The 57671-nt window shown below is 40.3% G+C and carries 51 protein-coding genes, 3 tRNA genes, 3 rRNA genes, 1 other RNA gene and 1 pseudogene (1 of these 59 running past the window's edge); 56 read left to right on the plus strand and 3 right to left on the minus strand.

The window, feature by feature from the left end; genetic code table 11:
* Window positions 1-100: 100 nt before the first annotated feature.
* From dnaA to STYK_RS00180, 36 genes and pseudogenes are all read left to right on the plus strand, one after another.
* On the plus strand, window positions 101-1462 hold the full coding sequence (gene dnaA / locus STYK_RS00005; RefSeq protein WP_004255267.1) for a chromosomal replication initiator protein DnaA: 1362 nt from the start codon (window positions 101-103) through the stop codon (window positions 1460-1462).
* A 158-nt stretch (window positions 1463-1620) separates the two neighbouring features.
* A complete protein-coding gene (gene dnaN, locus STYK_RS00010) occupies window positions 1621-2757 on the plus strand; it encodes a DNA polymerase III subunit beta (RefSeq protein ID WP_000581174.1) in 1137 nt (378 codons plus the stop codon).
* 64 nt (window positions 2758-2821) lie between these two features.
* Entirely contained in the window at window positions 2822-3016 is a 195-nt protein-coding gene (locus STYK_RS00015) for a DUF951 domain-containing protein (RefSeq protein ID WP_000285186.1), read from the plus strand.
* An 84-nt stretch (window positions 3017-3100) separates the two neighbouring features.
* Window positions 3101-4216, plus strand: coding sequence for a redox-regulated ATPase YchF (ychF, locus tag STYK_RS00020; RefSeq protein ID WP_001218713.1), 1116 nt, complete (start codon window positions 3101-3103; stop codon window positions 4214-4216).
* Between the two features lie 73 nt (window positions 4217-4289).
* The gene (pth, locus tag STYK_RS00025; protein ID WP_004255263.1) at window positions 4290-4859 is read left to right on the plus strand and encodes an aminoacyl-tRNA hydrolase; all 570 of its coding nucleotides are present in this window, start codon (window positions 4290-4292) and stop codon (window positions 4857-4859) included.
* Window positions 4860-8348: a transcription-repair coupling factor gene (gene mfd, locus STYK_RS00030; protein ID WP_261805004.1), complete on the plus strand. Its 3489-nt coding sequence runs from the start codon at window positions 4860-4862 to the stop codon at window positions 8346-8348.
* Between the two features lie 81 nt (window positions 8349-8429).
* The gene (locus STYK_RS00035; protein ID WP_001234978.1) at window positions 8430-8696 is read left to right on the plus strand and encodes an RNA-binding S4 domain-containing protein; all 267 of its coding nucleotides are present in this window, start codon (window positions 8430-8432) and stop codon (window positions 8694-8696) included.
* Window positions 8689-9057, plus strand: coding sequence for a septum formation initiator family protein (locus tag STYK_RS00040; protein ID WP_000041905.1), 369 nt, complete (start codon window positions 8689-8691; stop codon window positions 9055-9057). Before STYK_RS00035 ends, STYK_RS00040 begins: the two co-directional genes overlap by 8 nt.
* A 4-nt stretch (window positions 9058-9061) precedes the next feature.
* Window positions 9062-9184, plus strand: coding sequence for an SP_0009 family protein (locus tag STYK_RS00045; protein ID WP_261805005.1), 123 nt, complete (start codon window positions 9062-9064; stop codon window positions 9182-9184).
* Window positions 9177-10445, plus strand: coding sequence for a serine hydrolase (locus STYK_RS00050; RefSeq protein WP_084923907.1), 1269 nt, complete (start codon window positions 9177-9179; stop codon window positions 10443-10445). The genes STYK_RS00045 and STYK_RS00050 overlap by 8 nt, the downstream gene beginning before the upstream one ends.
* On the plus strand, window positions 10442-11719 hold the full coding sequence (gene tilS / locus STYK_RS00055) for a tRNA lysidine(34) synthetase TilS (protein WP_084923908.1): 1278 nt from the start codon (window positions 10442-10444) through the stop codon (window positions 11717-11719). The genes STYK_RS00050 and tilS overlap by 4 nt, the downstream gene beginning before the upstream one ends.
* Window positions 11720-11723: 4 nt before the next feature.
* Complete coding sequence (gene hpt, locus STYK_RS00060; protein ID WP_020902319.1) at window positions 11724-12266, plus strand: hypoxanthine phosphoribosyltransferase; 543 nt, start codon at window positions 11724-11726, stop codon at window positions 12264-12266.
* Between the two features lie 15 nt (window positions 12267-12281).
* The gene (gene ftsH, locus STYK_RS00065) at window positions 12282-14240 is read left to right on the plus strand and encodes an ATP-dependent zinc metalloprotease FtsH (RefSeq protein ID WP_084923909.1); all 1959 of its coding nucleotides are present in this window, start codon (window positions 12282-12284) and stop codon (window positions 14238-14240) included.
* 120 nt (window positions 14241-14360) lie between these two features.
* Window positions 14361-14840 (plus strand): sigma-70 RNA polymerase sigma factor region 4 domain-containing protein, encoded by a 480-nt coding sequence (locus STYK_RS00070; protein ID WP_261805006.1) that lies wholly within the window; start codon window positions 14361-14363, stop codon window positions 14838-14840.
* A gap of 91 nt (window positions 14841-14931) precedes the next feature.
* Window positions 14932-15003, plus strand: a tRNA-Glu gene (locus STYK_RS00075).
* A 242-nt stretch (window positions 15004-15245) separates the two neighbouring features.
* A 16S ribosomal RNA gene (locus STYK_RS00080) occupies window positions 15246-16791 on the plus strand.
* A 51-nt stretch (window positions 16792-16842) separates the two neighbouring features.
* A tRNA-Ala gene (locus STYK_RS00085) sits at window positions 16843-16915 on the plus strand.
* Window positions 16916-17040: 125 nt separating this feature from the next.
* A 23S ribosomal RNA gene (locus STYK_RS00090) occupies window positions 17041-19941 on the plus strand.
* Window positions 19942-20017: 76 nt separating this feature from the next.
* A 5S ribosomal RNA gene (gene rrf / locus STYK_RS00095) occupies window positions 20018-20133 on the plus strand.
* Together the 16S, 23S and 5S rRNA genes with 3 tRNA genes alongside form the textbook arrangement of a ribosomal RNA operon.
* A gap of 5 nt (window positions 20134-20138) precedes the next feature.
* Window positions 20139-20212: transfer RNA gene (locus STYK_RS00100), tRNA-Asn, on the plus strand.
* Between the two features lie 380 nt (window positions 20213-20592).
* Complete coding sequence (gene comW, locus STYK_RS00105; protein WP_261805007.1) at window positions 20593-20829, plus strand: sigma(X)-activator ComW; 237 nt, start codon at window positions 20593-20595, stop codon at window positions 20827-20829.
* Window positions 20830-21059: 230 nt separating this feature from the next.
* On the plus strand, window positions 21060-22346 hold the full coding sequence (locus STYK_RS00110; RefSeq protein WP_001832534.1) for an adenylosuccinate synthase: 1287 nt from the start codon (window positions 21060-21062) through the stop codon (window positions 22344-22346).
* A gap of 199 nt (window positions 22347-22545) precedes the next feature.
* Window positions 22546-23013 carry a tRNA adenosine(34) deaminase TadA gene (gene tadA / locus STYK_RS00115; protein WP_001110112.1) on the plus strand — a complete coding sequence of 156 codons (468 nt, stop codon included), beginning with the start codon at window positions 22546-22548 and terminating at the stop codon, window positions 23011-23013.
* A 32-nt stretch (window positions 23014-23045) separates the two neighbouring features.
* Window positions 23046-23143, plus strand: an RNA gene (gene ffs, locus STYK_RS00120) — signal recognition particle sRNA small type.
* Window positions 23144-23199: 56 nt separating this feature from the next.
* Complete coding sequence (locus tag STYK_RS00125) at window positions 23200-23643, plus strand: dUTP diphosphatase (protein WP_004257643.1); 444 nt, start codon at window positions 23200-23202, stop codon at window positions 23641-23643.
* On the plus strand, window positions 23603-24160 hold the full coding sequence (locus STYK_RS00130; RefSeq protein ID WP_000863561.1) for a histidine phosphatase family protein: 558 nt from the start codon (window positions 23603-23605) through the stop codon (window positions 24158-24160). The genes STYK_RS00125 and STYK_RS00130 overlap by 41 nt, the downstream gene beginning before the upstream one ends.
* Before the next feature lie 13 nt (window positions 24161-24173).
* Window positions 24174-25535 carry a DNA repair protein RadA gene (gene radA / locus STYK_RS00135; RefSeq protein WP_078228442.1) on the plus strand — a complete coding sequence of 454 codons (1362 nt, stop codon included), beginning with the start codon at window positions 24174-24176 and terminating at the stop codon, window positions 25533-25535.
* Window positions 25536-25607: 72 nt separating this feature from the next.
* The gene (locus tag STYK_RS00140; protein WP_004237611.1) at window positions 25608-26105 is read left to right on the plus strand and encodes a beta-class carbonic anhydrase; all 498 of its coding nucleotides are present in this window, start codon (window positions 25608-25610) and stop codon (window positions 26103-26105) included.
* A gap of 24 nt (window positions 26106-26129) precedes the next feature.
* Complete coding sequence (locus STYK_RS00145; RefSeq protein WP_261805008.1) at window positions 26130-26945, plus strand: PrsW family intramembrane metalloprotease; 816 nt, start codon at window positions 26130-26132, stop codon at window positions 26943-26945.
* 145 nt (window positions 26946-27090) lie between these two features.
* Window positions 27091-28059 carry a ribose-phosphate diphosphokinase gene (locus STYK_RS00150; RefSeq protein ID WP_000010168.1) on the plus strand — a complete coding sequence of 323 codons (969 nt, stop codon included), beginning with the start codon at window positions 27091-27093 and terminating at the stop codon, window positions 28057-28059.
* Window positions 28060-28176: 117 nt separating this feature from the next.
* Entirely contained in the window at window positions 28177-29142 is a 966-nt protein-coding gene (locus STYK_RS00155; protein WP_031237278.1) for an Rpn family recombination-promoting nuclease/putative transposase, read from the plus strand.
* A pseudogene (locus STYK_RS00160) lies at window positions 29135-29631 on the plus strand (Rpn family recombination-promoting nuclease/putative transposase); the annotation flags it as partial. The gene STYK_RS00155 and the pseudogene STYK_RS00160, both read left to right, overlap by 8 nt.
* A gap of 365 nt (window positions 29632-29996) precedes the next feature.
* The gene (locus STYK_RS10235) at window positions 29997-31064 is read left to right on the plus strand and encodes an N-acetylmuramoyl-L-alanine amidase family protein (RefSeq protein WP_315972276.1); all 1068 of its coding nucleotides are present in this window, start codon (window positions 29997-29999) and stop codon (window positions 31062-31064) included.
* 145 nt (window positions 31065-31209) lie between these two features.
* Window positions 31210-32541 carry a nucleoside triphosphate hydrolase gene (locus STYK_RS00170; protein ID WP_261805009.1) on the plus strand — a complete coding sequence of 444 codons (1332 nt, stop codon included), beginning with the start codon at window positions 31210-31212 and terminating at the stop codon, window positions 32539-32541.
* A gap of 210 nt (window positions 32542-32751) precedes the next feature.
* Window positions 32752-33210, plus strand: coding sequence for a hypothetical protein (locus STYK_RS00175; protein WP_261805010.1), 459 nt, complete (start codon window positions 32752-32754; stop codon window positions 33208-33210).
* 1144 nt (window positions 33211-34354) lie between these two features.
* Window positions 34355-34873, plus strand: coding sequence for an LPXTG cell wall anchor domain-containing protein (locus STYK_RS00180; protein ID WP_261805011.1), 519 nt, complete (start codon window positions 34355-34357; stop codon window positions 34871-34873).
* A 140-nt stretch (window positions 34874-35013) separates the two neighbouring features.
* On the opposite strand, the gene STYK_RS00185 is transcribed toward STYK_RS00180, so the two are convergent.
* The gene (locus STYK_RS00185; protein WP_261082616.1) at window positions 35014-35901 is read right to left on the minus strand and encodes an Rpn family recombination-promoting nuclease/putative transposase; all 888 of its coding nucleotides are present in this window, start codon (window positions 35899-35901) and stop codon (window positions 35014-35016) included.
* A 147-nt stretch (window positions 35902-36048) separates the two neighbouring features.
* Between STYK_RS00185 and polA the strand changes: the two genes are divergently transcribed.
* On the plus strand, window positions 36049-38682 hold the full coding sequence (polA, locus tag STYK_RS00190; protein WP_261805012.1) for a DNA polymerase I: 2634 nt from the start codon (window positions 36049-36051) through the stop codon (window positions 38680-38682).
* Between the two features lie 84 nt (window positions 38683-38766).
* Window positions 38767-39204, plus strand: coding sequence for a CoA-binding protein (locus tag STYK_RS00195; protein WP_000076488.1), 438 nt, complete (start codon window positions 38767-38769; stop codon window positions 39202-39204).
* Between the two features lie 174 nt (window positions 39205-39378).
* Here the strand turns inward: STYK_RS00195 and STYK_RS00200 are convergent, their stop codons facing one another.
* Window positions 39379-40389, minus strand: coding sequence for a YeiH family protein (locus tag STYK_RS00200; RefSeq protein ID WP_261805013.1), 1011 nt, complete (start codon window positions 40387-40389; stop codon window positions 39379-39381).
* A 148-nt stretch (window positions 40390-40537) separates the two neighbouring features.
* On the opposite strand from STYK_RS00200, the gene STYK_RS00205 reads away from it, so the two are divergent.
* From STYK_RS00205 to STYK_RS00220, 4 genes are read left to right on the plus strand one after another with little or no spacing between them, the layout of a single operon-like run.
* Window positions 40538-41707 carry a pyridoxal phosphate-dependent aminotransferase gene (locus tag STYK_RS00205; RefSeq protein ID WP_261074049.1) on the plus strand — a complete coding sequence of 390 codons (1170 nt, stop codon included), beginning with the start codon at window positions 40538-40540 and terminating at the stop codon, window positions 41705-41707.
* Window positions 41704-42474, plus strand: a complete 771-nt coding sequence (gene recO, locus STYK_RS00210) for a DNA repair protein RecO (RefSeq protein ID WP_261805014.1) — start codon at window positions 41704-41706, stop codon at window positions 42472-42474. Before STYK_RS00205 ends, recO begins: the two co-directional genes overlap by 4 nt.
* Complete coding sequence (plsX, locus tag STYK_RS00215) at window positions 42471-43463, plus strand: phosphate acyltransferase PlsX (RefSeq protein ID WP_261805015.1); 993 nt, start codon at window positions 42471-42473, stop codon at window positions 43461-43463. The genes recO and plsX overlap by 4 nt, the downstream gene beginning before the upstream one ends.
* Window positions 43464-43468: 5 nt before the next feature.
* Window positions 43469-43702, plus strand: coding sequence for an acyl carrier protein (locus tag STYK_RS00220; RefSeq protein ID WP_000136449.1), 234 nt, complete (start codon window positions 43469-43471; stop codon window positions 43700-43702).
* A gap of 44 nt (window positions 43703-43746) precedes the next feature.
* Here the strand turns inward: STYK_RS00220 and STYK_RS00225 are convergent, their stop codons facing one another.
* On the minus strand, window positions 43747-43893 hold the full coding sequence (locus STYK_RS00225) for a hypothetical protein (protein WP_080983384.1): 147 nt from the start codon (window positions 43891-43893) through the stop codon (window positions 43747-43749).
* Between the two features lie 131 nt (window positions 43894-44024).
* On the opposite strand from STYK_RS00225, the gene STYK_RS00230 reads away from it, so the two are divergent.
* The 14 genes from STYK_RS00230 to STYK_RS00295 all read left to right on the plus strand — a co-directional run.
* Window positions 44025-44876, plus strand: coding sequence for a C40 family peptidase (locus STYK_RS00230; protein WP_247947546.1), 852 nt, complete (start codon window positions 44025-44027; stop codon window positions 44874-44876).
* 112 nt (window positions 44877-44988) lie between these two features.
* Window positions 44989-46182, plus strand: coding sequence for an N-acetylmuramoyl-L-alanine amidase family protein (locus STYK_RS00235; RefSeq protein ID WP_261805016.1), 1194 nt, complete (start codon window positions 44989-44991; stop codon window positions 46180-46182).
* A gap of 152 nt (window positions 46183-46334) precedes the next feature.
* Entirely contained in the window at window positions 46335-46469 is a 135-nt protein-coding gene (locus STYK_RS00240; protein ID WP_049515851.1) for a ComC/BlpC family leader-containing pheromone/bacteriocin, read from the plus strand.
* Between the two features lie 496 nt (window positions 46470-46965).
* Window positions 46966-47838 carry a GHKL domain-containing protein gene (locus STYK_RS00245; protein WP_239822230.1) on the plus strand — a complete coding sequence of 291 codons (873 nt, stop codon included), beginning with the start codon at window positions 46966-46968 and terminating at the stop codon, window positions 47836-47838.
* Entirely contained in the window at window positions 47835-48566 is a 732-nt protein-coding gene (locus STYK_RS00250; protein ID WP_049515847.1) for a response regulator transcription factor, read from the plus strand. The genes STYK_RS00245 and STYK_RS00250 overlap by 4 nt, the downstream gene beginning before the upstream one ends.
* A 683-nt stretch (window positions 48567-49249) precedes the next feature.
* Entirely contained in the window at window positions 49250-49447 is a 198-nt protein-coding gene (locus STYK_RS00255) for a class IIb bacteriocin, lactobin A/cerein 7B family (RefSeq protein WP_084923534.1), read from the plus strand.
* Between the two features lie 213 nt (window positions 49448-49660).
* A complete protein-coding gene (locus tag STYK_RS00265; RefSeq protein ID WP_000357248.1) occupies window positions 49661-49816 on the plus strand; it encodes a smi_0061 family bacteriocin-like peptide in 156 nt (51 codons plus the stop codon).
* A gap of 3 nt (window positions 49817-49819) precedes the next feature.
* Window positions 49820-50035 carry a bacteriocin immunity protein gene (locus tag STYK_RS00270; RefSeq protein WP_080550793.1) on the plus strand — a complete coding sequence of 72 codons (216 nt, stop codon included), beginning with the start codon at window positions 49820-49822 and terminating at the stop codon, window positions 50033-50035.
* Between the two features lie 80 nt (window positions 50036-50115).
* Window positions 50116-50295 carry a hypothetical protein gene (locus STYK_RS00275; protein ID WP_000846993.1) on the plus strand — a complete coding sequence of 60 codons (180 nt, stop codon included), beginning with the start codon at window positions 50116-50118 and terminating at the stop codon, window positions 50293-50295.
* 587 nt (window positions 50296-50882) lie between these two features.
* Entirely contained in the window at window positions 50883-53036 is a 2154-nt protein-coding gene (comA, locus tag STYK_RS00280) for a peptide cleavage/export ABC transporter ComA (protein ID WP_261805017.1), read from the plus strand.
* Between the two features lie 12 nt (window positions 53037-53048).
* The gene (gene comB / locus STYK_RS00285) at window positions 53049-54398 is read left to right on the plus strand and encodes a competence pheromone export protein ComB (protein ID WP_049551500.1); all 1350 of its coding nucleotides are present in this window, start codon (window positions 53049-53051) and stop codon (window positions 54396-54398) included.
* A gap of 170 nt (window positions 54399-54568) precedes the next feature.
* Complete coding sequence (purC, locus tag STYK_RS00290) at window positions 54569-55276, plus strand: phosphoribosylaminoimidazolesuccinocarboxamide synthase (RefSeq protein ID WP_142358187.1); 708 nt, start codon at window positions 54569-54571, stop codon at window positions 55274-55276.
* A 1-nt stretch (window position 55277) separates the two neighbouring features.
* Window positions 55278-55421 (plus strand): phosphoribosylaminoimidazolesuccinocarboxamide synthase, encoded by a 144-nt coding sequence (locus STYK_RS10240; protein ID WP_315972287.1) that lies wholly within the window; start codon window positions 55278-55280, stop codon window positions 55419-55421.
* A gap of 56 nt (window positions 55422-55477) precedes the next feature.
* Window positions 55478-57671, plus strand: partial view of a phosphoribosylformylglycinamidine synthase gene (locus STYK_RS00295; protein ID WP_261805018.1) — the 5' portion only. 1532 nt of this gene lie beyond the right edge of the window; only the first 2194 of its 3726 coding nucleotides appear in the window; the start codon lies at window positions 55478-55480; the stop codon falls past the right edge of the window.

Genomic DNA, 57671 nt, shown 5'->3' on the forward strand with positions numbered 1-57671 from the left:
TTGTGGATTATTTTTCACAACTTGTGGAAAAATCTTACTATCTATGGTAAAATAAGTCTAGTATTAAACTTTTAAACAAGTAGTAAAGGAGGAGGACGGATTGAAAGAAAAACAATTTTGGAATCGTATCTTAGAATTTGCTCAAGAAAGACTGACTCGATCCATGTATGATTTCTATGCTATTCAAGCTGAACTCATCAAGGTAGAGGAAAATGTTGCCACTATATTTTTACCACGATCTGAAATGGAAATGGTCTGGGAAAAACAACTAAAAGATATCATTGTAGTAGCTGGTTTTGAGATTTATGATGCTGAGATAACTCCCCACTATATTTTCATCAAACCTCAAGATACTACTGTCTCACAAGTTGAAGAAGCTCCAAATTCAACTCTTTATGACTATAGTCCAAAGTTAGCATCTATTCCTTATTCGGATACTGGATTAAAAGAAAAATATACCTTTGATAATTTTATTCAAGGGGATGGGAATGTTTGGGCAGTATCAGCCGCTTTGGCTGTTTCTGAAGATTTAGCCTTGACCTATAATCCTCTTTTTATCTATGGAGGACCTGGCCTTGGTAAGACTCACTTACTCAATGCAATTGGGAATGAGATTTTGAAAAATATTCCTGATGCGCGTGTTAAGTACATTCCTGCTGAAAGCTTTATAAACGACTTTCTTGAACATCTGAGACTGGGTGAAATGGATAAGTTCAAAAAAACCTACCGTAGCCTCGATCTCTTGTTAATTGATGATATTCAATCGCTGAGTGGAAAAAAAGTTGCAACTCAGGAAGAATTTTTCAATACTTTCAATGTTCTCCATAACAATCAAAAACAAATTGTTCTGACTAGTGATCGTAGCCCTAAACACTTAGAGGGCCTTGAAGAAAGACTTGTCACGCGCTTTAGCTGGGGCTTGACGCAAAACATCACACCACCTGACTTTGAGACACGTATTGCCATTTTACAAAGCAAAACAGAGAATTTAGACTACCATTTCCAAAGTGATACCCTAGAATACCTAGCTGGTCAATTTGATTCAAACGTCCGAGAACTTGAAGGAGCAATAAACGACATCACTTTAATTGCCAGAGTGAAGAAGATTAAGGATATCACTATCGATATCGCTGCAGAAGCTATTAGAGCTCGAAAACAAGATGTTAGCCAAATCCTCGTCATTCCAATTGATAAAATCCAAACTGAAGTAGGGAACTTCTATGGTGTTAGTGTCAAAGAAATGAAGGGAAGCAGACGCCTTCAAAATATTGTTTTGGCCCGTCAAGTAGCCATGTATTTATCTAGAGAATTAACAGATAATAGTCTTCCAAAAATTGGGAAGGAATTTGGTGGAAAAGATCACACAACAGTCATACATGCTCATGCCAAAATTAAATCTTTGATTGATGAAGACGATAATTTACGTTTAGAAATTGAATCCATCAAAAAGAAAATTAAATAACTTGTGGATAACTTTTACTTTATTATCTTTTTTATCCACATTTTTTAAACAAGCCAAAAAACTTGATATGACTTGTTTAAAGTCTGTTTTCCACAGATTTCACAGACCCTATTATTACTATTATCCTTCTAATACTAAAAATAAATAAAGGAGAATCCATGATTCATTTTTCAATTAATAAAAATTTATTTCTACAAGCCTTAAATACTACTAAGAGAGCTATTAGCTCTAAAAATGCCATTCCTATTTTATCAACCGTAAAAATTGACGTAACCAATGAAGGTGTTACTTTAATTGGTTCAAATGGTCAAATTTCAATTGAAAATTTTATTTCTCAAAAAAATGAAGATGCTGGTTTGTTAATTACTTCTTTAGGTTCGATCCTTCTTGAAGCTTCTTTCTTCATCAATGTTGTATCTAGTCTACCTGATGTGACTCTTGATTTTAAAGAAATTGAACAAAATCAAATTGTTTTAACCAGCGGTAAATCAGAAATTACCCTAAAAGGAAAAGATAGTGAACAATATCCACGAATCCAAGAAATTTCAGCAAGCACTCCTTTGGTTCTTGAAACAAAATTACTCAAGAAAATTATCAATGAAACAGCTTTTGCTGCAAGTACACAAGAAAGTCGTCCAATTTTAACAGGTGTTCATTTTGTATTGAGCCAACACAAAGAGTTAAAAACAGTTGCAACAGACTCTCATCGTCTAAGCCAGAAAAAATTGACTCTTGAAAAAAATAGTGATGATTTTGATGTCGTGATTCCTAGCCGTTCTCTACGCGAATTTTCAGCAGTATTTACAGACGATATTGAAACTGTAGAGATTTTCTTTGCCAACAATCAAATCCTCTTTAGAAGCGAAAATATTAGCTTCTATACTCGTTTGTTAGAAGGTAACTATCCTGATACAGATCGCTTGATTCCGACAGACTTTAACACTACTATTACTTTTGATGTGGTAAACTTACGTCAGTCAATGGAGCGTGCTCGCCTTTTATCAAGTGCGACTCAAAATGGTACTGTGAAGCTTGAAATTAAAGGTGGTATTGTTAGCGCCCATGTTCATTCTCCAGAAGTTGGTAAAGTAAACGAAGAAATCGATACTGATCAGGTGACTGGTGAAGATTTGACTATTAGTTTCAACCCAACTTACTTGATTGATTCTCTTAAGGCTTTAAATAGCGAAAAGGTGACCATTAGCTTTATCTCAGCTGTTCGTCCATTTACTCTTGTGCCAGCAGACACTGATGAAGACTTCATGCAGCTCATTACACCAGTTCGTACAAATTAAGTGAAAGAGGTTGAGCCTGGCTCGCCTCTTTTATGATATAATCGAAAAAGAAAAGGAGAGTAGTATGTATCAAGTTGGAAATTTTGTTGAAATGAAAAAACCACATGCTTGCACCATCAAGTCAACAGGTAAAAAGGCCAATCGTTGGGAAATTACACGTGTAGGAGCAGATATCAAAATTAAATGTAGCAATTGTGACCATGTTGTCATGATGGGGCGCTATGATTTTGATCGAAAAATGAATAAAATTATTGACTGAAACCCCTCAGTTAGAGGGTTAGCAAGTTTTCCCTTTTTGTGTTATAATATTAGGGATTGAAATAAAAACGGAGAATGAGAAAATATGGCTTTAACAGCAGGTATCGTTGGTTTGCCAAACGTTGGTAAATCAACACTATTTAATGCAATTACAAAAGCAGGAGCAGAGGCTGCAAACTATCCATTTGCGACGATTGATCCAAACGTTGGAATGGTTGAGGTTCCAGATGAACGCCTACAAAAATTGACTGAAATGATCACTCCTAAAAAGACAGTTCCAACAACATTTGAATTTACAGATATCGCAGGAATTGTAAAAGGAGCTTCAAAAGGAGAAGGGCTAGGGAATAAATTCTTGGCTAATATCCGTGAAGTAGACGCGATTGTTCACGTAGTTCGTGCTTTTGATGATGAAAATGTGATGCGCGAGCAAGGACGTGAAGACGCCTTTGTAGATCCACTTGCAGATATTGATACTATTAACCTGGAGTTGATTCTTGCTGACTTAGAATCAGTTAATAAGCGTTATGCGCGTGTAGAAAAGATGGCACGTACGCAAAAAGATAAAGAATCAGTAGCTGAGTTTAATGTTCTTCAAAAGATTAAACCAGTCCTAGAAGATGGAAAATCAGCTCGAACTATTGAATTTACAGATGAAGAACAAAAAGTTGTCAAAGGTCTCTTCCTTTTGACGACTAAACCAGTGCTCTATGTTGCCAATGTGGATGAGGATGTTGTTTCAGAACCTGACTCTATCGACTATGTTAAACAAATTCGTGAATTCGCAGCGACAGAAAATGCTGAAGTAGTCGTTATTTCTGCGCGTGCTGAGGAAGAAATTTCTGAGTTAGACGAAGAAGATAAGCAAGAGTTTCTTGAAGCACTTGGTTTGACAGAGTCAGGCGTTGACAAGTTGACTCGTGCAGCTTACCACTTACTTGGATTGGGAACTTACTTCACAGCTGGTGAAAAAGAAGTTCGCGCTTGGACCTTTAAACGTGGTATGAAGGCTCCTCAAGCAGCTGGTATTATCCACTCAGACTTTGAAAAAGGATTTATTCGTGCAGTAACTATGTCATATGAGGATCTAGTGAAATACGGATCTGAAAAGGCTGTAAAAGAAGCTGGACGCTTGCGTGAAGAAGGAAAAGAATATATTGTTCAAGATGGCGATATTATGGAATTCCGCTTTAATGTCTAAAAAAAATTAATGAATAGTGTCAATTAGGTTGGAAAAAAATTCCAACCCTTTTGGCTTTTGAAAGGAAAAATAAATGACCAAATTACTTGTAGGATTAGGAAATCCAGGGGATAAATATTTTGAAACAAAACACAATGTTGGTTTTATGTTGATTGACCAACTAGCGAAGAAACAGAATGTCACTTTTACACATGATAAAATATTTCAAGCTGACCTAGCATCCTTTTTCCTAAATGGAGAAAAAATTTATCTTGTCAAACCAACGACATTTATGAATGAAAGTGGAAAAGCGGTTCATGCTTTATTAACTTATTATGGTTTGGATATTGAAGATTTACTCATCATTTACGATGACCTTGACATGGAAGTTGGAAAGATTCGCTTAAGAGCAAAGGGATCCGCAGGTGGTCATAATGGTATCAAGTCTATTATTCAACATATTGGAACCCAGACATTTAATCGTGTTAAGATTGGAATCGGAAGACCTAAAAATGGAATGTCAGTTGTTAACCATGTTTTGAGTAAGTTTGACAAGGATGATTATATTGGTATTTTACAGTCTATTGACAAAGTTGACGATTCTGTAAACTACTATTTACAAGAGAAAAACTTTGAAAAAACGATGCAGAGGTATAACGGATAAATGGTGGCCTTATTAGATTTATTCTCAGAAAATGATCAGATAAAAAAATGGCATCGAAATCTGACAGATAAGAAAAGACAATTAATGTTAGGATTGTCAACTTCTACAAAAGCTTTAGCAATTGCTAGTAGTTTGAGACAGGAAGATAAGATTGTGTTATTGACGTCAACTTATGGAGGAGCAGAAGGACTTGTTAGTGATCTTATATCTGTCTTGGGTGAGGAACTTATCTATCCATTTTTGGTAGATGACTCCCCTATGGTCGAGTTTTTGATGTCTTCACAAGAAAAAATCATTTCACGGGTTGAAGCCTTGCGTTTTTTGACTGATTCATCTAAGAAAGGGATTTTAGTTTGTAATATCGCAGCAAGTCGATTGATTTTACCGTCTCCCAATATATTTAAAGATAGTATTGTAAAAATAACAGTTGGTGAAGAATATGACCAACACGCACTTATCCATCAGTTAAAAGAGATAGGCTATCGAAAAGTTACACAAGTACAAACTCAGGGAGAGTTTAGTATACGAGGAGATATTTTAGATATTTTTGAAATATCCCAGTTAGAACCTTGCCGAATTGAGTTTTTTGGTGATGAAATTGATGGTATTAGGTTATTTGAAGTCGAAACACAATTATCGAAAGAAAATCAGACAGAACTCACTATCTTTCCAGCTAGTGATATGCTTTTGAGAGAAAAGGATTATCAACGAGGACAGTCAGCTTTAGAAAAACAAATTTCAAAAACGTTATCACCGATTTTGAAATCCTATCTAGAAGAAATTCTTTCAAGTTTTCACCAAAAACAAATACATTCAGATTCACGGAAGTTTTTATCTTTGTGCTATGAAAAGACATGGACTGTCTTTGACTATATTGAAAAAGATACCCCAGTATTCTTTGATGATTATCAGAAATTGATGAATCAGTATGAAGTCTTTGAAAGGGAGTTAGCACAATACTTTACAGAAGAATTACAGAACAGTAAAGCATTTTCTGAGATGCAGTATTTTGCAGATACAGAGCAAATCTATAAAAAGCAGAGTCCGGTTACCTTTTTCTCTAATCTGCAAAAGGGGTTAGGCAATCTCAAGTTTGACCAAATTTATCAATTTAATCAATATCCTATGCAGGAGTTTTTCAATCAATTTTCTTTTCTAAAAGAAGAAATTGAGCGATACAAAAAAATGGATTATACTATTATCCTGCAGTCTAGCAATTCAATGGGAAGTAAAACATTGGAGGATGTTTTAGAGGAATACCAGATTAAATTGGATTCTAGAGATAAGTCAAGTGTTTGTAAAGAATCTGTAAACTTAATTGAGGGTAATCTCAGACATGGTTTTCATTTTGTAGATGAAAAGGTTTTATTGATAACTGAACATGAGATTTTTCAAAAGAAATTGAAACGTCGTTTTCGAAGACAACATGTTTCAAACGCAGAGAGATTAAAAGATTACAATGAACTTGAAAAAGGAGATTACGTTGTTCACCATATCCATGGAATTGGTCAATATCTAGGGATTGAAACAATTGAAATCAAAGGGATTCACCGTGATTATGTCAGTGTTCAATACCAAAACGGGGATCAAATCTCTATCCCAGTGGAACAGATTCATCTACTTTCCAAATACGTTTCAAGTGACGGTAAAGCTCCTAAACTCAATAAATTAAATGACGGTCATTTCAAAAAAGCCAAGCAAAAAGTTAAGAACCAGGTAGAGGATATAGCTGACGATTTAATCAAACTTTATTCTGAGCGCAGCCAGTTGAAGGGTTTTGCTTTCTCAGCTGATGATGAGGATCAACATGCTTTTGATGATGCCTTCCCTTATGTTGAAACGGATGATCAACTTCGTAGTGTTGAGGAAATCAAGAGAGATATGCAGGCTTCTCAACCAATGGATCGACTTTTAGTTGGGGATGTTGGTTTTGGAAAGACTGAAGTTGCTATGCGTGCAGCCTTTAAGGCAGTCAATGATCACAAACAGGTTGTCGTTCTAGTTCCGACGACGGTTTTAGCGCAACAGCACTATACGAATTTTAAGGAACGATTCCAAAATTTTGCTGTTAATATTGATGTGTTGAGTCGCTTTAGAAGTAAAAAAGAGCAGGCAGAAACACTTGAAAAACTAAAGAATGGTCAAGTCGATATTTTGATTGGAACGCATCGTGTTTTGTCAAAAGATGTTGTGTTTTCAGATTTGGGATTGATGATTATTGATGAGGAACAACGATTCGGTGTTAAGCATAAGGAAACTTTGAAAGAACTGAAAAAACAAGTAGATGTTCTAACCTTGACAGCAACGCCAATCCCTCGTACTCTCCACATGTCTATGCTGGGAATTCGAGATTTGTCTGTTATTGAAACTCCTCCAACCAATCGCTATCCTGTTCAAACCTATGTATTAGAGAAGAATGATAGTGTCATTCGTGATGCTGTCTTGCGTGAAATGGAGCGTGGAGGTCAAGTTTACTATCTTTACAATAAAGTTGACACGATTGACCAGAAGGTTTCAGAATTACAGGAGTTGATTCCAGAGGCTTCGATTGGGTATGTTCATGGACAAATGAGTGAAATTCAGTTAGAAAATACTCTACTTGACTTTATTGAAGGTCAGTATGATATTTTGGTGACGACTACTATTATTGAGACAGGGGTAGATATTCCAAATGCCAATACCTTATTTATTGAAAATGCAGACCACATGGGCTTGTCAACCTTGTATCAATTAAGAGGAAGAGTCGGTCGTAGCAATCGTATTGCTTATGCCTATCTCATGTATCGTCCAGAAAAATCAATCAGTGAAGTCTCTGAGAAGAGATTAGAAGCGATTAAGGGATTTACAGAATTAGGCTCAGGATTTAAGATTGCGATGCGAGATCTTTCGATTCGGGGAGCAGGAAATCTCCTAGGAAAGTCCCAGTCTGGTTTCATTGATTCTGTTGGTTTTGAATTGTATTCGCAGTTACTAGAGGAAGCTATTGCTAAACGGAACGGCAATGGGAATAAAAGAAGCAAAGGAAATGCTGAGTTGATTTTACAAATTGACGCCTATCTTCCTGACCAACGACATAAGATTGAAATTTACAAGAAAATTCGTCAAATTGACAATCGTGTCAACTATGAAGAACTACAAGAAGAATTGATGGATCGCTTTGGAGAATACCCAGACGTAGTGGCCTATCTTTTAGAGATTGGTTTGGTCAAGTCATATTTTGACAAGGTATTTGTAGAACGTGTGGAAAGAAAAGAAAATAAGATTACAGTTCAATTTGAAAAAGTCACTCAACGACTATTCTTGGCTCAAGATTATTTTAAAGCCTTATCCGCAACGAACTTAAAAGCAGCCATAACTGAGAATAAGGGATTAATGGAAGTTATATTTGATGTCCGAAACAAGAAGGATTATGAAATTTTAGAAGGTTTGCTGATTTTTGGAGAAAGTTTATTAGAGATAAAAGTATCGAAAGAAGGCAATTCCCTTTAACATTTTTCTTCTATAAAATAGATAAAAATGATACAATAAAAATAGATAAAAATGATACAATAATAATTTGAGGTAATAAAAATGAGATTAGACAAATATTTAAAAGTATCACGAATTATCAAGCGTCGTACAGTCGCAAAAGAAGTAGCAGATAAAGGAAGAATCAAGGTAAATGGAATCTTGGCCAAAAGTTCAACGGATTTGAAAGTTAATGACCAAGTTGAAATTCGCTTTGGCAATAAGTTGCTACTTGTAAAAGTACTAGAGATGAAGGATAGTACAAAAAAAGAAGATGCAGCAGGAATGTATGAAATTATCAGTGAAACACGGGTAGAAGAAAATGTCTAAAAATATCGTACAATTGAATAATTCTTTTATTCAAAATGAACACCAACGTCGTCGCTATCTGATGAAAGAACGACAAAAACGTAATCGTTTCATGGGTTGGGTTCTTATTTTGATGATTTTATTGTTCATTTTACCAACTTATAATCTTGCTCAAAGCTATCATCAATTACTCCAAAGACGTCAACAGTTATCAGACTTGCAAACTCAGTATCAAACCTTGAGTGAGGAAAAGGAGAAAGAGACAGCTTTTGCCACAAAGTTGAAAGATGAAGATTATGCTGCTAAATACATGCGTGCAAAATATTATTATTCTAAGAATCGGGAAGCTGTTTATACGATTCCTGACTTGCTCCCAAGGTGATAAAATGGGAAATTTATTAGATGTAATAGAGCAATTTTTGAGTCTATCGGAAGAAAAGCTGGAAGAGTTGGCTGATAAAAATCAATTATTGCGTTTACAAGAAGAAAAGGAAAGGAAGAATGCGTAAATTCTTAATTATTTTGTTGTTACCGAGTTTTTTGACCATTTCAAAAGTCGTTAGCACAGAAAAAGAAGTAGTCTATACTTCGAAAGAAATTTATTACCTTTCACAATCTAACTTTGGTATTTATTTTAGAGAAAAATTAAGTTCTCCCATGGTTTATGGAGAGGTTCCTGTTTATGCGAATGAAGATTTAGTAGTGGAATCTGGAAAATTGACTCCCCAAACAAGTTTTCAAATAACCGAGTGGCGCTTAAATAAACAAGGAATTCCGGTATTTAAGCTATCAAATCATCAATTTATAGCTGCGGACAAACGATTTTTATATGATCAATCAGAGATAACTCCAACAATAAAAAAAGTATGGTTAGAATTTGATTTTAAACTGTACAATAGTCCTTATGACTTAAAAGAAGTGAAATCATCCTTATCAGCTTATTCTCAGGTATCAATCGATAAGACCATGTTTGTAGAAGGAAGAGAATTTCTACATATTGATCAGACTGGATGGGTAGCTAAAGAATCAACTTCTGAAGAAGATAATCGGATGAGTAAAGTCCAAGAAATGTTATCGGAAAAATATCAGAAGGATTCATTTTCTATTTATGTTAAGCAACTGACTACTGGAAAAGAAGCTGGTATCAATCAAGATGAAAAGATGTATGCAGCTAGTGTTTTGAAACTCCCTTATCTTTATTATACGCAAGAAAAAATAAATGAGGGGATTTATCAGTTAGACACGACTGTAAAATACGTATCTGCAGTCAATGATTTTCCAGGTTCTTATAAACCAGAGGGAAGTGGTAGCCTCCCTAAAAAAGAGGATAATAAAGAGTATTCTCTCAAGGACTTAATAACGAAAGTATCAAAAGAATCGGATAACGTAGCTCATAATCTGTTGGGATATTACATTTCAAACCAATCTGATGCCACATTTAAATCCAAGATGTCTGCTATTATGGGAGATAATTGGGATCCAAAAGAAAAATTGATTTCTTCTAAAATGGCTGGGAATGTTATGGAAGCTATTTATAATCAAAACGGATTTGTATTGGAGTCCTTGACCAAAACAGATTTTGATAATGAGCGCATTGCCAAAGGTGTTTCTGTGAAGGTAGCTCATAAAATTGGGGATGCGGATGAATTTAAGCATGATACGGGTGTTGTCTATGCAGATTCTCCATTTGTGCTTTCTATTTTTACTAAGAATTCTGATTATGATACGATTTCTAAGATAGCCAAGGATGTTTATGAGGTTCTAAAATGAGGGAACAGGATTTTTTAAATCATTTTCTCAAAAGAGGATATTTCAAAAAGCATGCTAAAGTGGTGCTAGCTCTTTCTGGTGGATTAGATTCTATGTTTCTATTTAAGGTATTGTCTACTTATCAAGAAGAGTTAGAAATTGAATTGATTCTGGCTCATGTGAATCATAAGCAGAGAGTAGAGTCAGACTGGGAAGAAAAGGAATTAAGGAAGTTGGCTGCTGAAGCAGAGCTTCCTATTTATATCAGCAATTTTTCAGGAGAATTTTCAGAAGAAAGGGCTCGAAATTTTCGCTATGATTTTTTTCAAGAGGTCATGAAAAAGACTGGTGCGACAGCCTTGATCACTGCTCACCATGCTGATGACCAGGTGGAAACGATTTTGATGCGTTTGATTAGAGGAACTCGATTGCGCTATCTATCAGGAATTAAGGAGAAGAAAGTAGTCGGAGAGATAGAAATCATTCGTCCCTTCTTGCATTTTCAGAAAAAAGACTTTCCACTAATTTCTCACTTTGAAGATACATCAAATCAGGAAAATCATTATTTTCGCAATCGTATTCGAAATTCTTATTTACCAGAATTAGAAAAAGAAAATCCTAGATTTAGAGATGCAATCTTAAGTATCGGAAATGAAATTTTAGATTATGACCTAGCTATAGCTGAATTATCAAAGAATATTGATGTGGAAAATTTACAACAGTTATTTTCTTATTCTGAGTCTACACAAAGAGTTTTACTTCAAACTTATCTGAATCGTTTTCCAGATTTGAATCTTACAAAAGCTCAGTTTGATGAAGTTCGACAGATTTTAAAATCTAAAAGCCAGTATCGTCATCCGCTTAAAAATGGCTATGAATTGATAAAAGAGTACCAACAGTTTCAGATTTGTAAAATCAGTCCGCAGGCTGATGAAAAGGAAGATGAACTTGTGTTACACTATCAAAATCAGGTATCTTATCAAGGATATTTATTTTCCTTTGGGATTCCATTAGAAGGTGAATCAATTCAACAAATACCTGTTTCACGCGAAACATCCATACACATTCGTTATCGAAAACCAGGAGATGTTTTGGTTCAAAATGGGCATAGAAAAAAACTCAGACGTCTATTTATTGATTTGAAAATCCCTATGGAAAAGCGAAAATCTGCTCTTATTATTGAGCAATTTGGTGAAATTGTCTCAATTTTGGGAATTGCGACCAGTAATTTGAGTAAAAACACGAAAAATGATATAATGAACACTATACTTTATATAGAAAAAATAGATAGGTAAAAAAATGTTAGAAAACGATATTAAAAAAATCCTCGTTTCACACGATGAAATTACAGAAGCTGCTAAAAAATTAGGTGCCCAACTAACTAAAGACTATGCAGGAAAAAATCCAATTTTAGTTGGGATTTTAAAAGGATCTATTCCTTTTATGGCCGAATTGGTCAAACATATCGACACACATATTGAAATGGACTTCATGATGGTTTCGAGCTACCATGGTGGAACAGCAAGTAGCGGTGTGATCAATATTAAACAAGATGTAACTCAAGATATCAAAGGAAGAGATGTTCTATTTGTAGAGGATATCATCGATACAGGTCAAACTTTGAAGAATTTACGAGATATGTTTATTGCAAGAGAAGCAGCCTCTGTTAAAATTGCAACCTTGTTGGATAAACCAGAGGGACGTGTTGTAGAAATTGAGGCTGACTATACCTGCTTTACTATTCCAAATGAGTTTGTAGTAGGTTATGGTTTAGACTACAAAGAAAATTATCGTAACCTTCCTTATGTTGGAGTATTGAAAGAAGAAGTATATTCAAATTAGAAAGAACAATTTTTAATGAAAAAACAAAATAATGGTTTAATTAAAAATCCTTTTCTATGGTTATTACTTATTTTTTTCCTAGTTACAGCTTATCAGTATTTTAGTACAGGTAGTGTTGCAGGGAAAAGTGAGCAAATTAATTATACAGAATTGGTAAAAGAAATTACCGATGACAATGTAAAAGAATTGACTTACCAACCAAATGGCAGTGTTATCGAAGTTTCAGGTGTCTATAAAAATCCTAAAACAAGTAAAGAAGAAACAGGTATCCAGTTCTTTTCTCCTTCTGCTACAACAGTAGAGAAATTTTCAAGTATTATTCTTCCTTCAGATACTACAGTATCAGAATTGCAAAAACTTGCTTCTGACCATAAGGCGGAAGTAACTGTTAAGCATGAAAGTTCAAGTGGTATGTGGATTAATATTCTTGTATCCATTGTGCCATTCGGTATTCTATTCTTCTTCCTATTCTCTATGATGGGAAATATGGGAGGAAATAATAGCCGTAACCCAATGAGTTTTGGACGTAGTAAGGCTAAAGCCGCAAATAAAGAAGATATTAAAGTAAGATTTTCAGATGTTGCTGGAGCTGAGGAAGAAAAACAAGAACTAGTTGAAGTTGTTGAATTCTTAAAAGATCCAAAACGATTTACAAAACTTGGGGCCCGTATTCCAGCAGGTGTTCTTTTAGAGGGACCTCCGGGGACAGGTAAGACCTTGCTTGCTAAGGCAGTTGCTGGAGAAGCAGGTGTTCCATTCTTTAGTATCTCAGGATCGGACTTTGTAGAAATGTTTGTCGGAGTTGGAGCTAGTCGTGTTCGTTCTCTTTTTGAAGATGCTAAAAAAGCAGCACCAGCTATTATCTTTATCGATGAAATTGATGCTGTTGGACGTCAACGTGGAGTTGGTCTTGGCGGAGGAAATGATGAACGTGAACAAACCTTGAACCAACTTTTGATTGAGATGGATGGTTTTGAGGGAAATGAAGGGATTATCGTTATCGCTGCGACAAACCGTTCAGATGTACTTGATCCTGCCCTTTTGCGTCCAGGACGTTTTGATAGAAAAGTATTGGTTGGCCGTCCTGATGTTAAAGGTCGCGAAGCAATCTTGAAAGTTCATGCTAAGAACAAGCCTTTAGCAGAAGATGTTGATTTGAAATTAGTGGCTCAACAAACTCCAGGTTTTGTTGGTGCTGATTTAGAGAATGTATTGAATGAGGCGGCTCTAGTTGCTGCTCGTCGCAATAAATCGATAATTGATGCTTCAGATATTGATGAAGCAGAAGATAGAGTTATTGCTGGTCCTTCTAAGAAAGATAAGACAGTTTCACAAAAAGAACGTGAATTGGTTGCCTACCATGAGGCTGGACATACCATTGTTGGTTTAGTCTTGTCGAATGCTCGTGTTGTTCATAAAGTTACTATCGTACCACGTGGACGTGCCGGCGGATATATGATTGCACTTCCTAAGGAAGACCAAATGCTTCTTTCCAAAGAAGATATAAAAGAGCAATTGGCTGGCTTAATGGGTGGACGTGTAGCTGAAGAAATTATCTTTAATGTCCAAACTACAGGAGCTTCAAACGATTTTGAACAAGCGACACAAATGGCGCGTGCAATGGTTACAGAGTACGGTATGAGTGAAAAACTTGGCCCAGTACAATATGAAGGAAATCATGCTATGTTTGGTGCACAGAGTCCTCAAAAATCAATTTCAGAACAAACAGCTTATGAAATTGACGAAGAAGTTCGTTCATTATTAAATGAAGCACGAAATAAAGCTGCTGAAATTATTCAGTCAAATCGTGAAACTCACAAGTTGATTGCAGAAGCATTATTGAAATACGAAACATTGGATAGTACGCAAATTAAATCTCTTTACGAAACAGGAAAGATGCCTGAAACAGTAGAAGAGGAATCTCATGCATTATCTTATGATGAAGTAAAGTCAAAAATGAATGATGAAAAATAACCGAAAGAGAGGCGTATCCTCTCTTTTTTGTGCAGTTTAGACGGTGTAGGGAACAGAATGGGGGAAATGGGACAAAAGTGTTTCTGAATCTGTTAAACTGTATCTAGAAAGGGGAACGTTATGTTTAAAGAATTGTATAAAGAAGTCCAGGGGATTGTATATAAGTGTAGAAATGAATATTACCTTCATTTATGGGATCTATCGGATTGGGACCAAGAGGGGATGATTTGCTTACATGAATTGATTAGTAGAGAAGAAGGAATAGTAGAAGACATTCCTCGTTTAAGAAAATATTTCAAAACTAAGTTCCGTAATCGAATTCTAGACTATATCCGTAAGCAAGAAAGTCAAAAACGAAGATATGATAAAGAACCGTATGAAGAAGTAGGTGAGATTAGTCATCGTATCAGTGAGGGAGGTCTGTGTCTAGATGATTATTATCTCTTTCATGAGACACTAAGAGATTATAGAAGTAAACAAAGTAAAGACAAACAAGAAGAGTTAGAACGGGTCCTAAGACATGAACGCTTCCGAGGGCGTCAAAGAGTATTAAGAGACTTACGTATTGTGTTTAAGGAGTTTGATATCCGTACTCGGTAAGAAGCTATGCAAAAAAAAGAAAAAAGCAGAAAAAGTTGTTGACAAAAAATAAAAAGCCAGTATAATAGTAAGAGTTGAAAATAACAACTCTGGTCCGTTGGTCAAGGGGTTAAGACACCGCCTTTTCACGGCGGTAACACGGGTTCGAATCCCGTACGGACTATGGTATGTTGCGGATGGAACACTTGATGAAAAAAGATTAAAAAAGTTTCAAAAAAGTGTTGACAAGCGAAAGCACCTGTGATATACTAATATAGTTGTCGCTTGAGAGAAGTGAGTGACAAAGACCTTTGAAAACTGAACAAGACGAACCAATGTGCAGGGCACTACAACTAAGGTTGTAGTACTGAACAATGAAAAAAACAATAAATCTGTCAGTGACAGAAATGAGTGAGAACTCAAACTTTTAATGAGAGTTTGATCCTGGCTCAGGACGAACGCTGGCGGCGTGCCTAATACATGCAAGTAGAACGCTGAAGGAGGAGCTTGCTCTTCTGGATGAGTTGCGAACGGGTGAGTAACGCGTAGGTAACCTGCCTGGTAGCGGGGGATAACTATTGGAAACGATAGCTAATACCGCATAAGAGTAGATGTTGCATGACATTTGCTTAAAAGGTGCAATTGCATCACTACCAGATGGACCTGCGTTGTATTAGCTAGTTGGTGGGGTAACGGCTCACCAAGGCGACGATACATAGCCGACCTGAGAGGGTGATCGGCCACACTGGGACTGAGACACGGCCCAGACTCCTACGGGAGGCAGCAGTAGGGAATCTTCGGCAATGGACGAAAGTCTGACCGAGCAACGCCGCGTGAGTGAAGAAGGTTTTCGGATCGTAAAGCTCTGTTGTAAGAGAAGAACGAGTGTGAGAGTGGAAAGTTCACACTGTGACGGTATCTTACCAGAAAGGGACGGCTAACTACGTGCCAGCAGCCGCGGTAATACGTAGGTCCCGAGCGTTGTCCGGATTTATTGGGCGTAAAGCGAGCGCAGGCGGTTAGATAAGTCTGAAGTTAAAGGCTGTGGCTTAACCATAGTACGCTTTGGAAACTGTTTAACTTGAGTGCAAGAGGGGAGAGTGGAATTCCATGTGTAGCGGTGAAATGCGTAGATATATGGAGGAACACCGGTGGCGAAAGCGGCTCTCTGGCTTGTAACTGACGCTGAGGCTCGAAAGCGTGGGGAGCAAACAGGATTAGATACCCTGGTAGTCCACGCCGTAAACGATGAGTGCTAGGTGTTAGACCCTTTCCGGGGTTTAGTGCCGCAGCTAACGCATTAAGCACTCCGCCTGGGGAGTACGACCGCAAGGTTGAAACTCAAAGGAATTGACGGGGGCCCGCACAAGCGGTGGAGCATGTGGTTTAATTCGAAGCAACGCGAAGAACCTTACCAGGTCTTGACATCCCTCTGACCGCTCTAGAGATAGAGTTTTCCTTCGGGACAGAGGTGACAGGTGGTGCATGGTTGTCGTCAGCTCGTGTCGTGAGATGTTGGGTTAAGTCCCGCAACGAGCGCAACCCCTATTGTTAGTTGCCATCATTCAGTTGGGCACTCTAGCGAGACTGCCGGTAATAAACCGGAGGAAGGTGGGGATGACGTCAAATCATCATGCCCCTTATGACCTGGGCTACACACGTGCTACAATGGCTGGTACAACGAGTCGCAAGCCGGTGACGGCAAGCTAATCTCTTAAAGCCAGTCTCAGTTCGGATTGTAGGCTGCAACTCGCCTACATGAAGTCGGAATCGCTAGTAATCGCGGATCAGCACGCCGCGGTGAATACGTTCCCGGGCCTTGTACACACCGCCCGTCACACCACGAGAGTTTGTAACACCCGAAGTCGGTGAGGTAACCGTAAGGAGCCAGCCGCCTAAGGTGGGATAGATGATTGGGGTGAAGTCGTAACAAGGTAGCCGTATCGGAAGGTGCGGCTGGATCACCTCCTTTCTAAGGAAAAGGAACTGCGCATTGGTCTTGTTTAGTCTTGAGAGGTCTTGTGGGGCCTTAGCTCAGCTGGGAGAGCGCCTGCTTTGCACGCAGGAGGTCAGCGGTTCGATCCCGCTAGGCTCCATCGGTGAGAGATCACCAAGTAATGCACATTGAAAATTGAATATCTATATCAAATAGTAACAAGAAAATAAACCGAAAACGCTGTAGTATTAATAAGAGTTTATGACTGAAAGGTCAGAAAAATAAGGTTAAGTTAATAAGGGCGCACGGTGGATGCCTTGGCACTAGGAGCCGAAGAAGGACGTGACAAACGACGATATGCCTTGGGTAGCTGTAAGTAAGCGATGATCCAGGGATTTCCGAATGGGGGAACCCAACAGGTACTACCTGTTACCCACATCTGTTAAGGATGTGAGGAGGAAGACGCAGTGAACTGAAACATCTAAGTAGCTGCAGGAAGAGAAAGCAAAAGCGATTGCCTTAGTAGCGGCGAGCGAAACGGCAGAAGGGCAAACCGAAGAGTTTACTCTTCGGGGTTGTAGGACTGCAATGTGGACTCAAAGATTATAGAAGAATGATTTGGGAAGATCAGCCAAAGAGAGTAATAGCCTCGTATTTAAAATAGTCTTTGTACCTAGCAGTATCCTGAGTACGGCGGGACACGTGAAATCCCGTCGGAATCTGGGAGGACCATCTCCCAACCCTAAATACTCCCTAGTGACCGATAGTGAACCAGTACCGTGAGGGAAAGGTGAAAAGCACCCCGGGAGGGGAGTGAAATAGAACCTGAAACCGTGTGCCTACAACAAGTTCGAGCCCGTTAATGGGTGAGAGCGTGCCTTTTGTAGAATGAACCGGCGAGTTACGTTATGATGCGAGGTTAAGTTGAAGAGACGGAGCCGTAGGGAAACCGAGTCTGAATAGGGCGAATTAGTATCATGACGTAGACCCGAAACCATGTGACCTACCCATGAGCAGGTTGAAGGTGCGGTAAGACGCACTGGAGGACCGAACCAGGGCACGTTGAAAAGTGCTTGGATGACTTGTGGGTAGCGGAGAAATTCCAAACGAACTTGGAGATAGCTGGTTCTCTCCGAAATAGCTTTAGGGCTAGCGTCGACATAAAGATTCTTGGAGGTAGAGCACTGTTTGGGTGAGGGGTCCATCCCGGATTACCAATCTCAGATAAACTCCGAATGCCAATGAATTATGGTCGGCAGTCAGACTGCGAGTGCTAAGATCCGTAGTCGAAAGGGAAACAGCCCAGACCACCAGCTAAGGTCCCAAAATAATTGTTAAGTGGAAAAGGATGTGGGGTTGCACAGACAACTAGGATGTTAGCTTAGAAGCAGCTATTCATTCAAAGAGTGCGTAATAGCTCACTAGTCGAGTGACCCTGCGCCGAAAATGTACCGGGGCTAAAACAATTTACCGAAGCTGTGGATACCTTTATAGGTATGGTAGGAGAGCGTTCTATGTGTGATGAAGGTGTACCGTGAGGAGTGCTGGAACGCATAGAAGTGAGAATGCCGGTATGAGTAGCGAAAGACAGGTGAGAATCCTGTCCACCGTAAGACTAAGGTTTCCAGGGGAAGGCTCGTCCGCCCTGGGTTAGTCGGGACCTAAGGAGAGACCGAAAGGTGTATCCGATGGACAACAGGTTGATATTCCTGTACTAGAGTATGTAGTGATGGAGGGACGCAGTAGGCTAACTAAAGCAGACGATTGGAAGTGTCTGTCTAAGCAGTGAGGTGTGAACTGAGTCAAATGCTTAGTTCTATAACATTGAGCTGTGATGGGGAGCGAAGTTTAGTAGCGAAGTTAGTGACGTCACACTGCCAAGAAAAGCTTCTAGCGTTTAAACATACTCTACCCGTACCGCAAACCGACACAGGTAGTCGAGGCGAGTAGCCTCAGGTGAGCGAGAGAACTCTCGTTAAGGAACTCGGCAAAATGACCCCGTAACTTCGGGAGAAGGGGTGCTGACTTTAAGTCAGCCGCAGTGAATAGGCCCAAGCAACTGTTTATCAAAAACACAGCTCTCTGCTAAATCGTAAGATGATGTATAGGGGGTGACGCCTGCCCGGTGCTGGAAGGTTAAGAGGAGTGCTTAGCGCAAGCGAAGGTATGAATTGAAGCCCCAGTAAACGGCGGCCGTAACTATAACGGTCCTAAGGTAGCGAAATTCCTTGTCGGGTAAGTTCCGACCCGCACGAAAGGCGTAATGATTTGGGCACTGTCTCAACGAGAGACTCGGTGAAATTTTAGTACCTGTGAAGATGCAGGTTACCCGCGACAGGACGGAAAGACCCCATGGAGCTTTACTGCAGTTTGATATTGAGTGTCTGTACCACATGTACAGGATAGGTAGGAGTCTATGAGATCGGGACGCCAGTTTCGAAGGAGACGATGTTGGGATACTACCCTTGTGTTATGGCCACTCTAACCCAGATAGGTGATCCCTATCGGAGACAGTGTCTGACGGGCAGTTTGACTGGGGCGGTCGCCTCCTAAAAGGTAACGGAGGCGCCCAAAGGTTCCCTCAGAATGGTTGGAAATCATTCGCAGAGTGTAAAGGTATAAGGGAGCTTGACTGCGAGAGCTACAACTCGAGCAGGGACGAAAGTCGGGCTTAGTGATCCGGTGGTTCCGTATGGAAGGGCCATCGCTCAACGGATAAAAGCTACCCTGGGGATAACAGGCTTATCTCCCCCAAGAGTTCACATCGACGGGGAGGTTTGGCACCTCGATGTCGGCTCGTCGCATCCTGGGGCTGTAGTCGGTCCCAAGGGTTGGGCTGTTCGCCCATTAAAGCGGCACGCGAGCTGGGTTCAGAACGTCGTGAGACAGTTCGGTCCCTATCCGTCGCGGGCGTAGGAAATTTGAGAGGATCTGCTCCTAGTACGAGAGGACCAGAGTGGACTTACCGCTGGTGTACCAGTTGTCTTGCCAAAGGCATCGCTGGGTAGCTATGTAGGGAAGGGATAAACGCTGAAAGCATCTAAGTGTGAAACCCACCTCAAGATGAGATTTCCCATGATTTTATATCAGTAAGAGCCCTGAGAGATGATCAGGTAGATAGGTTAGAAGTGGAAGTGTGGCGACACATGTAGCGGACTAATACTAATAGCTCGAGGACTTATCCAAAGTAACTGAGAATATGAAAGCGAATGGTTTTCTTGATTTGAATAGATATTCAATTTTGAGTAGGTATTACTCAGAGTTAAGTGACGATAGCCTAGGAGATACACCTGTACCCATGCCGAACACAGAAGTTAAGCCCTAGAACGCCGGAAGTAGTTGGGGGTTGCCCCCTGTGAGATATGGAAGTCGCTTAGCTTTAATCCGCCATAGCTCAGTTGGTAGTAGCGCATGACTGTTAATCATGATGTCGTAGGTTCGAGTCCTACTGGCGGAGTAGTTAAGAAAAAGAGGTTTAGGCCTCTTTTTTTATATAATTAATAATCTATTTTGAGTTATTTGGTGTGAGATATTTTTTGCTGAGTAAAGTTTCATAGCCCTCCGTTTTCGAGCAAGGAGATCTTTTTAGTACTTTAATCGAGGGTAGCGAAGAGGCTAAACGTGACGGACTGTAAATACGCTCCTTCGAGGGTTCGCATCCTTCCGCTTCCATTATCTTAATTTTTGAAATTTAGGTAGTAGATTTCTTCCTATTCTGTCAACTTTTCCTATTTATTATCTTTTTGAGGTTAGTATTTGAGCAATTCAGGATTTAATAATAACTGTTTATAATTTTTTGTTAGAATAAGCTTATAAAAAGTAAAGGAGTGTATGCTTATGTTACAAAAAAATTATGAGCAGATGATGGATTTTTATAGAAACATTGAAGAAGAGTATGGTATGTTCTTCGGTGATAATTTTGATTGGGAACATTTTCATTTTAAGTTTTTGATTTATTATCTTGTCCGATATCGTATTGTGAGTCATCGGGATTTTATTGTTTACCATTATCGTGTTGCTTATCGTTTGTATCTTGAAAAATTGATAATGAAACAAGGTTTTGTTGCTTGTTGAGACAGCATGAGTTAATTTCCGAACAAATTTAACTTTTTGTGGGGAAATAATGATAAATAGCCGGAATTTTTTCTAAATCATTTTTTAATAGTTGGAAATAGCAAATCTTTCTATTGTTTCTTCTTGATAAAAAGGCGATTTTTTCTTATAATAAATTGTAAGATATAATTGCGGGTGAGATTCCTGCCATGTATGTGAGAAAGGAAGAGCCTGAGGGCTCAGACAAGATTATGACTTCAGTTGTTGTTGTAGGTACCCAGTGGGGTGATGAAGGTAAAGGGAAGATTACAGATTTCCTTTCAGCGAATGCAGAAGTGATTGCACGTTACCAAGGTGGTGATAATGCAGGGCACACGATTGTGATTGATGGTAAGAAATTTAAGTTGCACTTGATTCCATCTGGGATTTTCTTCCCTGAAAAAATCTCTGTTATTGGGAACGGTATGGTTGTAAATCCTAAATCTCTTGTAAAAGAGTTGAGCTATCTTCATGAGGAAGGTGTTACAACTGATAACTTGCGTATTTCTGATCGCGCGCATGTCATTTTGCCTTATCATATCGAGTTAGACCGTTTGCAAGAAGAAGCTAAGGGCGACAATAAGATTGGTACTACAATCAAGGGAATTGGTCCTGCTTATATGGACAAGGCTGCTCGTGTTGGGATTCGTATCGCAGATCTTTTGGATAAGGATATTTTCCGTGAGCGTTTAGAACGTAACCTTGCTGAAAAGAATCGTCTTTTTGAAAAATTGTATGACAGCAAAGCGATTGCTTTCGATGATATTTTTGAAGAATATTACGAATATGGTCAACAAATCAAGAAGTATGTGACAGACACATCTGTCATTTTGAATGATGCGCTTGATAACGGTAAACGAGTGCTTTTTGAAGGTGCGCAAGGTGTTATGCTAGATATCGACCAAGGTACGTATCCATTTGTTACGTCGTCAAACCCTGTAGCTGGTGGTGTGACAATTGGTTCTGGTGTTGGTCCAAGTAAGATTGACAAGGTTGTAGGTGTATGTAAAGCCTATACGAGTCGTGTAGGAGATGGGCCTTTCCCAACTGAATTGTTTGATGAAGTGGGAGAACGTATCCGTGAAGTCGGTCATGAATATGGTACAACAACTGGTCGTCCACGTCGTGTGGGTTGGTTTGACTCAGTTGTGATGCGTCATAGTCGTCGTGTTTCTGGTATTACTAATCTTTCATTGAACTCTATCGATGTTTTGAGCGGTTTGGATACTGTGAAAATCTGTGTGGCCTATGATCTTGATGGTCAACGTATTGACTACTATCCAGCTAGTCTTGAGCAATTGAAACGTTGCAAGCCTATCTATGAAGAGTTGCCAGGTTGGTCAGAAGATATTACTGGAGTTCGTAATTTGGAAGATCTTCCTGAGAATGCGCGTAACTACGTTCGTCGTGTGAGTGAATTGGTTGGCGTTCGTATTTCTACTTTCTCAGTGGGTCCTGGTCGTGAACAAACAAATATTTTAGAAAGTGTTTGGTCCTAAGAGATTTTTAAGATTTGTTTAAGATAGGTCGGGTATACTATAGACAGTTACAAGAAGACCTCCTAACTTGTTGTAACAAATATCCTAAACTTTTCTTTTTCATAATAATCTCCCTATAAAGTCACCGCATTCGGTGGCTTTTTTTGTCTTGGGATTCATGATATAATAATAAAATCGATAAGTAGGAAAAGAGAAACGGATGAATTATACAGTTGAAGAAAAAGAAGTCTTCATGAGAGAGGCTTTGAGAGAGGCTGAGATTGCTCTTGAACACGATGAAATTCCAATTGGTTGTGTGATTGTCAAGGACGGAGAAATCATTGGTCGTGGGCATAATGCACGTGAGGAGTTGCAGCGAGCGGTTATGCACGCGGAGATTATGGCCATAGAGAATGCGAATCTGAGTGAGGAGAGCTGGCGCTTGCTTGATTGCACGCTTTTTGTGACCATTGAGCCTTGTGTCATGTGTAGTGGGGCGATTGGACTCGCCCGCATTCCAAACGTGGTCTACGGGGCTAAAAACCAGAAATTTGGCGCTGCTGGGAGTTTGTACGATATCTTGACAGATGAGCGTCTCAATCATCGTGTGGAGGTTGAAACGGGAATTTTGGAAGATGAATGCGCAGCTATTATGCAGGACTTTTTTAGAAATAGACGGAAAAAATAATTTTTCTTTTAAAATGAATAGGAATGTGATATAATAAATAGTGGAGCAACAGTTCTGCGTGAAGCGGGTCAGGGGAGGAATCCAGCAGCCCTAAGCGATTTGAATTGTGTGCTCTTTTTTTCGTGCTTTTTACGAATAAATAAGATAGAATAATCTAGAATAAATGATAATAGAAAAGAGAAGATGATGAAAATTCGTGGTTTTGAATTGGTTTCTAGTTTTACAGATGAAAATTTATTGCCAAAGCGTGAGACAGCGCATGCGGCTGGTTACGACTTAAAGGTTGCTGTGCGTACGGTTATTGCGCCAGGAGAGATTGTCTTGGTTCCGACAGGGGTTAAGGCTTATATGCAGCCGACTGAGGTTCTTTACCTTTATGATCGTTCTTCAAACCCTCGTAAGAAGGGCTTAGTTTTAATTAACTCGGTTGGGGTCATTGATGGGGATTATTATGGCAATACTGGGAATGAAGGGCATATTTTTGCTCAGATGAAGAATATTACAGATCAAGAAGTTGTTCTTGAAGTTGGGGAACGTGTGGTCCAGGCTGTCTTTGCTCCTTTCTTAATTGCAGATGGAGATATGGCTGATGGCGTTCGAACTGGTGGATTTGGATCGACCGGGCACTAGAATGAAGATTATCTTTGTACGTCACGGGGAGCCAGATTATCGTGAGTTAGAGGAGCGTTCTTATACGGGATTTGGGATAGATTTGGCCCCCTTGTCTGAGAAGGGACGGCAGCAAGCCCAGAAACTGAGCACCAATCCTTTACTCCCTTCAGCTGAAATAATCGTATCTTCTGCAGTCACAAGAGCTTTAGAAACGGCTTCTTATGTGGCTTGTGTTACTGGACTTCCTTTGAGAGTGGAACCATTATTGCATGAATGGCAGGTCTATGAAAGTGGCACAGATAATTTTGAAAAAGCTCGTGCTATATTTCTAGAAAATAATGGGGAGTTACTTCCTAATAGTCCTATTCAATATGAGACAGCTGCGAAGATGAAGTCTCGTTTTCTAGAATGCATGGCTAAGTATCGAGATTACCAGACCGTGATAGTGGTAACTCACAACATGCTCATGCGTCAGTTTGTGCCAAATGAGAAGATTGATTTTTGCCAAGTGATTGAGTGTGAGTTAGAGATATAGAAAGAGGTTTATCATCGCAAAGAAAAAAGCGACATTTGTATGTCAAAATTGTGGGTATAATTCACCTAAATATCTGGGGCGTTGCCCCAACTGTGGGTCTTGGTCTTCTTTTGTAGAAGAGGTTGAGGTTGCCGAGGTCAAGAATGCGCGTGTGTCCTTGACAGGTGAGAAAACCAAGCCCATGAAACTGGCTGAGGTGACTTCCATCAATGTCAATCGAACCAAGACGGAGATGGAGGAATTCAACCGTGTACTTGGAGGCGGAGTGGTACCGGGAAGTCTCGTCCTCATAGGTGGGGATCCTGGGATTGGGAAATCAACCCTTCTCCTACAAGTCTCAACTCAGCTGTCTCAAGTTGGGACTGTTCTCTACGTCAGTGGGGAGGAGTCTGCCCAGCAGATTAAGCTACGAGCAGAGCGCTTGGGTGATATTGATAGTGAGTTTTATCTTTATGCAGAGACCAATATGCAGAGTGTTCGAACTGAGGTGGAGCGCATCCAGCCAGACTTCCTCATCATCGACTCCATTCAGACTATTATGTCTCCTGAGATTTCAGGGGTGCAGGGGTCTGTTTCTCAAGTGCGTGAGGTGACAGCGGAACTTATGCAGCTGGCCAAAACAAATAACATTGCCATCTTTATCGTAGGACATGTGACCAAGGAGGGCACTCTAGCTGGTCCTCGTATGTTGGAGCATATGGTGGATACGGTGCTTTACTTTGAAGGGGAGCGTCACCATACCTTTCGTATTTTGAGAGCGGTCAAAAACCGGTTTGGCTCCACTAATGAGATTGGGATTTTTGAGATGCAGTCGGGTGGCTTGGTTGAAGTCCTCAATCCGAGTCAAGTTTTCCTAGAGGAGCGTTTGGATGGGGCGACTGGTTCGTCAATCGTTGTGACTATGGAAGGGACGCGTCCGATTTTGGCGGAGGTTCAGGCTTTGGTAACACCGACCATGTTTGGAAATGCCAAGCGTACGACGACAGGACTTGATTTTAATCGTGCGAGTTTGATTATGGCTGTTTTGGAAAAGCGTGCAGGTCTTCTCTTGCAAAATCAGGATGCCTATCTCAAATCTGCTGGCGGTGTTAAATTGGATGAACCTGCGATAGACTTAGCTGTTGCGGTTGCTATTGCTTCGAGTTATAAAGACAAGCCAACTAATCCTCAGGAATGTTTTGTAGGAGAACTTGGTTTGACGGGAGAGATTCGGCGCGTGAATCGTATCGAACAACGCATCAATGAAGCTGCTAAACTGGGATTTACTAAGATTTATGTACCTAAGAATTCTTTGACAGGAATCACTCCGCCTAAGGAAATTCAGGTCATTGGAGTAACAACGATTCAGGAAGTTTTGAAAAAGGTCTTTGCATAATCCGTGACAAATCCTTTTAAAAATGATAAGATAGGAGAAATATTTGACTATCAAATTTTCGAGGAGGGAATCGTGTCGTATTTTGAACAGTTTATGCAAGCCAATCAAGCTTATGTTGCCTTACATGGGCAGTTAAATCTGCCACTTAAACCCAAAACTAGAGTAGCCATTGTGACCTGTATGGACTCACGTTTGCACGTTGCGCAAGCTTTGGGATTGGCACTTGGGGATGCTCATATCTTGCGGAATGCAGGTGGTCGAGTGACTGAGGACATGATTCGTTCGCTAGTTATTTCCCAGCAACAGATGGGGACAAGAGAGATTGTGGTGCTGCACCATACAGACTGTGGTGCTCAGACCTTTGAAAATGGACCTTTTCAGGAGTATTTAAAAGAGGAACTAGGTGTCGATGTGTCAGACCAGGACTTTTTGCCCTTCCAAGATATAGAGGAGAGTGTGCGTGAGGATATGCAACTCCTTATCGAGTCTCCCTTAATACCAGATGATGTGATAATCTCTGGTGCCATTTACGATGTGGATACAGGAAGTATGACAGTCGTAGAATTATAAATACTTCATTTAGAAAGAAAGTGTATGAAGAAAAACAGCATTTTATTTATTTTTATCTTATTGCTATGTATTGGTTTGCAGTATGAAACTATCTACTATACGGACGGTTCGATGTCAGCTGCGGAATATGGACTAATGGGAGTTTCTATCTTTCTAGCTCTCTTTTACATAATTCCGGCTCTTTATTTCCTTTTCCGTATTGGGAAAAAATGGGAATTGCCAAAGAAGGCCTTGATTTTGTCTTTATTGGGTGGGATGTTCCTTTCAGGATGGCTGTCTAGCTTTGCGAATACCTATATCCATGATTTACTGGGTGTTCTTTTCCCAGATAGTACATTTTTAAATGCCTTTGAAAGTGCTATTGTGGCTCCTTTGGTAGAAGAGCCCTTGAAATTATTGCCACTTGTCTTTGTTTTGGCTTTGATTCCTGTACGAAAATTAAAATCTTTGTTTTTACTTGGAATTGCTTCTGGTTTGGGATTTCAAATGATTGAGGATATTGGCTATATTCGTACGGATTTGCCAGAGGGCTTTGACTTTACTATTTCGAGAATTTTAGAGCGTATCATCTCAGGAATTGCCTCTCACTGGACTTTTTCAGGTCTGGCTGTAGTAGGTGTTTACTTGCTTTACAGAGCTTATAAAGGGCAGAAGGTTGGCAAGAAAGAGGGGCTTATTTTCCTAGGTTTAGCCTTGGGAACTCATTTCTTGTTTAATTCTCCTTTTGTTGAATTGGAGACAGAGTTGCCTTTAGCGATTCCAGTGGTTACGGCTATTACTCTCTATGGTTTTTATCAGGCTTATCGTTTTGTTGAGAAGCACAATGAGTTGATGAACTAGAATATTTTTTAAAAGAATGATGCAAGGGTACAAATATGGTGCCCTTCTTTTATTTTTGATTGAAAAATAGTGCAAAAAGCGCTACAATGGTAAATGGAAAAATCTTGTGAAAAGCACAAGCGATACATATATACCGGAGGAAATCATGTCTTTTTCTGATTTAAAGCTGTTTGCCCTTTCTTCTAATCAAGAATTGGCAAAACGTGTAGCGCAGGAGATTGGGATAGAGTTGGGGAAATCAAGTGTCCGCCAATTTTCAGATGGAGAGATTCAGGTCAACATCGAAGAATCAATCCGTGGGAAACACGTCTTTATCCTACAATCAACTAGTTCGCCTGTAAATGACAATCTGCTTGAAATTTTGATTATGGTAGATGCTTTGAAGCGTGCGAGTGCAGAATCTGTCAATGTTGTCATGCCTTACTATGGATATGCACGTCAGGATAGAAAGGCGAGAGCGCGTGAGCCAATCACTTCAAAACTTGTTGCAAATATGCTTGAAGTAGCTGGAGTGGATCGTTTATTGACCATCGACTTGCATGCTGCGCAGATTCAAGGATTCTTTGATATTCCTGTGGATCATTTGATGGGAGCTCCTCTGATTGCGGATTATTTTGAGCGTCGTGGCATGGTTGGTTCTGACTATGTGGTTGTCAGCCCAGACCATGGAGGGGTGACTCGTGCTCGAAAGTTGGCAGAATTTTTGAAAACATCTATTGCTATTATTGACAAACGTCGTAGCGTTGATAAGATGAATACCAGTGAAGTCATGAACATCATCGGTAAGGTAGAAGGCAAGACTTGTATCTTGATTGATGATATGATTGATACTGCTGGAACGATTTGTCATGCGGCAGATGCCCTTGCAGAAGCTGGTGCTGTTGAAGTCTATGCGAGCTGTACGCACCCAGTTCTATCTGGTCCAGCTATGGACAATATCCAAAATTCAGCTATTAAGAAATTGGTTGTTTTGGATACCATCTATCTGCCAGAAGAGCGTTTGATCGATAAGATTGAGCAAATTTCAATCGCTCATCTCCTAGGTGATGCTATTGTACGTATCCATGAAAAACGCCCACTTTCTCCACTTTTCAGTATTGAGAAAAAGATTTAATGACCAAGCCTGAGATGATTCTCAGGTTTTTTCATCTCTTTTCCGAATAAATAGATAGAGCCAGAGAATCTAGAAAACCTAGATTTAAAACTGTGGTATAATAAAAGGAGGAAGAGGATGATTCTCAGACATCCGGGCATCAGTCCGACCAATGATTTGGTTGCTAAGAAAATCTTTAGCAATCCAGAAATCACTTGTCAATTTATTCGCGATATGTTGGATTTACCAGCCAAAAATGTAACCATTTTGGAGGGGAGCAATATTCATGTCTTGCCATCCCTGCCTTACTCGGCTCAGGATTTCTATACCAGTATAGACGTCTTGGCGGAGTTGGATAATGGTACGCAAGTAATTATTGAAATTCAAGTTCATCATCAGAATTTTTTCATCAATCGCCTGTGGGCTTACCTGTGCAGTCAGGTCAATCAAAACCTAGAAAAAATTCGTCAACGAGAAGGTGATACACACCAGAGTTACAAACACATCGCACCAGTTTATGCTATTGCTATTGTGGACAGCAACTACTTCTCAGATGACTTGGCTTTTCATAGCTTTAGTATGCGCGAGAACACGACAGGTGAGGTCTTAACCATCACAAATAACGGTCAAGAACACCATCTAGTCAAGATGGCGTTCTTGGAATTAAAAAAATACAGAGAAACCAGCAAAGATAGCATTCGTAAGCCATGGTTGGAGTTTTTCGGGAACAAACCCTTTACCCAAGAACCCGAGCGAGCCATCAGCCAGGCAGACCAACTGCTGGACTACAAGAGCTGGTCCGAGGAGGACAGGAAAATGTTTAGTCAACTACGTATGCGCGAAGAACAAGCCTTGTTAGCACAGGACTATGCCCTGGAAACAGCTAGAGCAGAGGGGCTGGAACAAGGTATTGAACAAGGTTTAGAGCGTGGTCGTGCAGAGGGAATTGAAAAGGGGCGAGAAGAAGGTCTTGAACAAGGACTGGAGCGTGGGAAATTCTTTGCCTTCTTAGATATGGTTCGCCAAGGTCTTTTGCCTTCTGAAGTTGCTAGCGAGCAATTAGGCATGACTGTCTCTGAGTTTGAGGCACTATTGAAAGATTAAGACCATCACAAATAACGGTCATGAAAACCATCTAGTCAAGATAGCATTCTTGGAATTAAAAAATACAGAGAAACCAGCAAAGACGAGGTTCGCAAGCCCTGGTTGGAGTTTTTCGGCAACAAGCCCTTTACTCAAGAACCCGAGCGAGCTATCATCCAAGCAGACCAACTGCTAGACTACAAGAGCTGGTCCGAGGAGGACAGGAAAATGTTTAGTGAACAACGCAGGCGTGAAGAACAAGCCTTGTTAGCGCAGGACTATGCCTTGGAAACTGCTAGAGCGGAAGGAATCGAAAAAGGTTTAGAGCGAGGTCTTGAACGTGGTCGTGCAGAGGGTCTTGAACAAGGACGAGCAGAAGGCGTTGAACAGGGACTGGAGCGTGGGAAAATCTTTACCTTTCTAGATTTAGTACGCCAACATGTTTTAACCTCTGAATTTGCGAGTGAACAGTTGGACATGACTGTCGCTGAGTTTGAGTCCTTGCTATGAGGTCACATTTTAAATAGTAGAAAGTTAATGAAATGGCGAGTTATTTCTAAAATACTTGTCATTTTTGCTTGACATTTGGAAGGGGTTATAGGATAATATCATGGAAGTGAGTTCTATCCAACTATCGATATGGATTAAATATGTGAGGTTTGACTCAGGGTTTAAGAAATTTGTGAGATTTTCACTTGGGAGATACGGTATTTGAAGGGTATTTCATCTCACAAAAGCGTTTTTTTATCTTTTTTGAAAAAATAGGTAAAAAGTTGATGAAAACCCTTGACAAATCCTGCAAATATTTATATACTGTATGGTAGTAAGATAGTCTTACGAAAAAATTTTTAAAGAAAAACAAAGGAGATAAAACGATGAAAAAAGTTTTATTGACAAGCGCAGTCGCTCTTGCAGCATTTGGTGCTGCACAAGCTGTTTCAGCTGACAGACAATTGACACCTGAAGAAGCAGCATCAGTTAGAAAAGTTGAAAAAACTTACGATCCTTCACAAGTGGAAAAAGCAACTGAAACTAACCGTGCTGAACAAGTTCTAGCAAATGGAGATAAAGTAGTATCTGTTCAATATAAAGATGGTTCTACTTATACTTATTTGGTAATTAATCCTAAAAATCAATTCAAGGATAAAGTATCTAATCCATATGATAGCCAATTTAATCTTAAAGATGGTAAAGTTCAAAAGGTTGTACCATTCACAAATGGAACACATGGACGTATCAACGTTAAAGATAAACAAGGTGCACCAGTTGCAGGTGTTGAATTTGAGCTATTAGTTTACAAAACTACTGAAGATTTCTTGAATGCTCAAGGTGGAAAACCTGTTAAAGATGCCCCAGCTCCTGTAAGTGCTAAGACAAATGAAGCAGGTGATGCTGAGTTTGAATTACACGAGGGTGGAGTAGCGGTTTACCGTATTTTGACAGTACCAAAAGGTTACTTTTTACCTGAGCGCCTAACAAAATCTTCACTATTTACAGCAGATGCAGTTGGACGTAACGAAAATAATGATATGTATGTAAATGCATCAGTTGAAATTGAAAAAACTGACAGCTACAATGTTGTTCGTACTGAGTGGGTTCAAGGTGAAAACGGATGGCACTACTATGACAACAACAAACAAGTTACTGGTTGGAAACAAATCGACGGTAAATGGTACTTCTTTAACGCTGAAGGCGTAATGCAAAAATGGTGGGTTAAAGATGGTAACACTTGGTACTACCTAAATGGTTCAGGTGCTATGGAAACTGGTTGGTTGCAAGACGGTGGCAAATGGTACTTCCTTGAAGCATCAGGTGCTATGAAAGCTAGCCAATGGTTTGAAGTTGCTGGTAAATGGTACTACGTTGACGGTTCTGGTGCCCTTGCAGTTAATACTACTGTAGGTGGATACACTGTAAACGGAAACGGTGAATGGGTTAAATAATCTAGTTTAATCAAAAAAGCAGGAGATTTCTTCTGCTTTTTATTTTTTCCATAAAAAGTTCAGTTTTTTTTAGAATTTTTTTAAAAAATAAGATACAATAAAACTAGGTTTATTACCTAAAATTTTAAACATGGAGAATGCTCATATGAAAAATAAAAAAGCTTTAGCCCTAGCAGTAGCTAGCTTGACAATGGCAAGTGCAGCAGTTTTAACCAGTTACTCTGCAATTACAGCTCGTCCAGTAAGTGCGGAAGAAGTTGTTTATAGAACTGAGTGGATCACAGTGATTAATGGTCGTTCACAAGAACGTAAGACAGTATTTTTTGAAGATGGGAATCAGCCGATCTCTAAACATTCGACAATTGAAGGATTTGAATTTCAACGTGCCTATGTTGAAGGGGGAAGAAAATACTACTTATTCGTTGAGAAAGGGACAAAGATTGATGATTATGTAAACGATCCCGATGCGTCTGTCAGTGAGTTAAATACTCAAGGCTATAAAACTTCTGATAAAGATGTAAAATGGCGTGTGTCTGCTGGTAATCGTTATCTTTACTATAAAGGAAATCCTGTAAAAGGTTGTGCTAATGTTGATGGAAAAACTTACTATTTTGATAGTGAAGGTGTTATGGCTCACGGAGTTCTTGAAAACACATCTGAACGTTACTATCTAGACGGACAAGGTGTTAAGAAAACTGGTTTCATTAAAGTAGGAGAAAAAACCTATTATTTTGTGTCAGATGGAGCTCGTAAGACAGAGATTATCTCTGAAAATGGAAAAACTTATTTTGTCAAAGATGGTGTTGTGACAATTGGAGCGCATAAGGTAGGTGCTAAATGGTACTTCTTTGCTGAAGACGGTACAACCAAGTCAGGTATTGTAAAAGATAGTGCTGGAAAATGGTATTACATTACTACAGAAGGTGAGCGTAAGACAGGTCTTATCAAGGGTGCTGGTGATAAGTATTACTATGTCACTGAAGAAGGTGAACGTAAGTTTGGGGAAATTACCGTTGATGGTAAAACATATTTCTTAACAGATGAATCTAATACAAAAGCTGGCTGGAATAAAGTTGATAGTAACTGGATTTATGTGAATAAAGAAGGTAAACGTCAAGTTGGCTGGTTACAAGATGGCGGTAAGTGGTATTACTTTAACGCTGAAGGCATCATGCAAAAATGGTGGGTTAAAGATGGTGGCACTTGGTACTATCTAAACGGTTCAGGCGAAATGCAAACAGGTTGGTTGCAAGATGGTAGCACTTGGTACTATCTAAACGGTTCAGGTGCTATGCAAACAGGCTGGGCTAAAGTAGGTGATTCATGGTACTACCTCAAAGGCTCAGGTGCTATGGTAACTGGTTGGTTCCAAGTAGCTGGTAAATGGTATTATTCATATTCTTCAGGAGCTTTGGCAGTTAATACTACAATTAATGGGTATACTGTGAATGCTAATGGTGAATGGGTTTTATTTTAAGTAATTAAATCAAAGCAGGGGAGAAATCTCCTGCTTTTTAGCTTTTTTGGCTCTTTGTCAACTGTAGTGGATTGAAGAAAAGATAAGATTTAGAAAGGATAAATTTTTCCAGTTTAAATGAATTAAAAGGGTTTATTTATATTGCTTGCTTATGACATTAAGAAACGTTATAATGGAAAGGAATATATTATAAAAAAAGAGGTTTTTAAAATGGATAAAAAGAAAATAATTTTAACTAGCTTGGCTAGTGTTGCTATGTTGGGATCCGCATTTATTGCTTCTCAACCGTCAGTTGTAAAAGCTGCAGAAGAAACTACAGCTCAAAATGAAATTTTAGCTAATTTTGATCAAGCTTTAGAAGAAACTATTAAAGAATTAGAAGAAGAAGCAAAAAATGATCCAGGATCAGCTGAAAGTATTAAAGAGACAATTGCAAAATTAAAAGCAGAAGCAGCTAAAGAGAGAGCTAAAATCGAGGATGGGTTCAAGACAGGGAAAACCGCAGAAGCTACTGAAAATGAAATAGAAGAAATTGCTAAAAAAGAGGAAGCAGAAGAGGAAGAAGCAGCTAAAGCAGAGGAAGCAGCTCAAAAAGAATTTTTAGCGAATTTTGATAAAGCGTTAGAAGACGCAATTGCAGAATTAAAAAAAAGCGGATACTCAAAATAATCCTGAATTAGCAAAACAAGTTGCAGAGGCCATTACAAAATTAAAAGCAGAAGCAGCTAAACAGAAAAAAGAAATCGAGGATGGTTTCAAAAATGGTTTAACTGTAGAAGAAGCTGAAAAAGCAATTGATGATGCAAATAAAAAAGCTGCGGAAGAAGCAAAAGCAGAAGCAGAAGCAAAAGCAAAACAAGACGAGTTCTTAGCAAATTATGATAAAGCATTAGAAGAGGCTGTCAAAGAATTAGAAAAAGCTGAAACGAATAGTCCAGAAGAGGCAAAAGCAAAAGCTGACACAATTGCAGCATTAAAAGCAGCATCAGACGCAACAAGAAAACAAATCGTAGAAGGCTTCGAAAAAGGATTAACTGTAGAAGAAGCAGAGAAATTAATCGATAAAGCAAATGAGAAAGCTGCAGAAGAAGATAAAGAAGCGGCAGCAAAAGAAAAAGCAGCACAAGACGAGTTCTTAGCAAATTATGATAAAGCATTAGAAGAGGCTGTCAAAGAATTAGAAAAAGCTGAAACGAATAGTCCAGAAGAAGCAAAAGCAAAAGCTGACACAATTGCAGCGTTAAAAGCAGCATCAGACGCAACAAGAAAACAAATCGTAGAAGGCTTCGAAAAAGGATTAACTGTAGAAGAAGCAGAGAAATTAATCGATAAAGCGAATGAGAAGGCTGCAGAAGAAGATAAAGAAGCGGCAGCTAAAGAAGAAGCAGCGCAAAAAGAATTCTTAGCTAATTATGATGCAGCATTAAAAGCAGCAATTGCAGAGTTAGAAAAAGCTGAAACGAATAGTCCAGAAGAAGCAAAAGCAAAAGCTGATACAATTGCAGCATTAAAAGCAGCATCAGACGCAACAAGAAAACAAATCGTAGAAGGCTTCAAAAAAGGCTTAACTGCAAAACAAGCCGAAGAATTAATCGATAAAGCGAATGAGAAGGCTGCAGAAGAAGATAAAGAAGCGGCAGCTAAAGAAGAAGCAGCGCAAAAAGAATTCTTAGCTAATTATGATGCGGCATTAAAAGCAGCAATTGCAGAATTAGAAAAAGCTGATACGAAGAATGATCCTGAATTAGAAAAACAAAAACAGGAAGTAATTGAAAAATTAAAGGAAGAAGCAGCTAAAAAGAGATCTGACTTTGTGAAACGATTCAAAGAAGGCTTAACTGCAAAAGAAGCAGAAAAAGAATTAGATGAGGCAAATAAAAAAGCTGAAGAAACTACAAATCCCGCTCCTGCTGAGGAAAATAAACCAGCTGAACAACCTAAATCAGAAAAAGGTGAAGCTTTAGTTCAAGAAGAACTTCCAGAGTATCCTGAAATTAAAAAAGTAGGTGATAGTACTGGTAGCCCAACTAAAGAAGAAGGTAGACAAAGTGATAACACAGCTGTAAATGAACCTGCACTTGTATCAAAAACACCATCAGCTTCTGGAACAGATGCTCCAGCAGCAACACCAGCAGATGCTCCAGCAACTCCTGCGGTTGCACCAACTGTAGCAGGAACTAGCCAAGACAATACTTATCAAGCCCCAGCTGCAAAAGCAGATGATAAGAAAGAACTTCCAAATACTGGTGGAAAAGATAATGTTGCAATTGCATCATTAGGATTCCTTGGATTGCTCCTTGGTGCCCTTCCATTTGTGAAACGCAAAAACTAATTAGTTGAAGATATAAAAGAGAAGGATTTATGCCCTTCTCTTTTTGTGATATGGACTATAGTGAGAGTTCTGTTGAAAAGAAGAAAAAAGTGAACAAAACGATGTTTCAGCTTTGTTCACTTTTATGTTATTCTATAAACTTACAATAGTGCCTCAAATTCAGCGACAGTCATACCCAATTGCTGACTGGCAACCTCGGAAGTCAGAAGACCTTGGCGAACTATATCTAAGAAAGCAAAGACTCTTCCTTCAACTTTCCCACGTTCAAGTCCCTCGGCTCTAGCAGTTTCCAAAGCATAGTCCTGTGCTAACAAAGCTTGTTCTTCGCGTCTGCGTTGTTCACTAAACATCTTCCTGTCCTCCTCGGACCAGCTCTTGTAGTCCAGCAGTTGGTCTGCTTGGCTGATAGCTCGCTCAGGTTGTTGGGTAAAGGGCTTATTCCCGAAAAACTCCAACCACGGCTTGCGAACCTTGTCTTTGCTGGTTTCTCTGTATTTTTTTAGTTCCAAGAATGCTATCTTGACTAGATAGTTTTCTTGTCCATTGTTTGTAATTGTTAAAGCCTCACCTGTCGTGTCCTCGCGCATACTAAAGCTATGGAAAGCCAAGTCATCTTGGAAATAATTGCTATCCACGATTGCAATGGCATAAACGGGGGCGATGTGTTTGTAACTTTGATGAGTATTGCCTTCTTGCTGACGAATTTTTTCAAGGTTTTGATTGACCTGACTGCACAGGTAAGCCCACAAACGATTAATAAAAAAATTCTGATGATGAACTTGGATTTCGATAATAACCTGAGTACCGTTGTCCAACTCTGCCAAGACGTCTATACTAGTATAGAAATCCTGCGCCGAGTAGGGCAGGGAAGGCAAGACGTGAATGTTACTTCCCTCCAAAATGGTCACATTTTTTGCTGGCAAGTCCAGCATATCGCGTATAAATTGACAAGTGATTTCTGGATTGCTAAAAATCTTCTTAGCCACTAAATCATTGGTTGGGCTGATGCCCGGATGACGTAATGTCATATTCTTTCTCCTTTCATTATAGCACATTTTTAAATCTAGGTTTAATGGATTCTCTGGCTCTATCTATTTATTCGGAAAAGAGATGAAAAATACTCGGTCTAGCTCTTCCCAATGGTATTTTTTGGTGCTTTCCTTTATAATGGGTGTATGGATAAGAAAAAATTATTATTGATTGATGGGTCTTCTGTTGCTTTTCGGGCGTTTTTTGCGCTCTATCAGCAGTTGGACCGTTTTAAGAATGCGGCTGGTTTGCATACCAATGCCATTTATGGCTTTCAGTTGATGTTGAGTCATTTATTGGAGCGGGTTGAGCCCAGTCATATTTTGGTAGCTTTTGATGCGGGGAAGACGACCTTCCGGACAGAGATGTATGCGGACTATAAGGGTGGTCGGGCTAAGACTCCTGATGAGTTTCGTGAGCAATTTCCTTTCATTCGTGAGTTGTTGGATCATATGGGGATTCGTCACTATGAGTTGGCTCAGTATGAGGCAGATGACATCATTGGGACGCTGGATAAACTAGCTGAGCAGGATGGTTTTGATATTACCATTGTCAGTGGGGACAAGGACTTGATTCAGCTGACGGATGAGCATACGGTGGTTGAGATTTCCAAGAAAGGTGTGGCTGAGTTTGAGGCCTTTACGCCAGAATATCTTATGGAAAAGATGGGCATCACACCGACTCAGTTTATCGATCTCAAGGCACTCATGGGTGATAAGTCGGATAATATCCCTGGAGTAACCAAAATCGGTGAAAAGACGGGTATCAAGCTCTTGCTGGAGCATGGCTCACTCGAGGGGATTTATGAGAATATCGATGGGATGAAGGCTTCTAAGATGAAGGAAAATCTTATCAATGATAAGGAACAGGCCTTTTTGTCTAAAACACTAGCGACCATTGATACCAAGGCACCGATTGAGATTGGTTTGGAGGACTTGGTCTATAGTGGTCCAGATGTGGAAAATCTTGGAAAATTCTACGATGAGATGGGCTTCAAACAGCTCAAGCAGACTTTAAATGTGTCGTCAGCTGATGTGACTGAGAGTTTGGATTTTACTATTGTTAACCAAATCAGTCAAGATATGCTGAGTGAAGAGTCTATCTTCCATTTTGAGCTTTTTGGTGAGAATTACCATACGGATGATTTGGTTGGTTTTGCTTGGTCTTGTGGGGAAAAGCTCTATGCCACAGACAAGCTTGAGCTGTTGCAAGAGCCGATTTTCAAGGATTTCCTAGAAAAAACACCTCTGAGAGTGTATGACTTCAAAAAGGCTAAAGTTCTTTTGCATCGTTTTGGTCTGGATTTGCAGTCACCTGCTTTTGATAGTCGTTTGGCTAAATACCTCCTTTCGACTGTGGAGGACAATGAAATTGCGACTATTGCTAGTCTTTATGGTCAGACTTATTTGGTTGATGATGAGACTTTCTACGGTAAAGGTGTTAAAAAGGCCATTCCTGAACGCGAGAAATTCTTAGAACATTTGGCACGTAAACTTGCTGTTTTGGTCGAAACAGAGCCTGTTTTACTTGAAAAACTCAGCGAAAATGGGCAATTAGAGCTTCTTTATGATATGGAGCAACCTCTGGCTTTTGTCCTTGCCAAGATGGAAATTGCTGGGATTACGGTCAAGAAAGAGACCTTGCTTGAGATGCAGGCTGAAAATGAGCTTGTCATTGAAAAACTGACTCAGGAGATTTATGAACTGGCTGGTGAGGAGTTTAATATCAATTCGCCTAAGCAGTTGGGAGTGCTTCTCTTTGAAAAATTGGGACTTCCTCTAGAGTACACTAAGAAAACTAAGACTGGATACTCGACAGCGGTGGATGTCTTGGAGCGCCTGGCTCCTATTGCTCCGATTGTTAAGAAAATCCTAGACTATCGTCAGATTGCTAAGATTCAATCGACTTATGTAATTGGCTTGCAGGACTGGATTTTGGCTGATGGCAAGATTCATACTCGCTATGTGCAGGATTTGACTCAGACTGGGCGTCTGTCTAGTGTGGATCCAAACTTGCAAAATATTCCTGTGCGTTTGGAGCAGGGCCGTCTCATTCGTAAGGCTTTTGTGCCTGAGTGGGAGGATAGTGTGCTACTCAGCTCGGACTACTCGCAGATTGAATTGCGCGTTTTGGCGCATATCTCTAAGGATGAGCACTTAATCAAGGCCTTCCAAGATGGAGCAGATATCCATACTTCAACAGCTATGCGTGTCTTTGGAATTGAACGTCCTGAGGATGTGACGCCAAACGACCGTCGCAATGCCAAGGCCGTCAACTTTGGAGTGGTTTACGGGATTTCAGATTTTGGTTTGTCTAATAATTTGGGCATTAGCCGTAAGGAGGCCAAGGCCTACATTGATACCTACTTTGAACGCTTCCCAGGTATTAAAAACTACATGGATGAAGTGGTGCGTGAGGCGCGTGATAAGGGCTATGTAGAGACACTTTTCAAGCGTCGTCGTGAGTTGCCAGATATCAATTCGCGCAATTTTAATATTCGTGGTTTTGCAGAGAGGACGGCTATTAATTCACCAATCCAGGGATCGGCGGCAGATATTCTCAAGATTGCCATGATTCAGCTGGATAAAGCCTTGGTTGCAGGTGGTTATCAGACTAAGATGCTTCTGCAAGTGCACGATGAAATCGTCCTTGAAGTTCCTAAATCGGAACTGGCAGAGATGAAAAAATTAGTGAAACAAATCATGGAAGAAGCCATTCAACTCAGTGTTCCCCTCATTGCAGATGAAAATGAAGGGGCAACCTGGTACGAGGCTAAATAAAAAGGGGGCTAGTCCTCCTTTTTTGTAGTAGAATTCTGCAAGCCTTTTCAAAATATGCTATACTGATGAAAAAGGAGGATTTCTATGAGTCAAGAATTTATCAATCCAAGTGATGGTGTGATTCGTCAGTATCTAGCAACGAGTAAAACCCTTGCTGTAGTGGGCTTGTCAGACCGTGAAGAAACAACTAGCAATCGAGTGACCAAGGAAATGCAGGCTCGGGGTTATAAAATCATCCCAGTCAATCCCAAGGTAGCAGGTGGCGAAATCTTGGGTGAAAAGGCTTATGCAAGCCTCGCTGAGATTCCTTTTCCTGTAGATATTGTTAATGTTTACCGGCGCAGTGAATTTTTGCCAGATGTGGCGCGTGATTTTCTCAAAGCTGATGCAAAGATTTTTTGGGCACAGCTAGGACTTGAAAGTCTAGAAGCGGAAGAAATCTTGCGTGCTGGAGGATGTGATGATATCGTGATGAATCGTTGCATCAAGAGAGAACACACACGCTTGATTGAGGAAGCATAAGAAAAAGGTAGCTGGTGGGCTACCTTTTGTGTTATACTCAATGAAAATCAAAGAGCAAACTAGCCGCAGGCTGCTCAAAAAACTGTTTTGAGGTTGTAGATAAGACTGACGAAGTCAGTCACATATATACGGCAAGGCGACGTTGACGTGGTTTGAAGAGATTTTCGAAGAGTATTAGAAAATACCAATCAATGCTTGCATACCGAGGCTGGTGAGGATGATGGCAATCCAGCAGACGGCTCCGAGAACAATGGATTTTCCACTGGATTTGACCATAGCGACCAGATTAGTTTTGAGACCGATAGCACTCATGGCCATGATAATGAGGAATTTGGAAAGTTGTTTGAGAGGGGTAAAGAAACTACTGGACACACCGAGAGAGGTCAGTAGGGTGGTTAGGAGAGATGCGAGGATAAAGTAAAGGATAAAAAGTGGGAAGACTTTTTTCAGTTGTAAGCCTTGCTTATTTTTTTGCTCGCGACTTTGCCAGTAGGAGAGAAAGAGAGTGATGGGGATGATAGCCAGAGTACGTGTGAGTTTGACAATGGTTGCGGATTCGAGGGTATTAGTCTGGTAGAGACTGTCCCAGGCGCTGGCTGTGGCGGTTACAGAGGAAGTATCGTTGACTGCAGTTCCTGCAAAGAGGGCGAAGCCTTCATTTGATAAGTGAAGCCAGGTTCCTAGAGTTGGAAAGATGAGCGCAGCCAAGACATTGAAGAAAAAGATAACGGAAATGGCTTGGGCGACTTCTTTTTCCTTGGCATGGATGACGGGCGCTGTCGCCGCAATGGCAGAGCCCCCACAGATTGAAGACCCCACCCCAATCAAGGTAGCCAGTTTTGTATCCAGTGCAAAGAAACGCTGGAAAAGGTAGGCAACAATCAAGGCTATTGAGATAGTGGACAGGATGACAGGGAGTGAAGATTGTCCGACTGCAAAGACCTGCGAGATATTGAGACCAAAACCAAGCAAGATAACGGCATACTGGAGCAATTTTTTGGAACTAAAGGTCAATCCAGCATCCAGTTGTTTATGAGACGAGAGAAAGGGATGTAGGAGCATGCCTATGAAAATCGCAAAGACGGGTGCGCCAATCACAGGGAAGAATCCGCCTAGATACCAAGCAAGTAGTGAAATCAGAAGGCAGGCCAAGATGCCTGCTCCATTTTTTGATAGAAATGACATAAAAACCTCCAAATAGAATCTGTTACCATTATAGACCTGTAAAGAGGAAAAGTAAAATAGAAAGTGGAAAGCTATTCTATCATGTATTTTTGCGGTCGGGGGGCTTTTGTAGTATAATAGAGATACGTTTTGAAAGTAGGAGGTATCTATGGACTTAACTAAGCGCTTTAATAAACAGTTAGATAAGATTCAAGTTTCGTTGATTCGTCAGTTTGACCAGGCTATTTCGGAGATTCCTGGGGTCTTGCGTTTGACCTTGGGGGAGCCTGATTTTACAACGCCAGATCATGTCAAGGAGGCGGCCAAGCGAGCGATTGATCAGAACCAATCCTACTATACAGGGATGAGTGGTTTGCTGACTCTACGTCAGGCGGCCAGTGACTTTGTTAAGGAAAAGTACCAACTGGACTATGCTCCTGAAAATGAAATCTTGGTTACAATTGGGGCGACAGAGGCTTTATCTGCTACTTTGACAGCTATTTTGGAAGAGGGAGACAAGGTACTCTTGCCAGCTCCTGCTTATCCAGGCTATGAGCCGATTATCAATCTAGTTGGGGCAGAGATTGTCGAGATTGACACAACTGAAAATGGTTTTGTCTTGACTCCTGAGATGTTGGAAAAGGCTATTTTGGAGCAGGGTGATAAGCTCAAGGCGGTTATTCTCAACTATCCAGCAAATCCGACAGGAATTACCTACAGTCGGGAGCAGTTGGAGGCCTTGGCAGCTGTTTTACGCAAGTACGAAATTTTTGTTGTCTGTGATGAGGTTTACTCAGAATTGACCTACACAGGCGAAGCCCATGTGTCTCTGGGAACTATGTTGAGAGACCAAGCTATTATTATCAATGGTCTATCTAAATCGCATGCCATGACAGGTTGGCGTTTGGGGCTGATTTTCGCTCCTGCGGCCTTCACAGCCCAGTTAATCAAGAGTCACCAGTACTTGGTGACTGCCGCAAATACCATGGCTCAACATGCTGCGGTGGAAGCCTTGACGGCTGGTAAAAACGATGCGGAGCCCATGAAAAAGGAATACATCCAGCGTCGGGACTATATCATCGAAAAAATGACTGCTCTTGGTTTTGAGATTATTAAACCAGACGGTGCCTTCTATATCTTTGCTAAGATTCCAGCGGGCTACAATCAAGACTCCTTTGCCTTTCTCAAGGATTTTGCTCAGAAGAAGGCTGTTGCCTTTATCCCTGGTGCTGCCTTTGGGCGTTATGGAGAAGGTTACGTTCGCCTGTCTTATGCGGCTAGCATGGAGACTATCGAAGAAGCCATGAAACGACTTGAGGAGTACATGAGAGAAGCATGATTCAGTCTATCACGAGTCAAGGCTTGGTGCTCTACAATCGCAACTTTCGGGAGGATGATAAGCTAGTCAAGATTTTTACAGAGCAGGCTGGCAAGCGCATGTTTTTCGTTAAACATGCTGGCCAGTCTAAGCTGGCACCTGTTATTCAGCCCTTAGTGCTGGCACGATTTCTCTTGCGAATCAATGATGATGGGCTTAGCTACATTGAGGATTATCACGAGGTGATGACCTTTCCCAAGATTAATAGTGATCTCTTTGTCAGGGCCTATGCGACCTACGTGGCAGCTCTTGCCGATGCTAGTTTGCAGGACAATCAGCAGGATGCTCCCTTGTTTGCTTTTTTGCAAAAGACTTTGGAATTGATGGAAGCGGGCTTGGATTATCAGGTTTTGACTAATATTTTTGAAATTCAAATCTTGACCCGATTTGGTATTAGTCTCAATTTTAATGAGTGTGTCTTTTGTCATCGGGTCGGTCAGGCTTTTGACTTTTCTTTCAAATATGGAGCCTGCCTCTGTCCAAATCATTATCATGAAGATGAGAGACGTTGCCATCTCAATCCCAATATCCCCTATCTGCTCAATCAATTTCAAGCTATTGATTTTGAGACATTGGAGACCATTTCGCTCAAGCCTGAAATCAAGCAAGAACTACGCCAATTTATGGATCAACTCTACGAAGAGTACGTTGGGATTCACCTAAAATCAAAGAAATTTATTGATTCCCTAGCAGACTGGGGACAATTACTAAAAGAGGAAAAGAAATGAAAAAAATCGCAGTAGATGCCATGGGGGGCGATTACGCACCTCAGGCCATCGTTGAGGGTGTCAATCAAGCCCTAGCTGACTTTTCAGATATCGAGGTTCAACTCTACGGAGATGAAGCTAAAATCAAGCAATATCTAACAGCGACAGAGCGCGTCAGCATTATCCATACGGATGAGAAGATTGATTCAGACGATGAACCTACGAGAGCTATTCGGAAGAAGAAAAATGCCAGTATGGTCTTGGCGGCCAAGGCTGTCAAAGAGGGAGAAGCAGACGCTGTTCTCTCAGCTGGGAATACAGGTGCTTTACTAGCAGCAGGATTTTTCATCGTGGGTCGTATCAAGAACATCGATCGTCCTGGGCTTATGTCGACTTTGCCGACTGTAGATGGGAAGGGGTTTGACATGCTGGACCTCGGTGCCAATGCGGAAAATACAGCACATCACCTCCATCAATACGCGGTTCTAGGTTCCTTCTATGCTAAAAATGTTCGTGGAATTGCGCAACCACGTGTTGGTTTGCTCAACAACGGAACAGAGAGTAGCAAGGGTGATCCGCTTCGTAAGGAAACTTATGAATTATTAGTGGCTGATGAAAGTTTGAACTTTATCGGAAATGTGGAAGCGCGTGATTTGATGAATGGCGTTGCAGATGTTGTTGTGGCAGATGGTTTCACGGGAAACGCTGTGCTCAAATCCATTGAAGGGACAGCTATGGGAATCATGGGCTTGCTCAAGACAGCTATTACAGGTGGTGGTCTTCGAGCGAAACTAGGTGCCCTCCTTCTTAAGGACAGTCTCAGAGGTTTGAAAAAACAGCTCAACTACTCAGATGTTGGTGGAGCAGTCTTGTTTGGTGTTAAGGCACCTGTTGTCAAGACTCATGGCTCCAGCGATGCCAAGGCTGTCTATAGTACAATCCGCCAGATTCGTACCATGCTAGAAACAGACGTAGTTGCCCAGACTGCGCGTGAATTTTCAGGAGAATAAAAGAGATGACAGAAAAAGAAATTTTTGACCGTATTGTGACCATTATCCAAGAGCGACAGGGAGAGGACTTTGTCGTGACAGAATCCTTGAGTCTGAAAGATGACTTGGATGCTGACTCCGTTGACTTGATGGAGTTTATCTTGACGCTGGAAGATGAATTTAGTATCGAAATCAGTGATGAGGAAATTGACCAACTGCAAAGTGTAGGAGATGTGGTTAAAATCATTCAAGGAAAATAGCAATCGGAGTTCCAAGGCACCTGCTTTGGAATTTTTTATTTGGCTTAATACTCTTCGAAAATCTCTTCAAACCACGTCAGCGTCGCCTTACTGGAGGTATGGTTACTGACTTCGTCAGTTCTATTTACAACCTCAAAGCCGTGCTTTGAGCAACCTGCGGCTATCTTCCTAGTTTGCTCGTTGATTTTCATTGAGTATAAGTGACCGTTTAGGAACAGATTTAGTCTTTCTAGGGACAGGAGAAATTTGAGGACAAATAAGGGATATAATGAAATCAGAAAAATCAATCTCCAAAAAGGAGAAAAAAGAAAGGATTTTCACGATGAAAAAATATCTTTATTCTAGTTTGTTAGTTCTTGCAGGAGGCGTTCTCCTAGCAAATACTACGGTAGCCTATGCTGATTCCCCATCAGCAAGTGAGAAAGAAGCGATTGCTCAATTAGTTAATCAAGGCAAGATAAAAGCTGAAGAAGCTGATCAAGTAAAATTGATTGGTTTTGAAGATAAAGAAACCCAAGCAGAGGGAAATCAAGAGAAGAAAGCTTTCAATCAATATCGTGATCCGAAAGGAACATGGATGCAAACCAATGGTAAATGGTGGTTTAAATACGGTTCAGGTGGTTATGCTAAAAATTGGGAACAATTAGATGGCAAGTGGTACTATTTTGATGACCAAGGATGGATGAAAGAAAATACTTGGATTCAACCTGATGGTAATTATTACTACTTATCTGCTAGTGGTGCTATGGTCACTGGTTATCAACGTGTGAATGGTACACCATACTTCTTTAGAGACAGTGGTGTATGGGTAGAAAATCGTGGACAGGCACTTGGTGAATATGCCGAGACATTTGTAGGGAAAATCCCATATGTTTGGGGTGGGGCAGATTTGAATAGTGGCGTAGATTGCTCAGGATTTACGATGGCTATTCATGCTAAGTTTGATATTAGTATTCCTAGAGTGACCTATGGTCAAGCAACAGGAGGAAGTTATGTAAGTAATGGTTCTCAACAAGCTGGAGATTTGATTTTGTATAATAGTGAAGAGACAAATGACCATGTAGGTATTTATGTTGGTGGTGGAAAGGTAGTTCATGCTCCATATCCAGGTCAATATGTTTCTTATATGGATCAATACGGTATTACTCAAAATACAATTCGTAGATATTGGTAATATTGTCTAATCTTTCACAATATTATTGACTTTGATTATGAAAAGTATTAGAATATAGCTAAATAAAGAGGGGAAACCCTCCTATAGCTATTCAATAAAGGAGGAAATGGCTATGAAAAAATCTAAACTACTCACTCTTGGTCTGCTTGCAGGTGCTGGTTTACTTTTGTCTATCAATCAAGCACAGGCTGCAGATACTTGGGTTAAAAATGGTGCTGACTGGAATCTTTCTCAAGATGGCAGTCTAGCTAAGGATAAATGGGTACAAAATGCTGGCTCATGGTATCATTTTGACAGCACTGGTAAAATGCAGACAGGCTGGCTCAAAGAAGGCAATACTTGGTATTCACTAGCAGATAGTGGTGCTATGCGCACAGGCTGGTACAAGGAAGGCAATACCTGGTACTCACTCGCAAATAGTGGTGCCATGCGCACTGGCTGGTACGAAGAAGGATCTACATGGTATTACCTCAAAGGCAGTGGCGCTATGGCAACAGGATGGGCGACTCCAAATGGTAAATGGTCTTACTTTGAAAAATCAGGTGCTATGGTCGCAGACAGAGCTGTTCCAGCCAGTGATGGGGAAAGTTATGTCATTGGTAAGGATGGATATCTGTTAACCAAACTCCCAAGTCAGGTTGAACAATCTCAAGCGGATGATACAATTATCACAAATATTGTTACTTTATCTGACGGGTATGATTATCATCTTATTCATAGAAAAGATGGAGTCATTGTTGAAAAAAATGCTTGGTACATCAAGCCAGAGTTTAAAAAGTTTTCTAATAAATATGGGGAGGTGGTTTCAAATACAACCTTAGCTTTAGTGGATAATAAAGAAGAAGGACAAGATATTGATCCTAAGGCAGTTGTACAGAACTTCCAAAACTTACCAAATCGCTACTACTTTGATGAAAATGGACATCGTGTGGTTAATATCCCAGCAATGACAACCTATTCAGAGATTAAAAAAGTTGGCAATGATGTCTATTTAGAAAATCCAGGTGCACGACTTCGTCTTGGAGCTACCAACTTTACAATCAATAACAATAAACTATACTATTTAGAAAATGAGAAAGGTAAGCTCAAAACAGGTTACTTTGTATTAATTGATGATGGAGCAACCACTACTCATCATCACATTCTAGCCTATGCGGATCAATCTGGTGAGATTCTTAAGATGAAACGCTTGCCATCAGGAGTTTCAGATTATCTTGATAAAGAAATTGATGGTTTATATGGTGAAAAAATTAAGATTGAATCTCCACACTCAAACGAATATTATAAAGTGGTCGTGGTTAAATAAAAATAACATCTTCACAACTAATTGTTAACACTCTAACCAATATACCATTTTCAGGAGGCTTTAGATTTCTTGTATTTTAAAAGGAAGCTAAAGCCTTTTGTAGATGGAGCAGGGAATAGAGTTATCTATAAAATAATAAAAAGGAGTCTGTCATGGAAATGAAAAATACATTTGTAGAATTGGAACAATTTGAAGAGTTAACCCCAGAGGTATTGAAGGAAGTGAATGGTGGAGGGATTTTTGAAGATATTTACCATTGGCTACATCTACGCCCAGAGCCAAGATAGTATTTTGATTAAAATGTGTTAACTAAACAGATTTATGATTATATTTCTTGAATTTTTATGTTTCATATTGATTTTAATCAATATACTAGCTCCTCCGATTTATCTAGGTAGTCAACTCTCTAAAGCATTTTATGACAAACGTTCTATATTTCTTTTGGTAGTTTTTAAGCTATTTGCTACCTTCGTTTTTCCGAGTTTCTCGCATGTTGCCAATTTATTATTCTTTTATATAATATTTTGGATTGTGTTAAAGAAAAAGAAGAAGGAAGCTCTCTTTCTTGCACTTTATCTATTTGTGTTTTATCAAAGTATTCGATATTTGGTTTTGACATTTATAATACGATTGATATTTGACTACTCTGAACTATCTGATTTTTTGCATAGTGGATTTAATTCTGTATTTAGTTTGATTTCGTTGTTTTTGTCTGTTGTCATTTTAAGACGATGGGGAATTGATTTCAATATATTATTTTTAGATAAATTTCGATCGTTAGTGATGAAAAGTATGTGGATTTTATCCTTATTGTTTGGTTTCAGACTGTTTTCATCCATCATGTCTGGGGGATGTAATCCTTTCTACGTTCGTTTTGACACGACCATTTCCCTTCTGATTTTCATTCTCTTTTTCTCTTGGCTCTTTTATATTAAGCATTTGGAGCAGATTTATCGTGATGAGCAGACTATTCAGAGACAGGAAGATGAAAATCGTTCCTTGCAAGGGATGGTGGACAAGCTAGGTCATCTCTATGATGAAGTGCGAGGTTTCCGTCATGATTTTGCAGGAATTGTCGCCAGCATGGAACCTGCCATAGCCAATCAAGACATGGCTGAGGTGTCTACCATTTATCAAGATGTCTTTCTAAAGACCAATGAAAAGCTGAGAAAGGCGGACTACACGGCCTTTAATCTCCACAATATCCATGATATAGCCATTCGCAATACCTTGGCAAAAGCCATGATTGTGGCAGATAATCAGGGAATTCATTTTAGTTTGGAGACGGTGGGGGTTGTCGAAGAGCTGGATTTGCCGATGTTGGAGGCTATCCGTATCCTCTCTATCCTCACGACAAATGCCTTAGAGGCAGCCAGTGAGGCGGAAAATCCGCAGATTCGGGTTGCTTTATTGGCAGACGATAGGAGTGTCCGTTTTATCATTGAAAACACTCGTAAGAAAGAAGAACTGAATCCCAGCATTCTCAGTCAAAAGGGTTACTCTACCAAGGGAAACCACAGTGGACTGGGCTTAGCAACCTTGGAGGATATGGTTTTTCATTATGATTTAAACTTAGATACCCAGCTAGGAGAGACGACCTTTAGACAAGACTTAGAATTGCCATTTAAGGATGAGAAACGAGGGGGAGAGGAATGAGAATTTTAGTTTTGGAAGACGATAAAGTCCAGCAAGGACGGATAGAGCAGACTTTACTAGATATTGGTCGCTCTCGCAATTTAAGATTGGAAATTGATATTGCCAAAAACTATGGAGATGTTGAAAAGTATTCTCAGTATTTTGACAATTACCAGCTCTATTTATTAGATTTAGAGATTGATGGAGAGCGTGAACGGGGCTTTCAGGTTGCTCAACAGGTTCGGGAGCGAGATCCCTTTACAAGCATTGTCTTTGTGTCCACGCACTCGGAGGCCTTGCCTCTAGCTTTTCGCTATCACTTGTCTGCCTTGGATTTTATTTCCAAGGATCAGCCTGAGGAAGATTACCGTCATCAGTTGGAGCGCTGTCTGGACTATGTACTGGCAGTGGACAAGAGGGAAAATATGCGTCTCTTCACCTATAGTTTTGAGGGAAGACGGGGCTTTACTCTGCCCTACCATGAAATTTTAGCCTTTGAAACCTCAGTGGAATCCCATCGTATCAAGGTTTATTATGCCAATCATTCTATCAAGACCATTTATGGCAGTCTCAAGGATATCGCTGCCAAGGCTGAAAAAGATTACTTTGTCTATGCCAATCGCAATACGTTAGTCAGTTTACAGGCAATTGAAGAGATGACTGCCACAGAAGTGACCTTGTTAGAAGGCTTGCATTTCCCCGTATCACGGACAGCCAGAAGAACACTTAAAAAACATCTCAATGTCTAATATCTGTTAGACTTGGATGAGTTTATCAATAAGAATGTCGGAAAATTTTCTGATATTCTTATTTTTTTGACTTCTTTTTCGAATAGATAGGTAAGAGGAAAAGGAAAGGAGCCTAGTTCATGTTTATATCAATGTTCTATCCATGGTTCACTGAGTTATTTTTTAAATAAATTTAATTTAGTTGTACATTTTCGAAATTTTTTCGATTAGATAAGTAAGAGGAAAAGAGTTTGCTTCATGTATCTACCAATTTTCTATTCATGGTACATTAAATTATTTTTCAAATAAATTTAATTTAGTTGTACATTTTCGAAATTTTTTTCGAATAGATAAGCAAGAGGAAACAGAAAGGAGTCTGGTTTATGTATCTACCAATCTTGTATCCGTGGTTCATTAAATTATTTTTTAAATAAAATTTAATTTAGTTGTACATTTTCGAAATTTTTTTCGAATAGATAAGTAAGAGGAAAAGGAAGGAGACTACGCGATGTATTTACCAATCTTATTGCCATGGTTTATCAAATGGTATTTAAAATAAATGAAATCTACCTGTTCATTTTAAATCACTTCTCAAATAGATAAGTGAGACGAAAAGGAATTCAGTAATTTATCTATTCTGGTTTTTAAAATGGTTTAAGAGCCAGAAATCGTAAACTAAAAAATAGAAATAAAGGAGAAAAAAGATGACAAATTTTGACAAAATGGAACAGAACTTTGTAGCTCTTACAGAAGAAGAGTTGATGAATGTAGATGGAGGAATTGCACCAATTATTATTGGTGGTGTAGTTATTGGTTGGAAATTAATTGGAGGTGTAGCTACGCTTGCTACAGTTTCAGCAGGTGCGGGTATAGCTGCAGGATATTATGCTAATCGACCATAATTTTGTAGATATATATGAAATTTGTTAAATTAATGTTGAAGATTTGGCCTGAGCTTATGGTATTACTTAGTTCAATATCTTATACAATTATCAGGTTGGTAGCTGATGTGAATAAGCTACCCTTACCTACATGGTTTGATGATTTTAATATACCAACAATTTCATTGTTTTTAATGGTATTCATTTTATTATATAGAAGTAAAGGAGAAAAGAATGGATAAATTTCAAGTAGTTGATGAGAAAGATTTGCAAGTAATTGAAGGAGGAATTGAACCTATTTCGATTATATTTGGCCTAAGTGCTATTGCATTTGGCGCATTTGGGGCTGGTTACACATTTGGTTCAGATTTGGCTCGTCGTGGGCGTTAGATAATGAATAATCGCAACCTTAATCTCAATACATTGTTACCTAAACTAGCCACGATATTTCCTTTGTTGGGAATAACTCTTAATGTCGCGCTTCATGTGATTCGTACAGGTTCGTTAGTATCCTTTAATTGGCAATGGACTTTGGTTGGTTTGCTTTTCGCAGGATATTTTGGTATTTTTCGCAAAGATTTGTCAAAAAATAATCAAAGATATAAATGATGAATCTGAATCAAAGGGATTTTGTGCATGTGAATGGCAGAACTTTCCGCCATTTCTTATCAGGTAAATAGGAGTCTAACATGAAAACATTTTTATTAGGTTTTGCTGAGGGTTATTTTACCGTATCGCTCATAATCTACATCGCAACGTATTTGATTTTGAAAAATCCGATCAATACCCTATTTTATCCAGAAATTTACCCTGTTTTATTTGGGCTCTTTTATCTAGGATATAAGGTCAATAAAAAGCAAGTAGAGTAAGTAGCTAAGAATGACTTGTTAGTCTGCGCTAAAATGACTAGGGTATAATCTCAGAATGCATCACATCGGAGTTTAAAAGGAGTAACTATGAATCGTAATTTAGAACAGTGTTATCTATTCTGACTATGAATAGATCATACCAAAGGTGGCTTAGAAATAGCAGGGACATTAAAAATTGAAGTAACTTTAAATAGGATGTCGTAAAGTTTACTATCAATGGTTTATTTGTTCCAAGCTTGCCTAGGGTGTCAGTAAAAAATCAATTTCCTTTCATACCATATTTTTAGTAGGCATGACGTTTGTTCTGCCTATTTTTTTATCCTAAAAGTGCATTTGGGAGGGAGATAGGCGCATTTGGGGAGGAAGTCCAGTTTTTATTTGGGGATTGGGGTAAGATAGTTGTTATCAGATGAGTTTATACTCTTCGAAAATCAAATTCAAACCACGTCAACGTCGCCTTGCCGTATATATGTGACTGACTTCGTCAGTCCTATCTACAACCTCAAAACAGTGTTTTGAGCAGCCTGCGGCTAGTTTCCTAGTTTGCTCTTTGATTTTCATTGAGTATTAGGAAAAAGGAGATGAAGATGAAATTTGGGAAACGTCATTATCGTTCGCAGGTGGATCAGATGGACTGCGGTGTAGCTTCATTAGCCATGGTTTTTGGCTACTATGGTAGCTATTATTCTTTGGCTCACTTGCGAGAATTGGCTAAGACGACCATGGATGGGACGACGGCTTTGGGCTTGGTCAAGGTGGCAGAGGAGATTGGTTTTGAGACGCGAGCCATTAAGGCGGATATGACGCTTTTTGACTTGCCAGATTTGACCTTTCCTTTTGTTGCTCATGTGCTTAAGGAAGGAAAAATGCTCCACTACTATGTGGTAATTGGTCAGGATAAGGATAGCATTCATATTGCCGATCCAGATCCTGGGGTGAAATTGACCAAACTGCCACGTGAGCGTTTTGCGGAAGAATGGACAGGAGTGACTCTTTTTATGGCACCTAGTCCAGACTACAAGCCTCATAAGGATCAAAAGAATGGCCTGCTCTCTTTTATCCCTATATTAGTGAAGCAGCGTGGCTTGATTGCCAACATCGTCCTAGCGACACTTTTGGTGACCCTGATTAACATTGTGGGTTCTTATTATCTGCAGTCTATCATTGATACCTATGTGCCAGATCAGATGCGTTCGACGCTTGGGATTATTTCTATTGGACTGGTCATCGTCTATATTCTCCAGCAGATCTTGTCTTACGCTCAGGAGTATCTCTTACTTGTTTTGGGGCAACGCTTGTCGATTGACGTGATTTTATCCTATATCAAACATGTTTTTCACCTGCCTATGTCCTTTTTTGCGACACGCAGGACAGGGGAAATCGTGTCTCGTTTTACAGATGCTAACAGTATCATTGATGCGCTGGCTTCGACCATTCTTTCGATTTTCCTAGATGTGTCAACGGTTGTCATTATTTCTCTTGTTTTATTTTCACAAAATACCAATCTCTTTTTCATGACCTTATTGGCACTTCCTATCTATACAGTGATCATCTTTGCCTTTATGAAGCCGTTTGAAAAGATGAATCGGGATACCATGGAAGCCAATGCGGTTCTGTCTTCTTCTATCATTGAGGACATCAATGGTATTGAGACCATCAAGTCCTTGACCAGTGAAAGTCAGCGTTACCAAAAAATTGACAAGGAATTTGTGAATTATCTGAAGAAGTCCTTTATCTATAGTCGAGCAGAGAGTCAGCAAAAGGCTCTGAAAAAAGTTGCCCATCTCTTGCTCAATGTAGGCATTCTCTGGATGGGAGCTGTTCTGGTCATGGATAGCAAGATGAGTTTGGGGCAGTTGATTACCTATAATACCTTGCTGGTTTACTTTACCAATCCTTTGGAAAATATCATCAACCTGCAAACCAAACTTCAGACAGCGCAGGTTGCCAATAACCGTCTAAATGAAGTATATCTGGTAGCTTCGGAGTTTGAGGAGAAGAAAACGGTTGAGGATTTGAGCTTGATGAAGGGAGATATGACCTTCAAGCAGGTTTCCTACAAGTATGGCTATGGTCGAGATGTCTTGTCAGATATCAATTTGACTATTCCGCAGGGTTCTAAGGTGACTTTTGTGGGGATTTCAGGGTCAGGTAAGACGACATTGGCCAAGATGATGGTTAATTTTTACGACCCAAGTCAGGGAGAGATTAGTCTGGGTGGTGTCAATCTCAATCAGATTGATAAAAAAGCCCTGCGCCAGTATATCAATTATCTGCCTCAGCAGCCCTATGTCTTTAACGGAACGATTTTGGACAATCTTCTCCTTGGAGCCAAGGAGGGGACGACTCAAGAGGATATCTTACGGGCGGTCGAATTGGCAGAGATTCGGGAGGATATCGAGCGTATGCCACTGAATTATCAGACAGAGTTGACTTCGGATGGGGCAGGGATCTCAGGTGGTCAACGTCAGAGAATTGCTCTGGCGCGTGCTCTCTTGACAGATGCGCCGGTCTTGATTTTGGATGAGGCGACCAGCAGTTTGGATATTCTGACAGAGAAGCGGATTGTGGATAATCTGATGGCTTTAGACAAGACCTTGATTTTCATTGCTCACCGTTTGACCATTGCTGAGCGGACAGAGAAAGTTGTTGTCTTGGATCAGGGCAAGATTGTTGAAGAAGGAAAGCATGCTGATTTGCTTGCACAGGGTGGCTTTTACGCCCATTTGGTGAATAGCTAGAAAGAGGAGAGGATGAAACCAGAATTTTTAGAAAGTGCGGAGTTTTATAATCGTCGTTACCATAATTTTTCCAGTCGGGTGATTGTGCCCATGTTCCTTCTGCTCGTGTTTTTGCTTGGCTTTGCAACTTTGGCAGAGAAGGAGATGAGTTTGTCTACTAGAGCTACTGTAGAGCCTAGTCGTATCCTTGCAAATATCCAGTCAACTAGTAACAATCGCATTCTTGTCAATCATCTGGAAGAAAATAAGCTGGTTAAAAAGGGGGATCTTTTGGTTCAATACCAGGAAGGGGCAGAGGGTGTCCAAGCGGAGGCCTATGCTAGTCAGTTGGACATGCTCAAGGATCAGAAAAAGCAATTGGAGTATTTGCAAAAGAGCCTGCAAGAAGGGGAGAACCACTTTCCAGAGGAGGATAAGTTTGGCTACCAAGCCACCTTTCGCGACTACATCAGTCAAGCAGGCAGTCTTAGGGCTAGTACATCGCAACAAAATGAGACCATTGCATCCCAGAATGCAGCAGCTAGCCAAACCCAAGCCGAAATCGGCAACCTCATCAGCCAAACAGAGGCTAAAATTCGCGATTACCAGACAGCTAAGTCAGCTATTGAAACAGGTGCTTCCTTGGCCAGTCAGAATCTAGCCTACTCTCTCTACCAGTCCTATAAGTCTCAGGGCGAGGAAAATCCGCAATCTAAGGCTCAGGCTGTTGCTCAGGTAGAAGCACAGCTCTCTCAGTTAGAATCCAGTCTTGCTACTTACCGTGTTCAGTATGCAGGTTCAGGTACCCAGCAAGCCTATGCGTCTGGTTTAAGTAGTCAATTAGAGTCCCTTAAATCCCAACATTTGGCTAAGGTTGGTCAGGAATTGACCCTTCTAGACCAGAAAATTTTGGAGGCAGAATCGGGTAAGAAGGTTCAGGGAAATCTTTTAGACAAGGGGAAAATTACGGCTAGTGAGGATGGGGTGCTTCACCTTAATCCTGAGACCAGTGATTCTACCATGGTAGCAGAAGGCGCCTTACTAGCCCAACTCTATCCGTCCTTGGAAAAAGAAGGGCAAGCCAAACTAACAGCTTATCTTAGTTCAAAAGATGTAGCAAGGATCAAGGTCGGTGATTCTGTTCGCTATACTACGACTCATGATGCCAAGAATCAAATTTTCCTAGATTCTACTATTACAAGTATTGATGCGACAGCTACTAAGACTGAAAAAGGGAATTTCTTTAAAATCGAGGCGGAGACTAATCTAACTTCGGAGCAGGCTGAAAAACTTCGGTACGGGGTGGAAGGTCGCCTGCAGATGATTACGGGCAAGAAAAGTTACCTGCGTTATTATTTGGATCAATTTTTGAACAAAGAGTAATGTTCGTGTTTTTCAGAGGATAAATGATTTTAAAACTGTAAGAAGAGTCTATCTTGCAGTTTTTCTTTATGATTTTTGAAGTTACTACGTTATTTATTCGGTTAAATTCTTGTAATTTTAGGTTTTTTATGGTAGAATGTGCTCAAGTAAAACGAAAGGCGAACTTTAAAATGTCAAAACAACTGATCTATTCGGGAAAAGCCAAGGATATCTATACAACTGAGGATGAAAATCTCATTATTTCAACTTACAAGGACCAGGCGACTGCTTTCAATGGTGTCAAGAAGGAGCAGATTGCAGGTAAGGGAGTGTTGAATAATCAGATTTCATCTTTTATTTTTGAGAAATTAAATGCGGCTGGTGTGGCGACTCACTTTGTGGAGAAACTTTCAGATACGGAACAACTCAATAAAAAGGTGGAAATCATTCCTTTGGAAGTCGTGCTTCGCAACTACACGGCTGGTTCCTTTTCAAAACGTTTTGGTGTGGATGAGGGAATCGCCTTGGAGATTCCGATTGTTGAATTTTACTATAAAAATGATGATTTGGATGATCCATTCATCAATGATGAGCATGTGAAATTCCTACAGATTGCGGATGACCAGCAAATCGCCTACTTGAAGGAAGAAACTCGTCGGATCAATGAACTCTTGAAAGCCTGGTTTGCTGAGATTGGCCTTAAGTTGATTGACTTTAAGCTAGAGTTCGGTTTTGACAAGGATGGCAAGATTATCTTAGCAGATGAATTTTCACCAGATAACTGCCGTTTGTGGGATGCGGATGGCAACCACATGGATAAGGATGTTTTCCGTAGAGGATTGGGAGAACTAACAGACGTTTACGAGATTGTTTGGGAGAAATTGCAGGGATTGAAATAATCTGTTTGCAACGGAAAACCTTCGTCTCTCAACTAAAAGGACTCAGGCTGAAAAGGTCCCCCAGGCCTTTTCACTCCGTCGGGGACTAGGTGAACTGACAGATGTTTACGAGATTGTCTGGGAAAAGTTGCAAGGTTTAAAATAACACCTTCAAGGTCATTTGGGAACATTGCAAGAGCTGAAATAAAGGAATAAGAATTGATGAATAAACGTATTTTTGTTGAAAAAAAGGCTGATTTTCAGGTCAAGTCAGAGAGTTTGGTTAGAGAACTCCAGCATAACTTGGGACTATCAACTTTGAAAAGTATTCGCATTGTGCAGGTTTATGATGTCTTTGATTTGGCAGAGGACTTGTTTGCACCTGCAGAGAAACACATCTTCTCTGAGCAGGTGACGGATCATGTCTTGGACGAAGCGGCCGTGCAAGCGGATCTTGCCAACTATGCTTTCTTTGCCATTGAAAGTCTGCCAGGACAGTTTGACCAGCGTGCAGCTTCTTCACAGGAAGCCTTGCTTTTGCTTGGTAGCTCAAGTGATGTAACGGTTAATACGGCTCAACTTTACTTGGTTAATAAGGATATTGATGCGGCTGAGTTGGAAGCGGTCAAGAACTACCTGCTCAATCCAGTTGATTCTCGTTTCAAGGATATCACAACAGGGATTGCCAAGCAGGAATTTTCAGAGTCAGACAAAACCATTCCAAAATTGACTTTCTTTGAAAGCTATACAGCAGGAGACTTTGCCCGCTACAAGGCCGAGCAAGGGATGGCCATGGAAGTGGATGATTTACTCTTTATCCAAGACTACTTCAAGTCAATCGGGCGCGTGCCGACGGAAACAGAGCTCAAGGTCTTGGACACTTACTGGTCTGATCACTGCCGTCACACGACTTTTGAGACAGAGTTGAAACAGATTGATTTCTCAGCTTCTAAATTCCAAAAGCAATTGCAGGCGACTTATGACAAGTATATTGCCATGCGTGATGAGTTGGGACGTTCAGAGAAACCACAAACCTTGATGGATATGGCGACTATTTTTGGTCGTTATGAGCGTGCTAATGGTCGTTTGGACGATATGGAAGTGTCTGATGAAATAAACGCCTGCTCAGTAGAAATCGAAGTGGACGTTGATGGTATCAAGGAACCATGGCTCCTAATGTTCAAGAATGAAACTCACAATCACCCAACGGAAATTGAACCATTTGGTGGCGCGGCTACTTGTATCGGTGGAGCCATTCGTGACCCGCTGTCAGGCCGTTCCTACGTTTATCAAGCGATGCGTATCTCAGGTGCTGGAGATATTACAGCACCGATTTCAGAAACGCGCGCTGGGAAATTGCCACAACAAGTCATTTCGAAGACAGCGGCTCATGGTTATTCTTCATACGGGAACCAGATTGGGCTTGCGACGACCTACGTTCGTGAATATTTCCACCCAGGCTTTGTAGCCAAACGCATGGAGCTTGGTGCCGTTGTTGGTGCTGCTCCTAAGGGCAATGTAGTCCGTGAAAAACCGGAAGCGGGAGATGTCATTATCCTGCTCGGTGGCAAGACTGGACGTGATGGTGTCGGTGGTGCGACAGGTTCTTCTAAGGTTCAAACAGTTGAGTCTGTAGAGACTGCTGGTGCTGAGGTTCAAAAGGGGAATGCCATCGAAGAACGCAAGATTCAGCGCCTCTTCCGTAATGGCGATGTCACTCGTCTCATCAAGAAATCCAACGACTTTGGTGCTGGTGGTGTCTGTGTGGCTATTGGTGAATTGGCAGATGGTCTTGAAATCGACCTCAACAAGGTGCCTCTTAAATACCAAGGTTTGAACGGTACAGAAATTGCCATTTCTGAATCACAAGAACGGATGGCAGTTGTGGTGCGTCCTGAGGACGTAGATGCCTTCGTTGCAGAATGTAATAAAGAAAATATTGACGCGGTTGTTGTGGCAACAGTGACTGAAAAACCAAATCTTGTCATGCACTGGAATGGTGAAACCATCGTCGACTTGGAACGTCGTTTCCTTGATACAAACGGTGTGCGCGTAGTCGTTGATGCCAAGGTTGTGGATAAGGATGTCAAGCTTCCAGAAGAACGTACAACAAGCGCTGACACGCTTGAATCAGATACACTTGCGGTTCTATCTGATCTCAACCATGCGAGTCAAAAAGGCTTGCAGACTATCTTTGACTGTTCGGTCGGTCGTTCTACAGTCAATCACCCGCTTGGTGGTCGTTACCAACTCACACCAACTGAGGCATCTGTGCAGAAATTACCAGTTCAACACGGTGTGACTCATACTGCGTCAGTCATGGCTCAAGGATTCAACCCATATGTAGCTGAATGGTCTCCATATCACGGTGCTGCCTATGCGGTTATTGAAGCGACTGCTCGTTTGGTTGCTGCTG

The organism is Streptococcus toyakuensis, from assembly GCF_024346585.1.
Taxonomy (GTDB): Bacteria; Bacillota; Bacilli; order Lactobacillales; family Streptococcaceae; genus Streptococcus; species Streptococcus toyakuensis.

Coding starts and splice junctions, on each gene's coding strand:
- dnaN (WP_000581174.1), top strand. CDS start 1,621: ATGATTCATTTTTCAATTAATAAAAATTTATTTCTACAAGCCTTAAAT.
- STYK_RS00015 (WP_000285186.1), top strand. CDS start 2,822: ATGTATCAAGTTGGAAATTTTGTTGAAATGAAAAAACCACATGCTTGC.
- ychF (WP_001218713.1), top strand. CDS start 3,101: ATGGCTTTAACAGCAGGTATCGTTGGTTTGCCAAACGTTGGTAAATCA.
- pth (WP_004255263.1), top strand. CDS start 4,290: ATGACCAAATTACTTGTAGGATTAGGAAATCCAGGGGATAAATATTTT.
- mfd (WP_261805004.1), top strand. CDS start 4,860: ATGGTGGCCTTATTAGATTTATTCTCAGAAAATGATCAGATAAAAAAA.
- STYK_RS00035 (WP_001234978.1), top strand. CDS start 8,430: ATGAGATTAGACAAATATTTAAAAGTATCACGAATTATCAAGCGTCGT.
- STYK_RS00040 (WP_000041905.1), top strand. CDS start 8,689: ATGTCTAAAAATATCGTACAATTGAATAATTCTTTTATTCAAAATGAA.
- STYK_RS00045 (WP_261805005.1), top strand. CDS start 9,062: ATGGGAAATTTATTAGATGTAATAGAGCAATTTTTGAGTCTATCGGAA.
- STYK_RS00050 (WP_084923907.1), top strand. CDS start 9,177: ATGCGTAAATTCTTAATTATTTTGTTGTTACCGAGTTTTTTGACCATT.
- tilS (WP_084923908.1), top strand. CDS start 10,442: ATGAGGGAACAGGATTTTTTAAATCATTTTCTCAAAAGAGGATATTTC.
- hpt (WP_020902319.1), top strand. CDS start 11,724: ATGTTAGAAAACGATATTAAAAAAATCCTCGTTTCACACGATGAAATT.
- ftsH (WP_084923909.1), top strand. CDS start 12,282: ATGAAAAAACAAAATAATGGTTTAATTAAAAATCCTTTTCTATGGTTA.
- STYK_RS00070 (WP_261805006.1), top strand. CDS start 14,361: ATGTTTAAAGAATTGTATAAAGAAGTCCAGGGGATTGTATATAAGTGT.
- comW (WP_261805007.1), top strand. CDS start 20,593: ATGTTACAAAAAAATTATGAGCAGATGATGGATTTTTATAGAAACATT.
- STYK_RS00110 (WP_001832534.1), top strand. CDS start 21,060: ATGACTTCAGTTGTTGTTGTAGGTACCCAGTGGGGTGATGAAGGTAAA.
- tadA (WP_001110112.1), top strand. CDS start 22,546: ATGAATTATACAGTTGAAGAAAAAGAAGTCTTCATGAGAGAGGCTTTG.
- STYK_RS00125 (WP_004257643.1), top strand. CDS start 23,200: ATGAAAATTCGTGGTTTTGAATTGGTTTCTAGTTTTACAGATGAAAAT.
- STYK_RS00130 (WP_000863561.1), top strand. CDS start 23,603: ATGGCGTTCGAACTGGTGGATTTGGATCGACCGGGCACTAGAATGAAG.
- STYK_RS00145 (WP_261805008.1), top strand. CDS start 26,130: ATGAAGAAAAACAGCATTTTATTTATTTTTATCTTATTGCTATGTATT.
- STYK_RS00150 (WP_000010168.1), top strand. CDS start 27,091: ATGTCTTTTTCTGATTTAAAGCTGTTTGCCCTTTCTTCTAATCAAGAA.
- STYK_RS00155 (WP_031237278.1), top strand. CDS start 28,177: ATGATTCTCAGACATCCGGGCATCAGTCCGACCAATGATTTGGTTGCT.
- STYK_RS10235 (WP_315972276.1), top strand. CDS start 29,997: ATGAAAAAAGTTTTATTGACAAGCGCAGTCGCTCTTGCAGCATTTGGT.
- STYK_RS00170 (WP_261805009.1), top strand. CDS start 31,210: ATGAAAAATAAAAAAGCTTTAGCCCTAGCAGTAGCTAGCTTGACAATG.
- STYK_RS00175 (WP_261805010.1), top strand. CDS start 32,752: ATGGATAAAAAGAAAATAATTTTAACTAGCTTGGCTAGTGTTGCTATG.
- STYK_RS00185 (WP_261082616.1), bottom strand. CDS start 35,901: ATGACATTACGTCATCCGGGCATCAGCCCAACCAATGATTTAGTGGCT.
- polA (WP_261805012.1), top strand. CDS start 36,049: ATGGATAAGAAAAAATTATTATTGATTGATGGGTCTTCTGTTGCTTTT.
- STYK_RS00195 (WP_000076488.1), top strand. CDS start 38,767: ATGAGTCAAGAATTTATCAATCCAAGTGATGGTGTGATTCGTCAGTAT.
- STYK_RS00200 (WP_261805013.1), bottom strand. CDS start 40,389: ATGTCATTTCTATCAAAAAATGGAGCAGGCATCTTGGCCTGCCTTCTG.
- STYK_RS00205 (WP_261074049.1), top strand. CDS start 40,538: ATGGACTTAACTAAGCGCTTTAATAAACAGTTAGATAAGATTCAAGTT.
- recO (WP_261805014.1), top strand. CDS start 41,704: ATGATTCAGTCTATCACGAGTCAAGGCTTGGTGCTCTACAATCGCAAC.
- plsX (WP_261805015.1), top strand. CDS start 42,471: ATGAAAAAAATCGCAGTAGATGCCATGGGGGGCGATTACGCACCTCAG.
- STYK_RS00220 (WP_000136449.1), top strand. CDS start 43,469: ATGACAGAAAAAGAAATTTTTGACCGTATTGTGACCATTATCCAAGAG.
- STYK_RS00225 (WP_080983384.1), bottom strand. CDS start 43,893: ATGAAAATCAACGAGCAAACTAGGAAGATAGCCGCAGGTTGCTCAAAG.
- STYK_RS00230 (WP_247947546.1), top strand. CDS start 44,025: ATGAAAAAATATCTTTATTCTAGTTTGTTAGTTCTTGCAGGAGGCGTT.
- STYK_RS00235 (WP_261805016.1), top strand. CDS start 44,989: ATGAAAAAATCTAAACTACTCACTCTTGGTCTGCTTGCAGGTGCTGGT.
- STYK_RS00240 (WP_049515851.1), top strand. CDS start 46,335: ATGGAAATGAAAAATACATTTGTAGAATTGGAACAATTTGAAGAGTTA.
- STYK_RS00245 (WP_239822230.1), top strand. CDS start 46,966: ATGAAAAGTATGTGGATTTTATCCTTATTGTTTGGTTTCAGACTGTTT.
- STYK_RS00250 (WP_049515847.1), top strand. CDS start 47,835: ATGAGAATTTTAGTTTTGGAAGACGATAAAGTCCAGCAAGGACGGATA.
- STYK_RS00255 (WP_084923534.1), top strand. CDS start 49,250: ATGACAAATTTTGACAAAATGGAACAGAACTTTGTAGCTCTTACAGAA.
- STYK_RS00265 (WP_000357248.1), top strand. CDS start 49,661: ATGGATAAATTTCAAGTAGTTGATGAGAAAGATTTGCAAGTAATTGAA.
- STYK_RS00270 (WP_080550793.1), top strand. CDS start 49,820: ATGAATAATCGCAACCTTAATCTCAATACATTGTTACCTAAACTAGCC.
- STYK_RS00275 (WP_000846993.1), top strand. CDS start 50,116: ATGAAAACATTTTTATTAGGTTTTGCTGAGGGTTATTTTACCGTATCG.
- comA (WP_261805017.1), top strand. CDS start 50,883: ATGAAATTTGGGAAACGTCATTATCGTTCGCAGGTGGATCAGATGGAC.
- comB (WP_049551500.1), top strand. CDS start 53,049: ATGAAACCAGAATTTTTAGAAAGTGCGGAGTTTTATAATCGTCGTTAC.
- purC (WP_142358187.1), top strand. CDS start 54,569: ATGTCAAAACAACTGATCTATTCGGGAAAAGCCAAGGATATCTATACA.